A 52,154-nucleotide genomic window follows, 5' to 3' on the forward strand; every position below is an offset into this window, starting at 1 on the left:
ACTTTAGATACCTGCTGACCGGCCATGGCTTGCCCTGATGAAGTCTGCGGCCGCTACGCGGCCTTGTCTTCATCAGGGCCATAGCGGCTCCCGAACCAGCGCTTCCCAATGTGCTACGGCACCGAGTTCGCACGCCATCGACGCATCGCCCAGCGGCTCGCGCTGGACACTTGGTTCTGCGATCCTCGATCGCCCTGGCAGAAAGGCGGCGTGGAAAATGCCATCGGTCGCTTAAGGCGCGACCTACCGCGCAAAACCGATGCCGGAGACTTGTCCCAACGCAAACTCGACGACATCCTCGCCAAACACAACCATACACCCCGAAAATGCCTCGGCTTCCAAACACCCGCAGAGGCTTTCATCCCGTTGCACTTCGTTTGTGAATCCACACCCGGAACAAGTCCGGGGTGACGAAGAGAAGGTGGCGGCCCGTGACGTGCCAGCCGTTGACGGCCCCGATCGCACGCGCCACCCCACGTCCCATGCTCCGCGCCTTCACCCTCTCGCTCGGCCAACTCGGCGACGCCGCGATCCTGCGGGTGCTGGCGAAGTCGCTGGCGCTGACGGTGGCGATCTTCGTCCTGCTCGGACTGGCGTTGTTCGGTGGACTGCACGCGGCCTTCTCCGATCTGGGCGCGGCGCTGGGCGACGGGCTGGCGGGGGCGCTGACGGTGGTCGTGTTCGTCGTTGCCGCCTGGCTGCTGTTCCGCGTGGTCGCGATCGCGGTGATCGGGCTGTTCGGCGACGCGATCGTCGCTGCGGTGGAGGCGCGTCATTATCCCGCCGCGCATGCCGTGGCGCGGGACGTCGGGTTCGTGCGGTCCGGGCGGATGGCGCTCGCGTCGGCGGTGCGGGCGTTGGGCATCAATCTGGTGATGACGCCCGTCTATCTCGCGTTGCTGTTCACCGCCATTGGGCCGGCGATCGCGTTTTTCCTGGTCAATGGCTGGCTGCTGGGGCGTGACCTAAGCGACATGGTGGCGAGCCGGCACATCGACGATGCGACGATGCGGGGCTGGCGCAAGGCGACTCGCGGCCAGCGGTTCGTGCTGGGTCTTGCCGTCGCGGGACTGTTCGTGGTTCCGCTCGTCAATCTGTTCGCGCCGATCCTGGGCGCGGCAATGGCGACGCACCTGTTCCACGGGGGGCGAGGGGGACACGCATGACGACGCGCACGATCTTGAGCCTCGCGCTCGCGACAGGGCTGGGCGCGTGCGCCGCACCGGGTGCGGTCGGTCCGACGGTCAGCCGGCCGGTCGTGCCCTATACCAGCGCCGGGTTGGAGCGGGTGATCGGGCAGGATGCGGCGGGTCTCGTCCGCCTGTTCGGCCAGCCCGACGCGGACATTCGCGAGGGCGCGGCGCGCAAGCTGCAATTCGCCGGGCCGATCTGCGTGCTCGACGCCTATCTGTACCCGAAGGAGAATGAGGGGCCGCGCGTCACCTATCTCGACGCGCGCGAGCCCGATGGCAGCACGATCGACCGCGCGAGCTGCGTGGCGGCGCTGACCCGTCGCGAGGGGGGAAAGTAGGGCGTCTCCAATTCGTCGTCACCCCGGGCTTGACCCGGGGTCCCGCTTCTTCTTTCGTTAGGTCGGGAAAAGCGGGACCCCGGGTCAAGCCCGGGGTGACGAAGAGAAAGCAATGCTTTCATTATCAATGTCTTAAGTCTTAAATTGACGGGATCGCCCCAGGCCACGAACCGTTGCCGCTAGCCCCCCTTCCTCGCAGCGGCTAGCCTTGCCACCATGACCCAGCGTTTCCATTCGATCCACGCCCACCAGATGGTCCGCGTTGCGGCCGCGACACCGCGCGCGAGCGTCGGCGATATCGACGCGAACCTCGATGCGGCGGTCGCGATGGCGCGGGAGGCGGATGCGCGCGGTGTGGATTGCGTCGTCTTTCCCGAACTCAACCTGACGTCCTACGCGCTCGACGATCTGCACCTGCAATCGGCGCAGCAGCAGGCCAGCGGCGCGGCGGTGGTAGCGTTCGCCGAACGGACCGCGGGATACGCACCGCTGCTGCTCGTCGGCGCGGCGCTGGTCCGCAACGGGCGGCTCTACAATTGCGCGGTGGCGGTGCATCGCGGGCGCATTCTGGGCGTGGTGCCGAAGAGCTTCCTGCCCAATTACCGCGAATATTACGAAAAGCGCTGGTTCGCGCCGGGGCTGGGCCTGACCGGTTTGACGATCCGGCTGGGCGAGGAGGGCGTGCCGTTCGGCACCGATCTGCTGTTCGCGGCGGAGGATATGCCGGCCTTCGTTGTACATGCCGAGATTTGCGAGGATTATTGGGCGCCGACGCCGCCGTCGACGATGGGCGCGCTGGCGGGGGCGACGATCTGCTGCAACCTCAGCGCCTCCAACATCGTCATCGGCAAAGCGCGCGAACGCATGCTGCTGGCCGCCGCGCAATCCGCGCGCGCGGCCTGCGCCTATGTCTATTCCGCAGCGGGGCCGGGGGAGAGCACGACCGATCTCGCCTGGGACGGACAGGGGCTGATCTACGAACTGGGCGAATTGTTGACCGAATCGAGCCGTTTCTCGAACGCGGCCGAGCTTGTCGTCGCCGACATCGATTGCGAGCGGCTGGTGCAGGAGCGGCTGCGCAACGGCACGTTCAACGACAGCGCGGTGGCGGCGGGGCACCCCGAGCGCGACGTTCGTCGAATCGGTTTTACGCATGGCGCGCGCGACGGCGATACCGGCCTCGACCGGCGAATCCGCCGCTTCCCCTTCGTGCCAGACGATCCCGCGCGCCGCGACGAGGATTGCTACGAAGCCTTCAATATCCAGGTCGAGGCGCTGGTGAAGCGGCTGTCGGCCACCGGTTCCAAGACGCTCGTCATCGGCGTGTCGGGCGGGCTCGATTCGACGCATGCGCTGATCGTTGCGGCGAAGGCGATGGACCGGATGGGGCGGCCGCGCGGGGACATCCTCGGCTTCACCATGCCGGGCTTCGCCACCGGCGAGGCGACGAAGGGCAACGCCTGGGCGCTGATGCGGGCGCTGGGCTGTACCGCCGACGAGATCGATATCCGCCCCGCCGCGCGCCAGATGCTTGCCGACATGGGCCATCCCTTCGCCAGCGGCGAGGCGGTCTATGACGTCACGTTCGAGAATGTGCAGGCAGGCCTCAGAACCGATTACCTTTTCCGTCTGGCCAACCAGCGTCGCGGCATCGTGCTGGGCACCGGCGACCTCAGCGAGCTGGCGCTCGGCTGGTGTACCTATGGCGTCGGCGACCAGATGAGCCATTATGCGATCAACGCCGGGGTCCCGAAGACGCTGATCCAGTTCCTGATCCGCTGGTGCATCCGGACGGACCAATATGACGCGGGCACCAACGCCGTCCTCGCGACGATCCTGGCGCAGGAGATTTCGCCAGAGCTGGTGCCCGCCGATGCCGATACGGGCGCGATGCAATCGACGGAATCGATGATCGGGCCCTATGCGCTCAACGACTTCTTCGCGCATTACGTGATCCGCCACGGGCTGGCGCCGTCGAAGATCGCCTTCCTCGCCTGGCATGCGTGGCGCGATGCGGCGCAGGGCGGGTGGCCGGAGGATGTTCCGGCCGATGCGCGCGTCGCCTACGACCTGCCGACGATCAAATATTGGCTGGAGCGTTTTTTGGTTCGCTTCTTCCAGACCAGCCAGTTCAAACGGTCGGCGATCCCCAACGGGCCGAAGGTGTCGGCGGGTGGGGCACTTAGCCCGCGGGGCGATTGGCGGGCACCGTCGGATGGCACTGCGTCAGTATGGCTGAACGAACTGCGCCGAAACGTTCCGTAGAATATTGCCTTCGGTAGCATACGGGCGCAATATGAAGCCCTGATGACACCGCCTCCCCGGGATGGCTCACGCGATCGCCGGATCGAGGACCCATCCAACCTCTATCTGATCCACCCCGCGTCGCACGCCTTGCTCCCCCTTGCCCTGCGGCACGGCGTGTCGGCCAATGCGGTGTCGCTCGCGGGCCTTGCCTGCGGCACGGTCGCCGCCTTCGCCTATGCGCAATGGCATGATCCGCTGATGGCGCTGGTCGGCCTCGCCTTCTCGGTCGCCTGGCTCGTTGCCGACGGGCTCGACGGCATGATCGCGCGGGCGACGCGGACCGCGAGCGCGCTCGGGCGGACGCTGGACGGGCTGTGCGATCACGGCGTCTTCGCGCTGATCTATCTGTCGCTCGCCTATACCGTCGGCACGACCGGGGGCTGGGTGCTGGCGATCGCCGCGGGCGCCTGCCACGCGGTGCAATCCAGCCTGTACGAGGGCGAGCGCGCCCGCTTCCACCGCCGGGCACGCGGGGAGGCGCTGGTGAGCGTGCCGGTGCCGACCGGCCCGTGGCTGGTGCGCGTTTATGACAGCGTCGCGGGCAGCGTCGATCGCATCTCTATGCCGTTCGAACGCCGCTTTGGTGTGGCCGAGGACCGTGCGGCCTTCGGTGCGGCCTATGCCGCCGCCGCGGTGCCGGTGATGCGCCTCCAATCGCTGCTCACCGCGAACGTCCGCGTCTGGACGATCTGCCTCGCCTGCCTGATCGGCAATCCGCGTATCTTCTGGTGGGTCGAGATCGGCCCGCTGTCGGCCATCTGTCTGATCGGCCTCATCCGTCACCGGCGCGTCGAGCGCCGCTTCGTCCACGGCCAAGCGCCGCATTCCATCCTTCTATCCAGCGAACAGGGTCATTCATGAAGAGCATCAACATCGCCATCGTCGGCATCGGCAATTGCGCGAGCTCATTGGTCCAGGGACTCGAATATTACCGCGAAGGCACGAACGACACGGTCGGCCTGATGCACTGGGAAGTCGGCGGCTATAAGCCGTCCGACATCAAGGTCGTCGCCGCCTGGGACGTCGATGCGCGTAAGGTGGGCAAGGACGTCGCCGAAGCGATCTTCGCCAAGCCCAATTGCACCGCGGTCTTCGCCGCCAACATCCCGGCGACCGGCACTGTCGTGAAGATGGGCGCGGTGCTCGACGGCGTCGCCGATCACATGAGCGACTACAAGGACGATCGCACCTTCGTGGTCGCCAACGACACGCAGCCGACCAAGGAACAGGTCGTCGCCGACCTGAAGGCGAGCGGCACCGACGTGCTGATGAACTATTTGCCCGTCGGCAGCCAGGAAGCGACCGAATTCTACGCCGAATGCGCGCTGGAAGCCGGCGTCGCCTTCGTCAACAACATCCCGGTCTTCATCGCGTCGAACCCCGAATGGGCGAAGAAGTTCGAGGATGCCGGCGTCGCGATCATCGGCGACGACATTAAGGCGCAGCTGGGCGCGACGATCGTCCACCGCGTGCTGACCGACCTGTTCGCCAAGCGCGGCGTGAAGCTGGACCGCACCTATCAGCTCAACACCGGCGGCAATACCGACTTCCTCAACATGTCGAACCACCGCCGCCTCGCCAGCAAGAAGGTGTCGAAGACCGAAGCGGTGCAGTCGGTTGCGGCCGAGCGGCTGGAGGACGAGAACGTCCACATCGGCCCGTCGGACTATGTGCCCTGGCAGAACGACAACAAGGTCTGCTTCCTGCGCATGGAAGGCCAGTTGTTCGGCGGCGTGCCTATGAACCTGGAGCTGCGCCTTTCGGTCGAGGATTCGCCGAACTCGGCGGGCGTCGCGATCGACATGATTCGCTGCGCGGCGATCGCCAAGGACCGCGGCATTGCCGGCGTCATCGACCCCGCATCCGCCTATTTCTGCAAGCATCCGCGCCACCAGATGACCGACGATCTCGCGCAGATCGCGGTCGAGGACTTCATCAAGGCCGCCTGATGATCACGACGGGGCTGCTGCTCGCCGCCGGTCAGGGCACCCGCCTGCGCTCGGTCACGCCGTACAAGCCGCTGTGCCCGGTCGCGGGCCGGGCGCTGATCGACCATGCGCTGGACAGCATGGCGGTGGCGGGCCTCACCCGCGTGATCGTCACGCTGGGCTATGGCGCCGATGCGATCGCCGCCCATCTCGCCGGCCGCGACTGGCCGGTCGAGGTGCTGACGGTGATGACCGATTTCCACCAGCCCAACGGCGTCAGCGCGCTCGCCGCGCGGGCGCTGGTGGGGCCGGAGGGCGCGGTGATGGCGATGTGCGACCATCTGGTGCTGCCGCGCCATTACCGGCGCCTTGCCCGCGCGGGTGCGGGGGAGGGGCTGCGGCTCGGCATCGATCGGCGGCTGGGGCATCCCTGGGTCGATCCGCTCGACGTCACCTGCGTCGCGACGCGTGGCGACCGGATCGTCGCGATCGGCAAGGAGCTGGAACCGCACGACTGCTACGACACCGGCGTGTTCGCGGTGGGGCAGGCGTTCTTCGATGTGCTTGCCGGCCTCGATAGCCCGTCGCTGACCGAGGGTGTGCGCATCCTTGCCGCGCAGGACCGGGCGCACGTGGTCGATTGCAGCGACCTCGACTGGTTGGACGTCGATGACGCTCCGGCCTTCGCGCATGCCGAGGGCTGGATGACGCGGCTGGCGGCGTAAGCCGCGTCGAGCCGAGGGCGCGGCCCAGGGCCGGCGCCTCTGCTACCCACAAACAAAAAGGCCGGGGGATCGCTCCCCCGGCCTTTTTTGCGCGACCGGCGAACCGATCAGTCGAGCTTGCGCGCGGTTTCGGGCTGCATCGACGCATCGTCGACGACGTCGATGATGCCGCGACCGACGTAGGAGCGGCTGCGGCTGTAGCCGAAGTAGATGACGAGGCCGATAAGGCCCCAGATCGGCAGCACCAGCTTCGCCGTCAGCGGCAGCGACAGGTACAGCACGACGCAGCCGATGATCGCGAGCGGCGCGACGACATAGACCGCCGGCGTGCGGAACGGCCGATGACGGCTGGGGTCGGTGCGGCGCAGCACCATCACCGAGATCGCCACCATGAAGAAGGCGAACAGCGTGCCCGCGTTGGAGTAATCGGCTAGCTTGCCGACCGGCAGGATCGCCGCCGCCACCGCCGCCGCGACGCCGGTCATCAGCGTGACGACGTGCGGCGTGCGATAGCGCGGGTGGACCGAGGCGAGCTTGTTCGGCAGCAGGCCATCGCGCGCCATGGTGAAAAAGATGCGCGTCTGGCCGAACATCATCATCAGCACGACCGACGGCAGCGCCAGCACCGCGGCGAGGCCGACGAGGCGGCCGATCATCGGCCAGTTGATCACGTCGAGGACGTGGACCAGCGCTTCCTTCGAGCAGACGAGCGGTTCGAGTGCGCCGCTGGCGACGATCGCGGCGCAGCGGCCGGCGATTTCCGGCGTACCTGGCGAGAGCACCTTGCCGGCGAGCGAGGTGACCGGCTGCGCGCCGATCGCCCCGATCGCGCCCGAGGCGACGAGGATGTAGAAGATGGTGCAGATCGCGAGGCTGCCGATCAGGCCGATCGGCACGTTACGCTGCGGGTTCTTCGTTTCTTCCGCGGCGGTCGAGACCGCGTCGAAGCCGACATAGGCGAAGAAGATCGAGGCGGCGGCACCCAGCACGCCGAGGCCCGACGAGCTGAACGGATTGCCGATGCCGGTGGGCAGGAACGGATTGAAATTGTCCGCCTTCATCACCGGAATCGTCAGGGCGACGAAGGCGGTGAGCGCGGTGATCTTGATCGCGACCAGCACGGCGTTGACGCGCGCGCTTTCGGTGGTGCCGATGATCAGCAGCCAGGTGACGAACGACACGACGATGATCGCGGGCACGTTGACCCAGCCGCCCACCGCCATCGCCTGCGTCAGATCAGGGCTGGGGGCGGCACCGAAGGCGAGGTACATGTGCGCCATCAGTGCGTCGGCGTTGCTGATCGCGGCGGGCACGTGGAAGCCGATGCCGTTGAGCAGGCCGACCGCGTGGTTCGACCAGCCGACCGCGACGGCGCTGGCGCCGACCGCATATTCGAGGATCAGCGCCCAGCCGACCATCCAGGCAAGAATCTCACCCGTCACCGCATAGGTGTAGGTGTAGGCCGAACCCGACACCGGCACCATCGAGGCGAGTTCGGAATAGCAGAGCGCGGCGACCGCGCAGATGAAGCCGGCGACGAGGAAGCTGAGCAGCATGCCCGGCCCCGCCTTTTGCGCGGCTTCGGACGTCAGCACGAAAATGCCGGTGCCGATGACGGCGCCGATGCCGAGCATGGTGAGCTGGAAGGCCCCGAGCGAGCGATGCAGGCCCTTCTTTTCGGCCGTGGCGAGAATGGCGTCGAGTGGTTTGACGCGCCCGAATATCATGTAGCGTATCCCCCCAGGTGCGTAACGGTCATGAACGCGCCGCCGCATTGGTGAAGCGGGGGATGCTAGTCTCAAATGAAACGGAGGCAATCCCCTTAATGCAGGTGGATGGCGTTACCGCGCGAGCATCGGGCCCAGCGGCGCGCCGCCGAACAGGTGGACGTGGAGGTGCGGCACCTCCTGCCCGGCATGGCCGCCGATGTTGGCGAGCAGACGATAACCGGGGGCGACGAGGCCGTGGTCGCGCGCGACATGCCCCACCGCGCGGACGAAGCCGGCGATCTCCGCGTCGGACGCGCGGGCGCTGAAATCGTCCCACGAGACGTAGGGGCCGCGCGGGATCACCAAAATATGGACCGGCGCGACGGGCGCGATGTCGTGGAAGGCGACGGCGTAATCGTCCTCGTACACACGCTTCGACGGGATTTCGTCGCGCAGGATCTTCGCGAAGACGTTCTGGTCGTCATAGGGCAGGGTGGCGTCGATCGGCATACGGGTCCTCCTGCGGGCCTGTGTAGCCAGGTTGTGGAGGGCGATCGAGCCTCAGGTTTTTGTGATGGTACTGCCCTCATCCGTCACCCCGGACTTGATCCGGGGTCCCGCTGCCTGCGACGGCAAGAAGAAGCGGGACCCCGGATCAAGTCCGGGGTGACGAGGGGAAGGGACCGTGAGCTGCGTTTCGGCCGCGTTACCGGCTGGCCTTTTCGACGTGGCCCGACACGCCTTCGCGGCGCGCCAGTTCGGCGCGGACGTCGTCCAGCGACAGGCCGGCGTCGGCGAGCAGGACGAGCAGGTGGAAGACGAGGTCCGCCGCCTCGGACGCCAGTTTCTCCGGTTCCGCCAAGGCGGCGATGACGGTTTCGGTCGCTTCCTCACCGACCTTTTGCGCGATATTAGGCCGGCCCTTGGCGAATAAACTGGCGACGTACGACGTGCCGGCATCGGCATCGCGGCGGCTGCGGATCGTGGCGTCCAGGCGGTCGAGCGGGTCCATAGGCCCCGCTTGGCGCGGGGGAGGGGGCGGGGTCAATCCTTGTCGGCGTTGCGGTGCGCAAAGCGACGGCGCAGCGCGCGCCGGACGAGCCACAGGCCAAGCGCCGCGACGACGAACAGCGCGATGTCGGACCATTCGGGGCCGGTGCGGCGGTGGACGGTGCCGGAATGGCCGCCGGCGACCGACAGCAGAGCGAGCGACGTCATGCCGCGGCGACCGCGTCTGGCGCGGTCAGCCAGTCCCATGACGCCTCGGCAGTGTCGAAGATGCGCAGATAGGGCTGGGTCATCAGCCGCTGCACTTGCAGGCGGGTGATCGCGCTGGCGGTGACGATGGCGATGCGGCTGGCGCGCGGGAAGCCGGCCAGTCGCTCATGGATCGCCGCAGCGGCCTGGACGGGCTGGACGCTGCACGCGCCCATGTCGATCCGCAGGCGATAGCCGTTCGTGAAGCCTTCCTTGCGGAACCGGTCCACCAGTTCCGCAGCATAGCGTTCGACGCCGGCCAGATCGAACAGCCTCTGCCACTGGATATCCAGCAGGTTGTACTCATGCCGAAAGGAAATGGTGTACATGGCTGACCTGTATAGCGGTCAAGCCTTGCGGAAACGCTAAGCGAGGATCGGCCGGCGGACCGGAATTCCCGCCTGTGCCAGTGCGTTATGCGCATCGGCGATGCTCGCCTCACCGAAATGGAAGATCGAGGCGGCAAGCACGGCGCTGGCGTGGCCGTCGCGGATGCCGGCGACGAGGTCGTTGAGGCCGCCAACGCCGCCCGAGGCGACGACGGGCACGCTGACCCGATCGGCGATGGCGCGGACCAGATCGAGGTCGTAGCCCGAGCGGGTGCCGTCCTTGTCCATCGAGGTGACGAGCAACTCGCCCGCGCCGAGATCGGCGAGGCGCAGCGCGTGCTCGATCGCGTCGATCCCGGTCGGGCGGCGGCCACCGTGGGTGAAGACCTCCCAGCGGTCCCCGACGCGGCGTGCATCGACCGAAGCGACGCAGCACTGGCTGCCGAAGCGCTCGGCGATGTCGGCGACGACTTCGGGACGTGCGACCGCGGCGGAATTGACCGCGACCTTGTCCGCCCCCGCCAGCAGCAGCGCGCGGGCGTCGTCGGCGGTGCGCACGCCGCCGCCGACGGTCAGCGGCATGAAGCACACCGCGGCAGTACGGCGCACGACGTCGAGGATCGTGCCGCGGTTTTCGTGGGAGGCGGTGATGTCGAGGAAGCAGAGCTCGTCGGCACCGGCGGCGTCATAGGCGCGCGCCTGCTCGACCGGATCGCCGGCGTCGCGCAATTCGACAAAGTTCACGCCCTTCACGACGCGGCCGTCGGCGACGTCGAGGCAGGGGATCACGCGGGCGCGGACGGTCATGCGGATGGCCTTTGATGTTCGCGCGAAGACGCGAAGACGCGAAGAGGTCCGGTCGCTTGGCCACGGGTCGCTCTGCAATCGCGATCGGGAGACGGCTGGCCGCCTGCGGCGGTGGAAAGACGCGGCCACGCGCGCGGCATCTTAGCGTCTTCGCGTCTTCGCGTGAACATCATCACGCCGCCCGTGCCACCGCTAGCGCCGCGGACAGGTCCAGCCGTCCGTCGTAGAGCGCGCGGCCGGTGATGACGCCTTCGATGCCGTCCTTGGCATGGATGGAGAGCAGATGGATGTCGTCGATGCCCTTCACGCCGCCGCTGGCGATGACGGGGATCGACACGGCGCGGGCGAGGTCGACGGTGGCGTCGACGTTGCAGCCCTTGAGCAGGCCGTCGCGGCCGACGTCGGTGAACAGGAGCGCGGCGACGCCGGCATCCTCGAACCGGCGGGCGAGGTCGACGACGCTGGTCGTCGAGACGTCTGCCCAGCCTTTGGTCGCGACCATGCCGTCCCTCGCGTCGACCGCGACGACGATGCCGCCGGGGAAGTCGCGCGCGGCTTCGCGGACGAAGTCGGGATCCTCGAGCGCGGCGGTGCCGATGACGACGCGCGACACGCCGAGGTCGAACCAGCGCTCCACGCTGGCGCGGTTGCGGATGCCGCCGCCCAGCTGGACGTGGCCCGGGAAGGCGGAGACGATGCCGCGCACCGCCTCGCCATTCACCGATTCGCCGGCGAAGGCACCGTCGAGGTCGACGACGTGCAGGTGCTGCGCGCCCGCGTCGGCGAACAGCATCGCCTGCGCGGCGGGATCGTCGCCATAGACGGTGGCGCGGTCCATATCACCCTCGGCGAGGCGGACGACCTGGCCGCGCTTGAGGTCGATGGCGGGGAAGACGATGAGGGTCATGCGGCGCTCTTGCTCCCCTCCCTGACAGGGAGGGGTTGGGGGTGGGTGGGGGGCTGGTGATACGGATGCCGCAGGGGTCGGATGGACCGTATGGTCCGGATCATATCCACCCCCGGCCCCTCCCTTCCAGGGAGGGGAGGCATCACGGCCGCCATGCGAGAAACCTCTCCAGCATCGCCAGGCCATAGCGCTGGCTCTTTTCCGGGTGGAATTGCAGCCCCAGCATCGTGTCGCGAGCGATGGCGGCGGTGATCGGGCCGGCGTGGTCGCTGGTGGCGATCACGTCCTCGCCCTCATAGGCGTAGCTGTGCAGGAAATAGGCCTCGCCGGCGGGGACGAGCGGGTGGTCGCCAGTCGGGACGACATCGTTCCAGCCCATGTGCGGGACCTTGGCGTCCATCGTATTCGGCTCGAGCCGGCGGACGCGGCCGCGCATCCAGCCGAGGCCGCGATGCTCGCCCATCTCTTCGCCGACGTCCGCCATCAGCTGCATGCCGACGCAGACGCCGAGGAAGGGCGCGCCTTCGTGCCGCACGCGGCGGTCGAGCGCCTCGACCATGCCGGGCACGGCGCGCAACGCGCTGGCACAGGCGCCGAACGCGCCGACGCCGGGCAGGACGATGCGGTCCGCCTTCGCCACCACATCAGCATCGGCGGTGACGGCGAGGTCGGTCGCGCCGGCCGCGCGCAGGGCGTTCTCGACCGAATGGAGGTTGCCCGCGCCGTAATCGATCAGCGCGATGCTCATGACGCCAGCATATCCTCGAGCGGCAGGGCGGCCATGCTGGCGGTGAAGGGCGTGATCTCGGCGGTGGCGAGGCCGCGTGCGACGAACGGGTCGAGCGACACCATCGCCTCCACCTCCGCGCGCGTGCCGATCGCGATGACGATGCCTCCGGTGCGCGGCTGCTTGCGGCCCGAGGCGATCAGCCGCCCTTCGACATAGCAAGCGCGCAGCCAGTCGACATGGTCGCTCATCGCCGCGTCGATCGCGTCGAGGTCCGCGCCATAGGTCAGCGACACGATGCAGAGCGTCGTGCCGGGGCGGGCGAAGGGTTCGCTCACAACACGCCCTTGGTGGAGGGGATCGCGTCGCTCTTGCGCGGATCGATCTCGACCGCGGTGCGAAGGGCTCGCGCCAGGCCCTTGAACGCGCTTTCGACGATATGGTGGTTGTTGCTGCCGTACAGCGTCTCGACGTGGAGCGTCAGCCCGGCGGTCTGCGCGAAGCTGTGGAACCAGTGTTCGATCAGCTCGGTGTCAAGCTCGCCCAGCCGCTGCATCGTGAAACCCGACTTCCACACCAGCCATGGCCGCCCCGAAATGTCGAGCGCAACGCGGGTCAGCGTCTCGTCCATCGGGCTCAAGGCGTCGCCGTAGCGGCGGATGCCGCGCTTGTCGCCCAGCGCCTTGGCGATCGCCTGACCCAGCGCCAGCGCCGAATCCTCGACGGTATGATGGCCGTCGATGTGCAGGTCGCCCTCGACCTTGAGGTCGATGTCGATCAGGCCGTGGCGGCTGAGCTGTTCGACCATGTGATCGAGGAAGCCGATGCCGGTCTTGATGCTGTAGACGCCGGTGCCGTCGAGGTTGACGGTGACGTCGATCCGCGTCTCGGCGGTAGAGCGGTTGATCGTGGCGGTGCGCATGGCCGTGCCCCATAGGACGGTTGAGTACACGTCGTCACACACAAATTTCATGGGCCATCGTGGCGGCTTGACCCCGCCGCCGATCGCGCTACCCAAGGGGCTATGACCGACGGCCTGCCCGATAGCCTGATCCCGTATGACGAAATCGTTCAGGAGGCGCTGCGTGCCGTCGTCGGACGCGTGCTCGGCTCCGTCGCCGATTCGGGCGGACTGCCGGGCGAGCATCATTTCTACATCACGTTCAAAACGCAGGCGCCGGGCGTCGACATCCCGCAGCGGCTGATCGAACGCTTTCCGGACGAGATGACGATCGTGCTGCAGAACCGCTATTGGGACCTGCTGGTCGACGACCGGAAGTTCTCGGTCGGCCTGTCGTTCAATCAGGTGCCGTCGAAGCTGGTCATCCCGTATTCGGCGATCACCGGTTTCCACGATCCGGCGGTGAATTTCGAGCTGCGCTTCCAGGCGACCGAGGGCCCGGACGATGGCCCCGAACCGCATGACGAGGCGGAGAACGACGGCCCCACCGTCACGCCGGCCGAAGACGGGTCGAACGTCGTCAGCGTGGATTTCAAGCGCAAGAAGTAACGCGCTTCGCCCGCTAGTCGGGTGCGAATGCGGGCGGAGCGGGCAGGGTTGTGCGCGTCGCCGGCCGTCCCCATGTGCCGGTCTGCAAAATTATGGCCACATTTGATGGCTAATGGGCGGTATTCCGGGGGCGGGAGATCGACATGACGTGTGCAGTTTCGGCAATCCTGACGATGACGCGCGCCATCGGCGCAGCGGAGCAGTAAGCCATGCGTCCGTTGAGCTTCTATTTGTACGTGCTGGCCGGCGCGTTGATGATCATCGGATCGGTGATCGCCCTGCCGTTCGTTCCGGCGCGGTCGCGCTGAGGGGCTGACTGGCGGTTCTTGGTACGCGCGGTCGCGGATGTCGGCCGGCCGCTGGTGTCTGGTTTTGCTTTGATAGACCTTGGGTAGACGCGTCACCCCAGCGCAGGCTGCGGTCTGACGAGGCTATCGATGCGCGTTACAATCGGAAGATCCCAGCCTGCGCTGGGATGACGGTTTATTTGCGTGGGTGAGGCAGACCTTTTGTAGCCCGCCTTTTCGTCTTGTTCGGAGGCTTTCCTACCCATCTCGTCACCCCGGACTTGTTCCGGGGGCCACGTCTCCGCGCGGGGGTGGTCTAGGGGGCGTGGCGACGCGGCCAAGCGGGCGTACCGCCGCAGGCACCGTATCTGGGGCCCGATGGACCCCGGAACCAGTCCGGGGTGACGGGGCGATTTGGGCGAGGCCGTGATCGTGTCCGATGTCGGAATTGATTGGTCGATTGTCGGCGACCATGTGCGGTGCCGAGCACCGCATCCAAACCGATCGGGAACATCGCCGGCCGCATGAGGGCGCGATGTTCCCGATTCGGGGAAGGCGGGGTTACGCCTTGACGTGCTGCGAGATGTACTTGTTCATCTCGAACATCGTCACCTTGTCCTTGCCGAAGACCTTCTTCAGCTTTTCGTCGGCGACGATCTCGCGCTTGTTCTCGGGGTTCTGCAGGTTGTTGGACTTGATATATTCCCACACCTTGCTGATCACCTGGCTGCGCGGCAGCTTCTCATTGCCGACGACCGCTCCCAGCTCGGGAGACGGCTGCACGGGGGCGTGGATGCCGCCGGTCTTGGGTGCAGTAGCCATCGCATTCCTTCCTGTTTGCGCCCGGTCCAGCCCGGGGCGTTGAAACGTTACGCCTTTTTGAGCGCGTCCGCCTTGTGCGCTGCCTTTCCGCCGTTGTCACTCTTTACAATGAACTGCGGGTCGTCCTTCGACGCGCGGACGGTGTGCCCCTTGATCGTTGTGTCGCTCGTCTGCTTCTTTTCGACCGTGCCATGGGCGGTGCCGCCGTGGCTCTTCCAGGTCACTTCGTCGCCCTTCTTCAGGTCTGCCATGATCGCCTCCATTGCGTGGTGGGCGATCAAGCGCTCGGCGGGGCGAAGGGTTGCGCCTTCGCCCCGCCGCGCGATCAGAACTTGAAGCCAACCGCCGCGCCGTAGCGGCGCGGTTCGATGGTGAAGATGTTGGTGTACAGGCCCGACGACTGGTCGGCGACCGCCTGGCCGGTGATCGCATTGTTGTTGGTCAGGTTCTGAACGAAGGCGCGCAGGTAAAAGCGGTCGTCGGGCGCGTTGAGCTGCACCTGCGCGTTGACGACTTCATAGCCTGGCACACGATCGACGTTCATGTTGAACACGCTGGCCGAAAAATTGCCGGTGTAGTTGAGGTCGGCACGCGGCACGAGGCTCCAGCCGCTGCCGAAGTCCATCGTATATTGGGCGCCCACCGACCATTTGTACATCGGCGCCTGCGGCAGCTTGTTGCCGTTCAGCCCGACGGGCACGCCATCGGTGACGGTCACCGGCGTCTGCGTCGCCGCGGCCTGCGCCTGGAGCACCGAGCAGATGCCGAAGGCGCCGGTCGTACCGGTGCCGGAGATCGCGGTCGGTCCCTGCAGGCCCACCGCGCGGTTCACCGCGGTGACGAAGCCGTTCGCCACCGCCGCGCCGCCCGCATTGGGGATGACGACGCAGTTGGACGCGTTGGTGATATCCTTGATGATGACGGTGTCGGTCCGGCCGCCGGAGGGCAGGCGCGGGTTGATCAGCGCCTTGTTGCCGGTGATTTCGGTGTGCAGGTAGCTGGCGTTCATGTTGACGACGAAGCGCGGGATCGGCGCGACGATGGCTTCGGCCTCCAGGCCATAGATATTGGCGTCGACATTGTCGTTCACAGCGGTGCGCGCGACGATGCGGCTGAGCTGCAGCCCCTTGTACTTATAATAGAAGCCGGTGACGTTGAGGCGCAGCGCGCCGTTCAGGAAGGTGTTCTTCGACCCGATTTCGAACGCATCGACCTGTTCGGGCGTGAAGGTGGTGGGCACCGAGAAGGTGGCGGCGACCGGCGGGTTGATGCCGCCCGACTTATAGCCGCGCGAATAGGAGGCGTAGAGCAGCTTGTTGTCGTCGATCTTGTAATCGAAGACGGCGCGGCCGGTCAGGCGGCCGAACGACACGTTGCGGCGCGCATAATCCTGGATGCCGGGCGTCGTCGGGTCGAAATCGACCTGCGCATAGTTGAAGCCGTTCTGAATGCCTTGCGCGCCGTACGGCGTCAGGACGTTCAGCGTCAGGTTGCGCGCCTGCACGAACTTGTCGTCATGGTTGTAGCGCAGACCCAGCGTCAGCTTGGCGCGCTTGCTGAATTCGAAATAGGTTTCGCCGAAGATGCCATAAGACTTCAGGCGGAAGCGCGGCGAATCGTTGCGGTAGAAGGGCGTAGACAGGAAGGCATTGCCGCCGACGCCCGGGATCGCCGCCGACGAGGCCGCGCCGAGGATGCCCGACGCATAATCGAGGCCGAAGGCGTTGACGAAATAGTCGTTATTCTTGCTGAGGCTGTCGAGATAGATGCCGCCCAGCAGGAAGTTGAACATGCCATCGAACTTGCTGTCGATGTGCGCTTCGGCGGAGAATTGGCGGTTCTGGATACGCGAACGGTCGAAATCGAGGCTCTGCGGGAAGCAGCCGATCGCATTGCCGCCGTACACGCCGACATTGTTCGGATCCGCCGCCGACTGGCAGACGCCGCCCGCCGGACCGTTGGGGATCAGCGTCTGACGCACGCCGTTGAGGAAGGCGAAGGGCGATCCGGCACGGCCCAGCGCGTTGAGGTTGGCAAGGCCGGCGTTGTTCGCCAGCGGCGCCTCGACCGCAAGGTTATAGTCGACCGTGCTGTCGACCGAGTTGCGCGTGTAGCCGCCGGTGATGTTGAGGTTCACCGGGCCAAAATCGTGGAAGATCTTGACCATATACTGCTCTTCGTCCGCGAAATAGGTCGGACGATAATCGAGCCGCACGGTGCGCACGTCGGCGGGGTTGACGACACCGGCATAGGGGTCTGCCCCGTACAGACTTTGCAGCGCGAAGCGGCCGAGCGCGGGGTTGTTGACGTTGAAGAATTCGGTCGAGGTCAGCACCGCGGCGAGCGTCGAGAGGCCGTTGGTCGTCTCGTAGCTCTTGGTGTCGGGCAGACAGCCAAGCACGCCGGTGGGATCGCGATGGCACAGCTGCTTCTGGATGCGGCTGCGATTGTCCTTTTCGCGGAAATAATAGCCCATCAGGTCGATGCGCGTGTCGGACGACGGCTCCCACGACAGTGTGCCGCGCACCGCATACAGATCGCGATCGTCGATGCGGCTATTGTCGTACGTGTTGAAGGTATAGCCGTCGCGCTTCAGGTATGTGCCGGCGACGCGGATGCCGAGCGTGTCGGTGATCGGCAGGTTGAACATCGCCTTCGCGCGCTTCGAATCGTAATTGCCATATTCGAATTCGCCCGCGGCATGCACGCCGCTGAGATCGGGCTTGGCGGTGATGAAGTTGACGACGCCCGAGGTCGCGTTGCGGCCGAACAGCGTGCCCTGCGGCCCGCGGAGCACCTCGACGCGTTCGAGGTCGAAGAATTCGCTTTCGAACAGGCGGGTCGTGGCGAGCGGCATGTCGTTGACGTGGATCGCCGTTGCCTGATCGCACGTTACGCCGACGCACAGGTCGCCGATGCCGCGGATCGTGAAGCTGGAGGTCGTATAGCCCGTTTTCGTGAAGGTGATGCTGGGCAGCGACTGTTGCAGCGCGATTGGGTTGACGATCTGCTGCTTTTCGATGTTGTCGGCGGAAAAGGCGCTGACCGCGATCGGCACATCCTGCAACCGCTGCGACTGACGCTGCGCGGTGACGACAATGTCCTGGATGCCCGTATCGGCAGACGCGGCATTGGGATCGATGCTCTGCGCCGAGGTCGCTTCCTGTCCGGGGCCGTTGGTGGGTGCCGTATTCTGCGCGGACGTGGTAGCGCCCGTCTGTGCGGCGGCGGGCATGGCGGCCGTCATGGCGAGGGCGGATGCGGCAAGCAGTTCGAATTTCTTCATGATGGCCTCGTCTCCCTGTCGCCATCCGGTCTTGCGCCGGTAGAGCGGTTTCCAGTCTTCGGTATGGTGGAGTTAGCGTCGGAATTTCGTCGTCGTCAAACGTTTTGTACAGCGGGAAACTGCCGTATGCGGGGCCGCGACGATCACCACGATAAGTTGCGAAATTGAACGTAAGGTTTGCTGCACCGCAGCGATGAGCTTGTTGGCTGAAAGGGTATGGAATGTCACACGATCACGCGGCACCGGACGACGGAGATCTGGTCGGCTCCGCGGCCGAGGCTGCGATCCCCCAGGATGTGGCGGAGGCGATCCGCACGCTGATCCGCTGGGCGGGCGATGATCCCACCCGCGAAGGGCTGGTCGACACGCCGCGCCGCGTCGCCAAGGCGTGGCGCGAATATTGCGCGGGCTACGGCGACGATCCTGCGCACCATCTGTCTCGCGTCTTCGAAGAGGTCGGCGGCTATGACGAGATCGTCCTGCTGAAGGACATCCCCTTCCAGTCGCATTGCGAGCATCACATGGCGCCGATCATCGGTAAGGCGCATATCGCCTATCTGCCGAAGGACCATGTCGTCGGGATCAGCAAGCTCGCGCGCGTGCTGCACGGTTTCGCGCGGCGGTTGCAGGTGCAGGAGCGGCTGACGGCGGAGGTCGCCGATTGCATCTGGCAGAATCTGCGCCCGCAGGGTGTCGCAGTGGTGATCGAGGCGAGCCACGCCTGCATGACCGCGCGCGGCGTGCGCACGCCCGGCGTGTCGATGGTGACGAGCCGGATGATGGGCGTGTTCCGCGACGACGAGCGCAGCCGCAAGGAGGTGCTGTCGCTGATGGGCCTGCGCAGCTGATGGCCAGCCCGGCGCTGGGGCATGTGTTGGTCACGGGCGGCGGCAAGCGGCTGGGCGCGTGCATCGCCCGCGCCTGCGCCGCCGCCGGATGGCGCGTGGTGATCCATTACGGCCGGTCCGCCGATGACGCGCAGGCGCTGGCGGGGGAACTGGGCGGCGCGGTGGTGCAGGGCGACCTGTCCGAGCCGTCGCAGGCGGCCGAGTTGTTCGCACGCGCCCGTGCGGCGGCGGGCGGGCCGATCGCGGCGCTGGTGAACAGTGCGTCGGCGTTCGAGTTCGACCGGCCCGAGGCGATCGATGCAGACCTCGCGGTCCGGCTGTATGCCACCAATGCGGTGACGCCGGCGATGCTGGCGAGCGCGCTGGCGGCGCAGGATGACGTTGCGGAGGGGGCGGTGGTCAATCTGCTCGACCAGAAGCTCGCCAATCCGAACCCCGACTTCTTCAGCTACAGCCTGAGCAAATATGCGCTCGCCGGGGCAACGACGATGCTGGCGCAGGCGCTGAGCCCGCGCGTGCGGGTGAATGCGGTGGCACCGGGGATCACGCTGCCGAGCGGCGGGCAGAGCGAGGCGGACTTCGCCGCGGTCGCATCCGACAATCTGCTGCGCCACCCGGTGGGGGCGGACAATGTCGCGGCGGCGGTCGTGTACCTGCTCGGTGCGCGCAGCGTCACCGGCCAGACGCTGTACGTCGACGCTGGCCAGCGGTTCGTGCCCAGCGCGCGCGACGTGATGTTCGGGGATGCGGCATGAGCGTCTACACCACGATCCTCGACGGGCTGGAGGTGGCGATGCGCCTGGGCATCCACCCGCACGAGGCCGAGCCGCAGCGGGTGCGCCTGTCGGTGTGGATGACGGTGGATTATGCCGCGCCGCCCAGCGCCGACCGGATCGAGGACGTGCTCGATTACGACTTCGTGCGCGACGGTATCCGGCGGCTGGCCGATGGGCCGGGCTTTGCGTTGCAGGAGACGCTGGTCGAGGCGGTGGCGGCGCTGTGCCTCGCCGATCCGCGCGTGCGGCAGGTGCGCGTGCGCTCGATGAAGCTGGATGTGTACCCCGACGCGGCGGTGGGCTGCGAGATCGAGCGGGGGCGGTAAGGGCGGCCTACCCCCGTCACCCCGGACTTGATCCGGGGTCCCGCTCTTTTTGCCGGCAAAAGCAGAAGAAGCGGGATCCCGGATCAAGTCCGGGATGACGGAGCGTTAGAGGAACTTAGAAAATCAGGGCGTCTTCAAGGCTGCCGCGAGGCTGGCGGTGGCGCTGCCGCGGCGGGCGGGTTGGGGCTGCGAGGCGTCGGGAGCCCAGCCGGTGAGGAAGACGATCGAGAAGCGCTCCGTCGTGCGGCCGTCCGGCCCCGCCGCTTCGGCGAAGGCGGCGGCGGCGCGGGCGAGCGTGCCGCGCGTCATGCCGGTGCGCGCGGTCAGGATATTGCCCAGCGCGCTGCCGCGCAGATCGTCGAGCAATCGGCCGAAGCTGGCATAGCGCACCTCGAGCGTCTCGACGTCGGCGACCGGGAGGGTCAGGCCGGCGCGGACGAGCAGGTCGCCCGCCGAGCGGACGTCGATCTGCGGGTGTAGCCGCGGCGCGGGCCGGTCGCCCTCCGCCGCGCGAAACGCGGCGCGGAGCGCGGGCAGGCTGCCGGCGCCGAGGAACGCGCCCAGGAAAACGCCATCGGGGCGCAAGGTGCGGCGGATGAGCGACAAAGCGCCGGGCAAATCGTTGACCTGATCGAGCACGCCGGCGCTGAGCACCGCGTCGAAACTGGCATCGGCGAAGGGCAGGCGGTCTTCGTCGGCCTGCACCCCGCCGCTGGCGCGCGCGAAGGCAAAGCCGGGGTCCATCCGCGCCACCCGTGCGCCGGGCACCATGAGCGCGGTGTCGCTGGCGCCGACATCGAGCACGTCGGCAAAATCGCGCTTCACCGCGGCGAGGCGTTCGAGCAGCCCGTCGACCATCGTCTCGCGCAGGAAGGCGTGGGCGGCATAGTCGCCCGCAGCGGCGCGGTCGCGGCGGCGGCGGCGGGCCGCGGCGTCGAAAATGGCATTGGGGGCGGGACTGGTCACGCGCCGGCTTGTGCCTTTCGGATGGCCGGGCGACAAGCGGGCATGAGCCGATTTGCGCCACGCATCGCCGCGTCCGCCTGGAAGGGGTTGGCGGGCGGCGTCGGCATACTGGTCGCGCAGGCGCTGCCGCCGCGCTGCCCGGGCTGCGGCGAGCCGGTTGCGGCGGACCACCGCTTCTGTGCCGCCTGCTGGAGCAGCCTGCATCTGATCGGGCCGCCGTGGTGCGCGACCTGCAACCTGCCCTTCACGCATGCGATGGGGGAAGGCGCGCAATGCGCGGCCTGCCTCGCCGAACCGCCGCGCCACCGCGGGGTGCGGGCGGCGGTCGCTTATGGCCCGATCGCGCGGCAGCTGGCGCTGCGGCTGAAATATGGCGGGCGGATGGGGATCGCGACGACGATGGCGCAGCGGATCGCGCCGCTGGTGCCCGCGGACATCGACCTGCTGGTGCCGGTGCCGCTGCATCGCTGGCGGCTGTGGTCGCGCGGCTACAACCAGGCCGGGCTGATCGCGGCGGCGCTGGCGCGCGAGACGGGGCTGCGGCACGATCCCTTCGCGCTGGCCCGGCGGCGGCGGACCGCGGCGCTGCGCGGCATGGGGCGCAAGGCGCGGGCGCGGGCGGTGAAGGGGGCCTTTGCGGTGCCCGACCCGGCGCGGCTGCGCGGCCTGCATATCGGGTTGGTCGACGACGTCTACACCAGCGGCGCGACGACGGACGCCTGCACGGCAGTGCTGCTGCGTGCGGGGGCGGCATCGGTGACGATCCTGTGCTGGGCGCGGGTGATCGCGGAGAGCGACGATTGACAAGACCGCCGTCGCATCACACCTCCACAGGCATGGCAAAGGTCGAAATCTACACCAAGGCATTCTGCCCCTATTGCTCGCGCGCGATGCGGCTGCTGGCCGACAAGGGCGTCGAGCCGGTGGAATATGACATCACGATGGGTGGGCCGCAGCGGCAGGAGATGATCCAGCGCGCCAACGGGCGCACCACCGTGCCGCAGGTGTTCATCGACGGCGCGCATATCGGCGGGTCGGACGATCTGGCGGCGCTCGATGCGCGCGGCGGGCTCGATCCGCTGCTCGCCGGCTGATGTCACGCCCGTGCTGATCGCGCTGTTGCAGATGACGAGCGGGATCGACCCCGCCGTCAACGCCGCGGACCTGCGCCACGGCATCGCCGCGGCCAAGGCGAACGGCGCGGGCATGGTTTTCGCGCCCGAGATGGCGGGCCTGCTGGATCGCGATCGCACGCGGGCGGCCGCGTCGATCCATGCCGAGGGCGACGACCCCGTGCTGGCGACGGTGCGCGAGGCGGCGGCGAAGGCGGGACTCTGGGTGCAATTGGGGTCGCTGGCGATCCGGCGTGACAACGGGCGGCTCGCCAATCGCAGCTTCGTGATCGACGATACGGGCGCGATCCGCGCGCGCTACGACAAGCTTCACCTGTTCGACGCGGATCTGCCGACGGGCGAGAGCTGGCGCGAATCGGCGAGCTATGCGCCGGGCGACACCGCCATGGTGGTCGATACGCCGCTGGGCGGCATGGGGCTGTCGATCTGTTACGATCTGCGGTTCGCCGGCCTGTATGCCACGCTGGCGCAGGCGGGTGCGGCGGTGCTGTCGATCCCGTCGGCGTTCACGCGTCCGACCGGCGCGGCGCATTGGCACGCGCTGCTGCGCGCCCGCGCGATCGAGACGGGGTGTTTCGTCGTCGCTGCGGCGCAGGCGGGGGCGCATGCGGACGGCCGCGCGACCTATGGCCATTCGCTGGTCGTCGATCCCTGGGGCGACGTGCTGCTCGACATGGGCGAGGCGCGCGGGCTGGGCTTTGCCGAGGTCGATCCGGCGCGCGTCGCGGATGTGCGGGCGCGCATGCCGGTGCTGCAGCATCATCGCCCCATCCCGCCGGTGGTCCGGGCGTGATCGTCTTCGACCTGCGCTGCGACGGCGGCCATGTGTTCGAGGCGTGGTTCCAATCGAGCGCGGCCTATGAAACGCAGCGATCCGCGGGCCATGTCGTGTGCCCGATGTGCGGCACGACCGGGGTGGGCAAGGCGGTGATGGCGCCGGGCATCCCGGCCAAGGGGAACACGCGCGAGGCGGCGTCGTCGCCCGATGTCGTGAAGGCGGCGCTGCGCGAGCTGGCGGGGTTGCAGGCCGAGGCGCTGAAGGGATCGCAATGGGTCGGGCGCGACTTTGCGACGCGCGCGCGGGCGATGCACGACGGCGAAGAGACGGTGAGCGCGATCCATGGCCAGGCGAGCCTTGCCGAGGCGAAGGCGCTGGTGGAGGAGGGCGTGCCGATTGCACCGCTGCCGCTGCCCGTGCGGCCGCCCGAAGAGGCGAACTGACGGGCTGGACCCTGCGCCCGCGCACCGGTATCAGGCGAGGCAGTGGCCCCGTAGCTCAGCAGGATAGAGCGCCAGATTCCTAATCTGTAGGTCGCGCGTTCGAATCGCGCCGGGGTCACCATCGCTGCCGGTCGCGGACGTCCCGTGTTGCGATAGCCGCTTTCCATCCGAAACGGACGCTTTTATGCCTGCCTGCGGTTCGACGGCAGGAGCAGGCGCAATGTACACCGAGATCGTCAGGCTGCTCAGCGCCGGGGCGCTGGACGACGATGCCGTGCGCGAGAAAGCGGCGGAAGTGGACGCGGCGGTGACCGACCCCGAAGACTGGCTGCGCGATTACGACCCCGAGGAGATCCGGCAGCTGGTGGTCGAGATGACGCTGGGCGAGTTCTTCCTGATCGGCGACAAGATCGATGAGTTGCACGAGCTGATCAGCGACGAATTTGCCGAGCCGCTGCCGCCGTTCCCCTATCGCGAGGATCAGGAAAAGGTGCTCTCGAAGGACTATTTCGCGTGGCTCGACGCGCAATTGCTCGCGCGGCCGACCGCGTGGGAAGTGGTGTCGTGGCACAACGGTCTCGACGACAATCTGCACGTCGTCATCGTCCGCCGATCGGATACCGACCGGCTGCTGGCGCTGGCCGGCACGATGGGACTGCGCGTAGAGCGGGCGACCGCCATCTGAGCGGTGTTGGGTCTAGGTCCGGGGTCGGATGAACAGGTCGCGCGTCGTGCGCCCCTCCGCACGGGCGCGCTGGGTCGACCGGACGATGGCATAAGCGAAGGCGGCGAGGCCGGCGATCCAGAGCAGCGGCGTCAGAAGAAACCCACCAATCAGCGCGAACAGGATCGTGCCGAGCAATAGCCGGCTGAGCGGCCCTGCGCGGCCCAGCCCGATCCACAGGACCGGCGCGAGGAGCAGCGTGCCGAGCATCGCGACGAGCATCGCCGCATAGCCGCACGCCCCTTCAAAACAGGAGCCGAAGACGCCGGGGTCGATCGCCCTCGCGACGCCGGTCCCCGCCAGCGCGAGGACGAAGGCGAGCGTCAGGGACAGGATCACTCTCATGCCCCCGACAGGTGACGGCGCGCGGGGTGCGGGTCAAGCCTGTCCGATTCTGACCATTGATCCCGTTGGCCTGCGCTGGCAGACACGCGTCATGATCCGCCGCATGCCCTTCGTCCTGCCGCTCGTGCTGACGCTGTCCCTGCCGCCGTCTGCCGCGGCGCAGGCTAAGCCCGTGCCGGCCGATGCGCCGGTCGCGCTGACGCCGGAGCTGCTGAGCGATGCGCTGTCCTGCCGGTCGCGCGACGCGCTGGAGGCCTTTGCCAACGGGCTGTTCCTCGACCCGAAAATCCCCGCCTGGATGAAGGAGGGCGCCCCCGACACGGCAACCGAGGGCATGCTGGGCATCGAAGGCTATACGCTGACGACGCCCGCGTCGCTGATGGGGCAGCGCGTCGACCGCGTCTACTTCCTCGACAATTGGATCGTGACGCTGTGGCCGCGCAAGGTCGCCGAGGCGTTTATCGCGGCGCACGGGCTGAAGCGCGCGCCGATCGCGATCACCGAGCAATATTATCGCTTCGTCGATCCCAAGAGCGGCCCGATGCTGGGGGCGTTCGCGCCGACCGGCAATGCCACCGCCGCGCTGCTGGCCAAGGCGTTCGGGGCGAAGGCACCGCCGCCGCCGCCCGCCGACAGCCTGTTCGTCGGCTGCAACTATGCCCCCGTGTCCGAAGCGGAGTTCCTGGCGGTCGCGCGTCGGGCGTCGGGTATGGCCGCGGATGCGAGCCGTGCCGTCGCCGACGATGTCGGCGCGGTCGTCCCGCCGCAATGACCGACGCTCCGTCCGACCTCGCCGATCGCTATGCGCGTCGGGTGCTCGCCCTGATCGGCCATTGTCCGGTGGGGAAGTCGCTGAAGGCGCAGGACACGGGGCGTTTCGCCGACTGTTCGCGCAAGCGGGGCAAAGCAGAGCTGCGCCTGAAGGTGGGGCTGCGATCCGACGTGACGGGTCGGGCGTTGCTGCATGCCCGGTTCCGGATCGGCTTCCCGTTCGGCCGCCAGCCCGTCGTCGTGCTGCACCATCTCGAAGGGCGACGCGAGACCGACGAGCTGACCGTCCGGCAGGAAAAATTCCTGTCCGCGCTGATGACCTGGGCCGAGCACGTCCTGCCCGATGTCACCCCGACGGAGCCGGGTCCACGGACCCCGCTGTGGCAACGGCAGTTCGCCGAGCTGTACCATCGACTGTCCGGCCGGTCGCTCGCCAGCGCGCGGCGGCGGTTGCGCGAGGGCTTTTTCGTCGATCAGGAGGATACGTCGGAGTCGATGCGAATCGATTCCTTCCTCGAACTGCTCAGCGAAGATGGGTGGGTCGCGCTGGTCGACTGGAAGGAAGAGACGGTCGACGAGCTTGTCCAGGAGATCGCCCGGCAGCGGCTCGCGGCGGCACGGGTGCGATCGGTGGACACGATCGATCCCGCTAGCCTGGCCGAAGCCGGCTATGCCATCATCTCGCTGGAAGACGGCAGCGACGGATCGACGATCGCTATCGCGGCGCGCGACGACATTGAAACGGTCGCGCAACTACTGGCGGAGGTCGCCCCGCATATGGTGCTGCGAGTCTGACGCTTCGGGCCTGATTTATCGCCGGAGCGGCTCCGGCCGCTAGACCGAACGCTATTTGCGGTCGGGAACCTGGACGACCCGCATCGGCGTCGCGCAGGCATAGGCCGCCTTATAGGGCTGGCCCCAGCAGCGGTCGAAGCCTTCGAACACGTTCATGTTGAGCGGCCAGCGGATCGGCAGCGGCTTGCCGTCCGGGCCGTTGAACGCAAACCCGGCCGGCTGCGGCAAGGCCGCGAGGCGCGCCCGGGCGGCATCGAAGGCGGCGCGGTCGTGATCGAGGAAGGCGATCGTGCCGTCGACATAATGGTTCCAGCCGATGCGGTCTTTCGCCGCCGGCTTGTACGATTGACGGAAGAGCGCGATCGCCTGCGCGGTCTGGCCGATGTCGGCGCGCAGCTGCCCCTCGTGCCAGAACAGGATGGTATCCTGCGCCTTATGCGCGATCCGCCAGTCGCGGATCAGGTCGGCGGCCTCTGCCTCGCAACCGTCCTGTTCCAGCTTGCGCCAGCCGCCGGTCATGTCCTGATCGAACGCCGCCTGATCGAGCGCCAGCATCGCGGTGCGGTCGTAATGGCAGGGGCCGGCAGCGATTGCGGCCTGCGCGATCAGGGCAAGGAACAGCATGTCGCAAAATTGGCACAGCCCCTGTCTTGCAACAAGTGCTTGTCTGACGAATTGGAGCGGCATGACCACGCGCACCGAAACCGATTCGATCGGACCGATCGAGGTTCCCGCCGACGCCTATTGGGGCGCCCAGACCGAACGCAGCCTGGAGAATTTCCCCTTCGGCCCGCGCGAGCGGATGCCGGTGGAGATCGCCCACGCGCTCGCCATCGTGAAGCAGGCGGCGGCGCGCGTGAACCGGCGGCACGGGCTCGACGCGCACAAGGCCGACGCGATCGAGGCGGCGGCGGCGGCGATCGTCGCGGGCGATCTCGACGACCAGTTCCCGCTCGTCATCTGGCAGACGGGCAGCGGCACGCAATCGAACATGAACGTCAACGAGGTGATCGCCGGCCACGCCAACGAGGCGCTGGCGGGCACGCGCGGCGGTAAGACACCCGTCCACCCCAATGACGACGTCAACCGCGGCCAATCCTCGAACGACAGCTTCCCCACCGCGCTGCACGTCGCCGCCGCACTGGCGGTGACGCAGCAGCTGTATCCGGCGCTCGACCGGCTACATGCGGCACTCGACGCCAAGGCGGCCGAATGGCGCGACCTTGTAAAGATCGGCCGCACGCATTTGCAGGACGCGACGCCGCTGACGCTGGGGCAGGAGTTTTCGGGCTATGCGCAGCAGATCGCCAATGCGCGTGACCGGATCGCCGGCACATTGGAACGCAACATCATGCCGCTGGCGCAGGGCGGCACCGCGGTCGGCACCGGCCTGAACGCGCCCGCGGGCTTCGCGGAGGCGGTGGCGGCGGAGATCGCCGGCCTCACCGGCCTGCCGTTCGTCACCGCGCCCAACAAGTTCGAGGCGCTGGCCAGCAACGACGGCCTCGTCGACCTGCACGGCGCGCTCAACGTGCTCGCGGTGGCGCTGACCAAGATCGCCAACGATATCCGGCTGCTCGGCTCCGGCCCGCGGTCCGGCTTGGGCGAGCTGGAACTGCCCGCCAACGAACCGGGCAGTTCGATCATGCCGGGCAAGGTCAATCCGACGCAGGCGGAGATGCTGACGATGGTTGCGGCGCAGGTGATGGGCAACAATGTCGCCGTCACCGTCGGTGGCCTGCAGGGCCATATGGAGCTCAACGTCTTCAAGCCGCTGATAGGCGCCAATGTGCTGCGCTCGATCGCGCTGCTCAGCGTCGGCATGACCAGCTTCGCCGAACGGACGGTGGAGGGGATGACCGCCAATCGCGCGCGCATCGCCGAACTGCTCGACCGGTCGCTGATGCTGGTGACCGCGCTGGCGCCCGAAATCGGCTATGACAATGCCGCCAAGATCGCCAAGCACGCCCATCAGCACGGCCAGACGCTGAAGGAGGCCGGGCTGGCACTGGGGCTGGTCGATGCCGAGACGTTCGACCGGCTGGTGCGTCCGGAGACGATGATCGGTCGCTGAGCGGCCGGACGGGTCCGCCGCGGAACTTCCCCGTGGTTCGCGCGCTTGCTGGGGGCGTAACAACCACGAAGGGCATGGCGTGAGTACGACGACCACGGGCGCGCTGATCGGCGCGGCAATCGATTCGATCTCGGGCGACGACGACAGCGTCGCGGACGGCGCGATCATCGGCGCCGTCACCGCGAACGTGCTGAAGGTCGTGCTCCCGCTGGCGGTGACCTACGCGGTCGGCTGGGCGGTGCTGCGTGGCGCCGAGCAGCTGAAGGACCAGATTTTCGGAAAGGTGGAAGCATGATCGGCAAGATTATCGGTGCATTGGTGGGTCGCGAAGTCGAGCGCCGCAACGGCGACAGCGGCCTGAAGGGCGCGGCGATCGGCGCGCTGACCATGGGCGCGATGCGGCGCATGGGGCCGCTCGGCATGATCCTGGGCGGCGGCTATGTCGCCAAGAAGGCCTATGATCGTCGCAAGGCGGCGCGCGGCCAGATCTGATCGATGGTTGGTGTGGCCCCGACGATATCGCCGGGGTCGCGCTTCCTACGGGCTGCCGCTAACCCATCTGCCAATGCCGGATCGCCTCGACCGGCGCGATCAGCATGATGAGATTGAGCGTCAGATTGTCGCGGATCGCGACGAGTGCCACCAGTTCCAGCAGCCCGACCAGCACCGCGCTCGCCCACCAGGGCAGACACCGCGCGATGGCGAACCCCAGCATCATGCAGCCGATGTCGCTGAGCGAATTGAGGATGCTGTCGCCGCTATAGCCCCAGGCCATCGTCACGCTGCGATACCGACCGATGATGAGCGGCGAGTTTTCGAGGATTTCCCAAGCCGACTCGATCGCCACGGCCAGCACAAGCCGGGCGGCCCATGGCCAGCGGCGCAGCGCCAGCCAGCCCGCCGCATAGAAGAGCAGGCCGTGGACGATATGGCTGAGGCTGTACCAATCGGCGATCTGCTGGCTGTTCTGGTCCGATTGTACCGCCCCATGCCACAGCGCGATTCGGCCGCAGGGGCAGATCGGCGAGCGGCCCATGACGAACAATGTCGTCGCGGTCAGCACCAGCAAAGCCGCGATCAGCCAGCCACTTTTCGCCGCCAACCATGCGCCCACGCTTGACGCCCGGCCCGCGGCTACGCCAGTAGCGCGCATGCCGTCCTCCTCCCCCAATGATCCGCACAACTTCCGCCGCCGCGGCATGTTGTTCGTTCTGTCCTCGCCTTCGGGCGCCGGCAAGTCCACCATCGCGCGCAAATTGCTCGCGGACGAGCCCGGCCTCGAAATGTCGGTGTCGGCAACGACGCGCGGCATTCGTCCGGGTGAGACCGACGGCAAGGACTATCACTTTGTCGGGCTTGAGGAATTTCGCCGCATGGTCGCGGACGACGAATTCCTGGAATGGGCCCACGTCTTCGGTCACCGCTACGGCACGCCGCGGGCGCAGGTCGAGGCAATGCTGGCCGCGGGCAAGGACGTGCTGTTCGACATCGACTGGCAGGGCGCGCAACAGCTCTTCCAAATCGCCGGCGGCGACGTGGTGCGCGTGTTCATCTTCCCACCCTCGATGGAGGAATTGCGCGCGCGGCTGACGAATCGGAACACCGATTCGGCCGAGGTGATCGACGCCCGCATGGCGCGCGCCGCCAACGAGGTGAGCCACTGGGACGGCTATGACTATGTCCTGGTCAATGACGACGTCGAGGAATGCTTCCGCGGCGTGAAGACGATCCTGGCGGCGGAACGCCTGAAGCGCTCGCGCCAGACCGGGCTGATCGGCTTCATCCGCAAACTGACGCGGGTCGCGGAGAAGCATTGAGGGGCGGGGGGCCTTTCGCTGTCGGTTGGTAGCGCCGGGCACCACGAATATTACGTCACCCCGGACTTGATCCGGGGTCCCGCTTCTTCGTCGACGCCTGCATTTAGCGGGACCCCGGATCAAGTCCGGGGTGACGGTGGAGGTGGGGCCAGCCGGTAGTGCATCGGCGTGACGAGGTGGCGGACCGCCTAGTCACGCCCCCCTCACGCCGCGATACGCAGGGCCGGGTGATCCTCCTCTGCGGCGTCCAGATCGAGCGAATAGGCGATCGACGGCGCCGGTTCGGTCCGGCCCAGCGAGGGCTTGACGCCCGTCTGTCCGGTCGACCGGAAGCCGAGCTTGCGCAGGACGGCGCCCGACGCCGGATTGTCGGCGAAGTGCCAGCCGGCGATGCGGCGCAGCCCCAGCGCGTGCCGCGCCATCGCGATGACGGCATGGCCCGCCTCGGTCGCATAGCCGCGACCCCAGGCGGCCGGGGTGAGCCAGTAGCCGATTTCGCGGTCCGGACCGCCCAGGTCCATCAACCCGATGCCGCCGACGATCGCCGGGGCGCCATCGGGCCAGGCGAGGTCGTGGCTGACGATCAGGAAGCGCGCTTCGTCATGCGCCCGCGGACGCGTGCAGAACTCCTGTGCATCGGACAGGGTGTAGGGGTAGGGGACCCGGCTCAGCATCCGGGTAACTGCTTCGTGATCGATCGCCGCGGCCAGCTCGGCCGCATCCTCCGGCCACGCCGGCCGGAGCGTCAATCTGTTGGTTCTCGCGAACATTCCTGCTCTCTCCTTGGCCACGCCGCTGCCACGCGCCTGTGACGCGGCAGGGACAGTCGGGGTCGGGGAGCAAGAAAAAAGGGAGCCGGGGTGACCCGTCTCCCTTGTTTGGTTGGCATCTTGTGGAAGATGCGACCGGGTCACCCTGGTGGGCAACCCGGCTGGTTGCCCGTTATTCTGCGGCTTCCGCCATAATCTGCACCGAGCAGAATTTACGGCCGAGCTTGCCTTCGTGGAACGCCACGCGGCCATCGACGAGCGCGAACAGGGTATGGTCCTTGCCCATGCCCACGTTGGCGCCCGGATAGAACTTGGTGCCGCGCTGACGCACGAGGATGTTGCCCGCGATCGCTTCCTGACCGCCGAACTTCTTCACGCCAAGACGACGGCCGGCCGAATCACGACCGTTGCGCGACGAACCGCCTGCTTTCTTATGTGCCATGCTGCTCTACTCCTGTTCGCGCTGGGCTCAGCCGACCGAAACGATCTTGAGGATCGTGTGGTTCTGGCGATGGCCGTTCTTGCGGCGATAATTGTGACGGCGGCGCTTCTTGAAGACGATGACCTTCTCGCCCTTCGCCTGTGCGACGATCTCGGCGGCGACGGTCAGACCCTCGACGCTCTTCAGCTCCGAGCCTTCGCCCGCGAGCAGGACATCACCCAGCGTGATCGATGCGCCGGCTTCGCCGTCCAGCTTCTCGACGACGATCTTGTCTCCGGCGGCGACGCGATACTGCTTGCCGCCCGTGCGCACGACTGCGAACATGGCTCTAGTCACTTCCCAAAAAACATGTGCCCGCACAGGGAGACCCGGCGGGATGAGCGGCGGCAGCTAAGGAATGTGCAGGCTTCTGTCAACCTTTGAAGCGGGGCGCGCCGACATTCATCATGTGGCGGCGCAGCAACAGCGGTATGACAAACGTATGAAAGGTCTGTGACGATGACTTGCCCGGCCCTCAGCGCGACATAAAGTGTCGTCGATCGTGACGGTAACTAAGCCGCGCGAAACAGGGGAATATCATGAAGCGCGCAATCTTGCTTGCCGGCGTCGCCGTGCCGGCATCCCTGGCGGTCTTCGCCGCACCCGCCTGGGCGCAGGCGGTGCAGTCGGCGCCCAGCCAGGAAGCGACGGCCGATACGTCGGCGCAAAGCGACGAAGCGGCCAACCAGATCGTCGTCATCGGCAGCCGCGTCGCCAACCGGACCGCGATCGACAGCCCCGTGCCGATCGACGTCATTTCGGGCAGCGCGCTACAGGCGTCAGGCACCGGCGAGCTCAACAAGACGCTGAACCAGCTCGTCCCCTCGTTCAACTTCCCGCAGCCCTCGATCGCCGACGGTTCCGACGTGACGCGGCCCGCGACGCTGCGCGGCCTGAACCCCGACCAGACGCTGGTGCTGCTCAATGGCAAGCGGCGCCACGTGTCGGCGCTGCTCAACATCAACGGCACCGTCGGGCGTGGTTCGGCGGCGGTCGACATGAACATGATCCCCGCGCTCGCGATCCAGCGGGTCGAGGTGCTGCGCGACGGCGCCTCCTCGCAATATGGCTCGGATGCGATCGCGGGCGTGATCAACGTCCAGCTCAAGACTGCGAGCGAAGGCGGCCGCGCGCAGGTGAGCTACGGCAAATATGTGACGACGCTGGACGGGATGGCCAATTTCAACGGCCTGCTCGGCAATTCGCCGTCGCTCGACCCGACCGACTCGCGCTACCTGCAAGCGAACAGCAACGGTGAGCGCAAGGCGCGCGATGGTGCGATGCTGACCTATGGCGTCAACGTCGGCCTGCCGCTCGGCAACGGCGGCTTCTTCAACTTCACCGGGGAATATCGCGACCGCGACTTCACCAACCGCCAGGGCTACGACCTGCGGCCCAATTACATCCGACCGTCGTCGACCACATTCGATTCGCGCGAAGCAAGCTTCAATCGCCTCGATTTCCGCTACGGGGATGCGAAGACGCAGGACTTCAACTTCCTCATCAACATGGGCCAGCCGCTGGGTTCGGTCGACTTCTACGCCTTCTTCAGCTATGGCCATCGCGACGGCCTGTCGGCGGCGAATTTCCGCCAGCAGTCCGCGGCGACCAACCGCGACTTCTCGGCGATCGCGCCCGGCACGACGCCGACCAACGCCAATTTCGTCGGTCTGACGCCGGACGGTTACCTCCCTAAGATCCAGTCGAGCATCGACGATCTGTCGGCGACCAGCGGCATCCGGGCCGACGTCGCGGGCTTCAAGGGCGACTTCTCGCTCGGTTTCGGCCGCAACGAGCTGAGCTACCGGACCGAAAATAGCGTCAACGTCTCCTTCGGTCCGCAGAGCCAGCGTTCGTTCGATGCCGGCGGCCTCGCCTTCTCGCAAATTCTGGCGAACGCCGATCTGTCGCGCCAATTCGATGTCGGCCTGGCGGGTCCGCTGACCTTCGCCTTCGGCGGCGAATATCGTCACGAAATCTTCCAGATCCGCCCCGGCGATCCGCAGTCGTACCAGACGGGCCCGTTCTTCCAGGCGACGCGGACCACCACGCCGGCGAACTGCACCACGCTGGGCGGCGTGTACGGCGGGGGCGCCGCGGCGACCGGCAGCTGCTCCTTCCCCGGCCGTACCGCGGCGGCGGGTGCGCAGGGCTTCGGCGGCCTGCCGGCCTCGGCCCGCACCAACGTCAACCGCAACAGCTATGCCGGCTATCTGGAGTTCGACGCCGACCTGTTCACCGGCTTCACCGCGACCGCGGCGGGCCGCTACGAACATTACAGCGACTTCGGCGATACGGTGAACGGCAAGCTGGCGCTGCGCTACGAACTGACCGACGGGTTCGCATTGCGCGGGTCGGTGTCGAACGGCTTCCGTGCGCCGTCGCTGCACCAGCAGTATTTCACCACCACCTCGACCAACTTCCTGTCGGGTGTGCCCGTGGACGTGTCGACCGTCGCGGTGAACAGCCCGGTGGCGCGCGCGCTCGGTTCGCAGCCGCTCAAGCCCGAAAAGTCGGTCAACCTGTCGGGCGGTGCGACGCTCAATCCGTTCCGCGGCTTCAACCTGACGGTCGATTATTTCCACATCAAGATTCGCGACCGCATCGTGCTGTCTGAAAATCTGGGTGCGGCGGGCGTCGGCACGGCGGCGCAGAATGCGGCGGTGCAGCAGGTGCTGGTGGCGAACGGCTTCAATACCGTCGGTGCGGCGCGCTTCTTCATCAACGGCCTGGATACGACTACGCAGGGCGTCGATGCGGTCGCGACCTATCGCGCCAATCTGGGCGGCCTGGGTGCCTGGAATTTCTCGGCGGCGTACAACTACACCAAGAACCAGATCGACAAGCGGCTGAACACGCTGGGGTCGCTGGCGCAGATCCCCGGCCTCGTCCTGTTCGGTCGCGTCGAGGGCTTCCGGTTCGAACGCGGCCAGCCGCGTACGAAGGTGGTGCTGGCGACTGACGGCAAGATCGCCGGCATCGGCGTGTCGGCGCGGACGACGCGCTATGGTTCGGTGATCTCGCCCGAAACGACCGCGCCGCTCAGCGATGCGACCAGCCTGACGCTGCTCGGCCCGGACGATCAGGTGCTGCGCCCGAAGTGGATCACCGATTTCTCGCTGAGCTACGAATATCAGGGCGTGCAGCTGACGCTGGGCGTGGACAATGCCTTCGATGTCTATCCCGATCGCCGGCCGTTCGGCCTGCGCCCGGCAAGCGTCGGCGGCAGCTATCCGACGACCTATCAGTTCCTGCCGTACAGCAACTTCTCGCCATTCGGCTTCAACGGGCGCTTCCTGTACGCGCGCGCGGCAATCAACTTCTGATTGGGGCGGGGAGGGGCGCTACGGCGTCCCTCCCGCCGACCGATCAGTGCCGGTGTTCGCGGCGCAGCGCGTAGCGGCCGTCGGTGAAATCGTCGAACAGGCCGGCGATCGCGGGATGGTCGACCGGTTCGTCGCTGTCGTCGACGACCAGATTCTGCTGGCTGACATAAGCGACGTAGCTCGAGTCCACATTCTCGGCGAGCAGGTGATAAAAGGGCTGGTCCTTGCGCGGGCGCACCGCTTCCGGGATTGCCTCATACCATTCTTCGGTATTGGCGAAGACCGGATCGACGTCGAAGATCACGCCGCGGAAATCGAACAGGCGGTGCCGCACGACATCGCCGATCGAGAAGCGCGCATGCGCGACCGCGGGCGCATCGATCTCGACGACATCGGGGCGCCCCTGCGCGGGCAGGGTGCCGATAGGGTCATGACGGGGCATGCCCATAATTTAATCGTCTTTCCGCGCTGCACAAGCACAAGGGCGCTTGCCACCGGAAAACCGAGCCGCTAAAGGCCCGCCCTCGACCGACGGATTGCGGGTTTCACCGACCTGCCAAAGACGTCTTCTGCGGAGAGGTGGCAGAGTGGTCGATTGTACCGCACTCGAAATGCGGCGTGCCTTTACGGGCACCGAGGGTTCGAATCCCTCCCTCTCCGCCACTTTGGCCTTTTTGCGCCATGTCCGTACCATCAGAAAATTGATATAAACTGGCAGGAATCGGCGGTTTTTGCGTCCGCTGATGTATGCGGGGATCCACGCCAATCTGCGCTCGGGGGCCATCGACGAATTGTCACGTCAATCGAGGTCGCCATCCATGGGCTGAGAAATGAGCCCCACGATGTCGTGTCGACTTGACCTCAAATCCTGAGCGCGGCGATCAACGCATCGCGGGCGAGCGCAACGCGGGGGTGCCGCAGCGACGAACGCGCCCAGACGAGGTAGAAGGTATTGCGCGGCACCCTGATCGGTGCGGGTATTTCGACAAGCGTGCAGTCGGCCCGCTGGGCATGGGTCAGATAACCGGGCAGGACCGTCCAGCCGAGCCCCGCGCACAACCCAGATCGCAGCACCCTCAGGTCGGGGGCGGTCAGGGCAGGCTGACCGGCCAGCGCGATCCGGTTGGCCTCAAGCCAGGCGCGCAACAGCGGCCGGTCGAGGTCGTACGCCAGATGCGGTATGCGTGTCAGCGCGTCGGCCAGCGGCAGGCCAGCCATCCGTTCGATCACCACCGGCGCGGCGACGGCGCGCAAATCCTCATCGCCGAGCCGGTGAAAGGCAAGCCGGGGATCGTCCGGCTGCGATGCCGTCACGGCCAGATGCACCTTGTCTTCCAGCAACAGGCTGTAAAGCGCGTCCCGCCCGCCAATGTGGAGGCGCAGGTCGAGGCCTGCGTCCAGCAGTGGCCCCAGCCGGGGGGCGATCATCTCGCCCAGCAGATCCGACGGCGCGGCGATATGCACCGTGCCGGACATCCGCGAGGATCGCGCCCGCGCCGTGGCGAGCGCCGTTTCTGCCGTATCGAGGCTGTCGCCGATTGCCGCAGCCAGGTCGTCGGCGATTGCCGTGGCGCGCACGCCGCGCGAATGGCGATCGAACAGGGGATGGCCGAGCTGCGCCTCGAGCGAGGCGATATGCTGGGACGCGGCGGGCTGGGTGATGCCGATCGCGCGGGCCGCCTCGCTCAGCGACCGGCGGCGATAGACTTCGACAAAGGTGCGCAACTGCAACAGGGACATTGGGTTTCCATAACCTGTCTTATGGCCGATCGCCATTCCGCTTGGATTTACTGATGCCGGCGAAGGCCTATCTGACTGGGCACAAGGACGGACACGAACGCCCGCTTGCCGCTGCCGGATCGCACAGCCCTATGGCCTCGTTGTCGCAGGTGCGGCAGCGGGCACCCAGCGTTCGCGACGTCCACGCAGCAGGAGTTTTGACGATGACCCGTATCCTCATGGTGACTACGTCCGCCGATCGCATGACCCCGGGGACCGAACCGACCGGCGTCTGGCTGGAAGAGCTGACCACCCCCTATTACGTCTTCCGCGATGCCGGGGCTGACGTGACGCTCGCCTCGATCAAGGGCGGCGCGGTGCCGGTCGACCAGCGCAGCGTCAATGCGGATGGCGAGAACGATGCCTCGGTCGAACGCTATCTGAAGGACGAGGCGCTGAAGGCCGAGGCCGCCGATACGCCGGTGTTCACCAGCATCGACCCCAGCAGCTATGACGCGCTGTTCCTGCCCGGCGGCCACGGCACCATGTTCGATTATCCCGGCAGCGCGGAATTGGCGCAGCTGGTGGAGCGGTTCGACCGCGCGGGCAAGATCGTCGCCGCCGTCTGCCATGGCCCGGCGGGGCTGGTCTCGGCCAAGAAGGCGGACGGCACGCCCTTCGTCGCCGGTCGGCGTGTCGCGGGCTTCACCGATAGCGAGGAGCGCGCGGTCGGACTGGATCAGGCCGTGCCCTTCCTGCTCGAAACCCGCCTCAAGGAACTCGGCGGCCAGCATGAGGCAGGCCCGGACTTCGCCCCGTTCGCCCTGCGTGACGGCAATCTGGTGACGGGCCAGAACCCGGCGAGCGCGACCCGTACGGCGGAACTCGTGATCGAGGCCCTGAAGGGCCAGGCGGCGTGATCGTGCGGAATCTCCAGACCATGTTGCGCGTCGCCGATCCTGCGGCGTTGCTGCCCTCCACGGGAGACGCCTGATGGCCCGACTGTTCGAGCCGCTGACGGTCGGTGGGCTCAGCCTCGCCAACCGCATCGTCATCGCGCCGATGTGCCAATATTCCGCCGAGGACGGCGCGATGACCGATTGGCACCAGATGCACTTGGGCCAGCTCGCCATGGCGGGGGCGGGCGCCCTGACGATCGAAGCCACCGCGGTCAGCCCGGAAGGGCGGATTACCTATGGCGATGTCGGTCTGTACGACGACCGTACCGAAGAGGCGATGCGGCGCGTGATCGACAGTGTGCGCCGCTGGTCGGACGTGCCGCTGGTCGTCCAGCTGGCGCATGCCGGCCGGAAGGCGAGCTGTGCCAAGCCGTGGCACGGGGGCGCGCAGATCGCGCCGGATGCGGAGAATGGCTGGCAGACGGTCGCGCCGAGCGCGGTGCCCTATGCCGCGACCGATCATGCGCCCGTCGCTCTGGACGAGGCGGGCCTAGCGCGAATCCGCGATGCCTTCGCCGATGCCGCCCTTCGGGCAGCGCGGCTTGGGATCGAGGCGATCCAGATCCATGCCGCGCATGGCTATCTGCTGCACGAATTCCTCTCGCCGCTCTCCAATCATCGCGAGGACGCCCATGGCGGCAGCCTCGCCAACCGGATGCGGTTCCCGCTCGAGGTATTCGACGCGGTGCGTGCGGCGTTTCCCGCCGACCGACCCGTCACCGTCCGCGTGTCGGGGACCGATTGGGTCGAGGGCGGCTGGACGGCGGACGAAACTGCGCAATTTGCCGACGCGCTGGAACGGCGCGGCTGCGCCGCCATCCATGTGTCGAGCGGCGGCCTTGATCCACGCCAGCAAATCTCGGTCGGTCCCGGCTACCAGGTGCCACTGGCACGCACGGTCAAGGACGCGGTCACGATGCCCGTCATTGCGGTCGGCCTGATTACCGATCCGCAGCAGGCCGAACAGATCCTGCAGGACGGGCATGCGGACGCCATCGCCATCGCGCGCACCGCCTTGTGGGATCCGCGCTGGCCTTGGCACGCCGCCGCTGCGCTCGGCGCTTCGGTCAAGGCGCCGCCCCAATATCTCCGGTCCGAGCCGCATGAGGCGGGCCGTATCCTGAAGGAGATGACGCGATGAAACGGCCCGCCACATTGCTCCTCGCCGCCGCTGCCGTCGCCTCGATCACGGTCGGGGCGACGGCCCGCGACACGGCTCCGGCTCCCCGGATCGAGCGGGTCGCCGCGTTCGACGGCGCGATGCCGACCGGCGTGACCGTCGCGCCCGATGGACGTATCTTCGTCAACTTCCCGCAATGGGGCGACCAGGCGCCGTTCACGGTCGCCGAGCTGGTCGACGGCAAGGCGGTGCCCTATCCCGACGCCGCGACCAATCGCCCTGATCCCGCCGACCCCGCAGGCCACTTCATCTCGGTGCAGAGCGTCGTCGCCGATGGCGCGAACCGCTTGTGGGTGCTCGACACGGCGGCACCGAAATTCGCGCCGCCCCAGGCGGGTGGCGCGAAGCTGGTAGCGATCGACCTCGCGACCAACCGGGTGGTCAAGACCATCGTCCTGCCCCCAAGCGTCGTGCTGCCGACGACCTATCTCAACGACGTGCGCTTCGACCTGCGACAGGGGGAGCAGGGCACCGCCTATATCACCGACAGCAGCAACGCGGGCGTCGGCGGTATCATCGTCGTCGATATCGCCAGCGGGCGGGCGATCCGCCGCCTGTCCGGCCACGCGACGACCAACCCGGAACCGGGCTTCACGCCGATGGTCGACGGCGAGGTGCTGATGAACCGCCCGGCCAGCGGGCCTGCGACGCCGGTCGCCATCGCCAGCGACGCGATCGCGCTGAGCGCTGACGGCAGCATGCTCTATTACGGGCCGCTCTCGGGCCGCACGCTCCATGCCGTGCCCACGGCGATGTTGCGCGATCCGTCCGTGTCGGAAGAGCAACTTGGCCGCGCGGTTCGCAGCATGGGGCGCAAAGGCGCGTCGGATGGCATTGCCGAGGACGATGGGGGCCGCGTCTTCGCCGGTGATTACGAACACAATGCGATCCGGGTGCTCGATCACGGCCAGTGGTCGACCCTGGTCAGCGATCCGCGCATCAGTTGGCCCGATACCCTGTCGATCGGCCCCGATGGCTATCTCTACTTTACCGCGAACCAGCTTCACCGCCAGCCCGGCTTTCATGGCGGCCGCGACCTGCGTCGCAAGCCGTATGAACTGCTTCGCATCAAGGTCGGTAGTGGCCCGGTACTGCTGACGCGGCGTTGACGCCGCCGCTGTCGGAAGGGTCTCCCGGGTCGGTGGCGGAGAAGCCGGTCTGGCCCGCCGGGTTGCGATCGTGACGCTATTGTAACTACCGTCCACATCTGCGACATTTTGTGCTCTGTCAGGCACATGGGTGGAGGGGGATCGCATGCGGGAACCAGTCCTGTCGGAGCGAGCGCCTGACGACCGGCCTGTGCGGGGCCTGTTCGCACGACGGCAAGGCGGTGGCGTGATGCGGCGTCCGGCGGCACGGCTGGCGGTGCTGGCATCCTTCGCCTGGGCCGCGATCGTGCAGGCGGAGGCCCAGACCTTGACGCCGCCGGATGCGGCGCAGCCGCCGCTGGGGCTCAGCTTCGATGCGGCCCTGGCCAGGCTCGACGATGCGTCGCCCGGCCTGTCCGGCGAGGATCATGCCGTCCGCGCAAGCGAATTGATCGCCGATGCCACGCGCAGTCTTCGCCGCCCGGTCGTCAGCGCCTCCGCCAGCGTCATCGCTTATCAAAAGACGCTGTCCGTCGATCTGACCGGCGCGAAGGACACTGCGGCGACCGGCGCCGCGGACTTCCTGTCGCAGCTTCCGGGCAATTTCCCCGTCGGTCTGCAGCAGATCGTCGGGCAGGTGGTCCAGCGGGTCGGTGCGGCGCTGCCGACGATCTTCGGGGCCATTCCCGATAGCCTCCAGTATCAGACGCGCGACACGGTGTTCCGACCCGCGGTGACCGCAGCCATGCCTCTGTACACCGGCGGAGCGATTCCGGCGGTGCAGGCTGGCGCCGATGCCGCCGTCGACGTGGCGCGGGCCAAGCAGGCCGGGGGCCGCGACCTGGCCCGCGTCGGCCTGGTTCGCAGCTATTTCGGGCGGCAGGTGGCGTCGCAGCTGACGCGCTCGACGCGCGAAACGCTGGCGGGGTTCGATCGCCATCTGTCCGACGCCCGCAAGCTCGAGCAGAACGGCGTCATCCCGCATGCCCGCGTGCTTCAGGTCCAGGTCGCCCGCGACGCCGCCGAGCGGGCCCATCTGCGCGCGCAGCTTGAGGAATCGAGCGCGGCCGATGCGTTGGCGCGGCTGCTCGATCAGCCGCAGGGCATAACGGCGCTGACGCCGCTGTTCGTCAATTCGACGCCCTTGCCGCCGGTCGACACCTTCCTGGGCGGGATCGACACCTCGCCGCGCGCGCAGGGCGCCGACGCCGCACGCGGCATCGCGCGGGCGGGCGTCGACCTGGCGAAGTCGCGACACCGTCCCCAGGCCTTTGCGTTCGGCAGCTACAATGCGAACCGCGACCATGCGTTGCCGACCGAACCCGATTGGGTCGCGGGCGTCAGTCTGCGCTACACGCTGCTATCGAACTTCGACCGCAAGAAGTCGCTGGATGCGGCGCGCGAGCAGGAACGCGCCGCGGCCGATGCGGCGGCACAGACGCGCAAGGACGTCGCGGGCGAGATCGTGCGCGCCTGGAATTTGGTCGAGGCGGCGCGGCGGTCCTTCCTGCTGCTCGACAGCAACCTCGCGGCGGCGCGCGAGAATGTGCGGGTGCAGCAGCTTTCCTTCGCGGAAGGGGAGGCGCCGTCCTCGTCGCTCGTCGATGCCCGGGCGGCGCTGGCGACGACGCAAAGCCAGCGGATCGCGGCGGCCTATGAATATGATCTCGCGCTCGCCGGATTGCTTGCGGCCAGCCACCGGGTCGACGATTTCACCACCTATCTGGCGCGCGCCGACCGACGTTTGGGGGACGAGCAGTGACCGACGAAGCCACCACCCCGCCAGCGCGTGGCAAACGGTCGCTCGCGATCGTCGCGGGACTGATCGTCGTGATCGTCATCGCGCTGGGCCTGTGGCTGGCGAGCCGCCCGGCGCCCGAGCAGCTGCAGGGCATGGTCGATGCCGATGAGGTCAATGTTGGGACGAAGGCGCTCGCCCGCGTCGATCGGCTGATTGCGGAGGAGGGGCAGCGGGTCCGGCCCGGGTCGCTGCTCGCCACCTTGTCCAGCCCCGAGATCGCGGGCGGGCAGGCGCAGGCGCAAGGGGCGCTCGACGCGGCGCGCGCCATCGCCTCCGAAACCAACGAGGGTGCCCGGGCGGAGGATATCGCGACGCTGCGCGCGACGTGGCAGGCGGCGCAGGCGGCGGCGAATCTGGCGGCAGTGACCAGCCGACGTGCCGCCAACCTCTATGTCGAGGGCGTGGTTGCCGCCCAGCGCCGCGATGAAGCGGCTGCGGCGCGCGACAGCAGCGCGCGCAATGCGGAGGCCGCCCGCCAGCAATATGCCAAGGCGCTGGCGGGCGCGCGGCCGCAGAACCGGCAGGCCGCCAACGCGCAGGTCCGCATCGCCGAGGCTGCGCTGCGCACCGCCGACGCCCTCGGGCGCGAAACGCGGCTGGTGTCGCCGATCGCGGGAGAGGTCGCGCGCAAGCTGGTGCGGCCGGGGGAGGTCGTCAGCCCCGTCATCCCCGCCTATCAGGTCATCGACATCGACCACCCCTGGGTCGCGCTCAACCTGCGCGAGGACCGGTATCACGCGATCGGCGTCGGATCGGTGCTGCACGGCCATATCCCCGCGCTGCAACGCGACGCCGCCTTCAGGGTCTATCTCGTCGCACCGCGCGGCGACTTCGCAACCTGGCGCGCAACGCGCGAGGCGTCGGGCTATGACGTGCGCACGTTCGAGATCCGGCTGCGCCCCGTATCCGCGATTCCCAAGCTGCGCCCGGGTATGAGCGTCCTGTTCGACTGGCCACAATGACCGCCTTCTGCCGGGCGCTCGCCCGCGAGATGCGGCATCTTCGCCGCGATCGCTGGGATCTGGCGGGGATCACGCTGTTGCCCGGATTCCTGATATTCATTGTCGCCGCGCTGTTCTGGCAGGGGCCGTTTCGCCAACTGCCGCTCGGCATCGTCGACAGCGACGGCAGCGGCGCGAGCCGGGCGATCATCCGCGCGCTGGACGCATCGCCCCTCATCCGCCCCGGCGGCAGCTACCGCGACGAGGCCGCCGCAGGGCGCGCCGTCCGCACCGGCACGATCATGGGGTTCGTGCACATTCCCGCAGGGCTTGGCGACAGCATCGCCCGGCATCGCGAGCCGGTCGTCCGCATCCTCTACAATGGCAGCTTTCTGACCGCTGGCGGGCAGGTCGCGCGCGCGGCCGGTGATGCGGTGACGGCGGCGCTCCCCACCATCGCGGCCAGCCAATTGCCGAACCACGCCGTGCCGGCCAGCCGCGTCCGGCGTCTGGTGGTGGAGGCGACGGCGCTGGGCAATGCGCCGGTGAGCTTCGAATGGTTTCTCGGGCTGCTGATCTTTCCCGCCGTCCTGCATCTGATCGCGGCCTGTGTCTGCGCGATGGCGCTCGGTCGCGAACTCGAGGACAAGTCGCTGTCGGCCTGGGCGAAGGACAGCGGCGGGGTGGGGGCGGCGATGGCGGGCAAGTTGCTGCCCTATGTCGTGGCGATCAGCGGCTGGGGGCTTGTCTGGCTTCTCTACCTGACCCTGGCGCGCGGCTGGCGTGTCGAGGGCAGTCTTGTCCTCATCGCCTGTGGTCAGACGCTGTTCTACGTCGCGACCGCCGCCATTGCCGCGTTGCTGGTGGCGGTCACCCTCGAATCCGCCACCGCGCTGTCGGCCAGCGCCGTCTATGCGGGCTCCGCGCTCGCCTATTCGGGTGCGACGCTGCCCCTGAATGGCGGCAATGCCTTTGCGCGGATCTGGAGCGAGGTGCTGCCGCTCACCCATTATATCGCGCTACAGATGGGGCAGGTGAGCGGCCAGACGGTCGCCGCGGCGGTTTCGCCGACCCTGGCGCTGATCGCCTATGTCGTCGTGGCGGGCGGCGGCGCGCTGGCCCTCATTACGGCGCGGGCAGGGCGGCAATGACCTTCGGTGCGGCGTTCCTTGCGACATGGCGTGTGATCCTCACCTCGCGCACATTGCTCAGCACGATGCTGCTCGCGGTCGTCCTCTATGCCTTTTACTATCCCGCGCCCTATGCGCACGAGGCACCGCGCAAGCTGCCCGTGGTGGTGGTCGATCAGGATGCCAGTGCGCTCAGCCGCGCGATGATCCGCGACCTCGACGCGACCCGCGCGGTCCACGTAGTCGCGGTGACCGGCGACCTGCCGGCAGCGCGTGGCGACATGCGCAGCGGCAAGGCCGACGGGATCATCCTGATCTCCGATGGTCTGGAGCGCCAGCTGCGGGCCGGGACGGCCGGATCGGGGATCGCGGTCTGGGTGAACGCCACCTATCTGCTCCGCGCCAGCACGATCGGCGAGGCGGTGACCGCGGTCGTCCAGGACATCGCCAAGACCCGCCTTCTGCCGGGAGGGCAGCTCGGTCGCGGTGGCCCGCCGGTCACGGTCGTCGAGGAGCCGCTGTTCAACCGGACCGGCGGCTATAAGGGCTATGTCTTTCCCTCGGTGGCCGTCATCATCATCCAACAGACGCTGCTGTTCGGCGCCGCGACCTTCATGGGCGGGCGGCGGCAGACGGGGTGCTGGCGGATGGGGGGCGCGGAATTTGGCGGCACGCTCGCCGCCTTCGCCTCGGTCGGCATGCTCGGCTGCTATTTCCTGTTCGGGCTGATCTTCTGGGTCCATGGCGTGCCCGTCGACGGGAATGTGCCCGGCATGTTGATGGTGGTGCCGATCTTCGCGACCGCGGTCGCCGCGCTGGGTCTGCTGGCGGGCAGCACCTTCGACCGGGCGGAGCGGGCGATCTACATTCTCGGCCCGACGTCGGTGCCTTTCTTCTTCCTGACGGGTGCCACGTACCCGCTCGATCAGATGCCGCGCTTCGTCGCCGCCTTCGCGCAGCTGATACCGTCGACGGCGGGGGTGCATGCCTTCGTCCCGCTCAATCAGATGCGAGCGTCGATCGGCGAGGTCGCAGGCCCGTTGCTGACGTTGGTGGTGCTGGCGGTTGGCTACGCCGCTTTCGCCTATCTGCGGCTGATCGACCCATCGCCTCGGCGTCGCGGCTGACGGCGCGAGCGGTCCCGTCAGCTCATCTGGCCACGGAGGAAGGCGATCAGCTTCGGATCGCTGCCCGTGCGTTCGAGGATCGGCAGGATCACCCGCCACCCATTGTCGCTGTTGGTCAGGATGACGATGCCATCGCCGCTCGCGCGATCGATCGCGGCGAAGGTGAACGCCCCGGCATCCTTGCCGGTGTGGAGCATCGTCGTTCCACCGGGAAAGCCGAGAAGCTGCCAGCCAAGGCCGAAGCCGATCCAGGGTGGACAGGTGGTCGCCTTCGTTCCGGTACAGATGTCGGGCGTCAGATCGGCCTGCGACCTGCTGCGTTCGGCGGCGATGACCCTGGTCAGACCGCGGTCGTTGCGGGCAGCGATGAGGAAGCGGGCATAATCCCGCGCGGTGGCATGCGCCAGATCGGCGGCATTGTATCGCGTCACCTGCTCGACGGGCAGCGGCTTGCCTGCCTCGTCATAGGGCACGGCGATCGGCGCCGTCTCGCCCTGCGCCGAAACATAGCCCGAGGCGCGCATGTGAGCCGGAGCGAACAGCCAGCGCCAGGCCAGCGTCTCGAACGATTGCCCGGTGCGGTGCTCGGCATAGCGCGCCGCATATTGATATCCCTCGCCCGAATAGCGGGTGGTCGTGCCGGGATCGTGATCGAACGCCAGCCCCTTGGCATCGCGCCAGTTCGGCAAGCCGGTGCGGTGGCTCAGTGCCATGCGCACCGTCAGCTTCATCCGCCGGGGATCGCGCGACAGGTCGGGATCGCTCCAGTAGCGGTCCATCGGTTCGTCCAGCGACAGCGTGCCGGCCGACACCAGTCGCAGGATGACCTCCGCCGTAAGCGGCTTCGTCAGCGAGGCGAGATTATAGGGTGTGGAGACGGTCGCCGCGCGGTTGGGGCCAGCCATGCCCCAAGCCCCGGTTGAGACGATCCGCCCATCGCGGATCACGGCGACCGAAGCGCTCTCTACATGCTGCTCACGCAGGGTTGTGGTCATATTCGGCAGCGTGGTGTTCGTCCTGGCGTCCGCAATCGAAGACCAAACCACCAGCGCGACCAAACCGCGTGAAACTGCCTGCTTCAGCACAGCGACTGTATTGCCCATATGCAACAGCTAGCGATATTGAAGCGTGGCGGCAATCTCGCCGGTGGCGATCAGAGCTACGCTACGGCTCTACCTGGCTGCCAACACGAATGGATGGCCGAAAGCCGCAGGCCGTACGGAGGCGGGAACATCCTCGACGTCACGGTTGCAACCACGTCAAGGCGTCGAACTCACGTCCGAACCGGACGCGGGCGGCTCGTTCGTAGACCCGCTGCCCCCCGGCCCCGTTCGTCAGCATGACCAGCCCGTCGTTGCTGACGAGGTCGAGGATGAACAGGTTGGCGACACCGTCATTGGCGCCCCAATGCCAGGCGAAGCGGTCTGAGCCCGACTGTTCCAGTCCCCACCCCAGGCCCCAGGCAAGACTGCCTTCGACGGTCACCGTCGGCGTATTCATGGCCGGGTAGCGGCGCGCGAAACGGACGAAGCGGGCATAGTCGCTCGCGGTCGTCCACAGTCCCGCCGCCATGTTTGGGATCATAAAGACGGGCAGGGCCGGCTTGCCTAGCGCCTGGGCCCCCGCAACGCGATCATCCTGGGTCCATGCCTCGATGGACCGGCGAGGGCCGGCGTCCCGGCTCCTCTGGAACTGCGCGGGTCCCTTGTCCGCCATCAACGCGCCGCCGACATCGTGCGCCCAGGCGACCGGAGGCGATTGGCCGGCTGACCAGCCATAGCCGCTCCGCGTCATTCCCGCAGGCGTCAGAATTCGCGAACGGACGACCTCCGCTGCGGTCTGCCCGGTGACTTTTTCGGCGAGGCGGGCGAGCAATGCGTAGCCCTCTCCCGAATAGCGGAAGTCGGAACCGGGCTTGAACCGGCTCACCAGATCGCTGCCGGCCTCGGTCCGCCAATTCGGCAGGCCACTGGAATGCGATAGCAGGTGACGAGGCGTGATAGCCTTGGTCGCGACATCCGCCGTGAAATCGATGTGCTTGGCCACAGGCTCGTCGAGATCGACGCTGCCGTCGCGGACAAGGTCGTGGATGGCAGCCGCCAGGACCGGCTTTGACAGGGAAGCGGCTTCGAACAGCGTCTCCGTCGTCGCGTTCGCCTCACCGACTTTGGCGTATCCTACCGCGGAGCTGACCGGCTCCGCTTCGCCGTCGAACACGGCCCAGCTTGCCCCCGGCACGGAAGCAAGCGCCATCCATGACTGGACTTGCATCGCCGTACGCCTCTGGCTCCTGGCCAGCGCCGGCACGGAGGCACAGCCGGCAGCAACTGCGGTGCCGATCAGGATCGTTCGCCGTGTCGGGTTCATTCGGGCATTCGCAAGGACGTCATGACATAACCGATCGCTTAGTGTATTGTGCCTACAATACGGTCCGTCGTGCTATTTGCAATTGACCTTCGTGCGTACCGGAAGGTCTGAGGTACGGCGTCCTCAGCTCTCGAACTGCACCAGACCGGATGACCAAACGTCCGCTTCTGAGCAGTGGCGGTGTCACTGCGACCGTTTACTTTTGGGTCAGGGCAGCGACGTCGAATTGGTACTGCCTATGTGATCCAAGCTCTGAGACATGTCACCATCGGCGACGTCTCATGCTCCAACATTTACGATCGCTAAGTGCCGCGGTCATTCTTCGGCGGTGTGGCGATCAATCGCGACCTCAACAGCCCCATCGGATACACGCCCACGTGCTTTCAATTAACGGCTGACAGCGCCCGGGCCAGACGGTCGACGTCGCTCGCCGAATTGAACAAGGACGGCGTTATTCGGACACATGCGCCATTGGCGACTCCTGTCCGATGAACGGTGAAGATGCGATGCTGCTCAAGCAGTCGCTGGGCAAGGGCGGCATTCGCCTGCGGGCTGATTACCCCCCGGAACCGGAATGACGTGATCGCGCCGTGCAATATGGGGTCGTCCGGCGTCAGTATCTCGATGCCGGGGATCGCCCGCGCCTGCCGGACCCAGCGGTCGCGAAGCGCGCGCAGCCGTGCGGCGCGGGCGGCACGGTCGATCCGATGCTGAAAGGCGAGTGCAGCGGGGACGGTGAGCCAGGACGCATAATCGAGCGTGCCGGTGTGGATCCGGGCCATGACGCTGTCGGGGCCGTTCGCGTCTTCGGCGGGATCCCGGTCGATGCGGGGCAGCGCGCGTTTGCGGATATGGAGGATGCCGATGCCCAGCGGCGCGCCGAGCCATTTGTGGCCGTTCAGTCCGACGAAATCGCAATCGAGGTCTGGCAGCGCGAAGTCGAGCTGTTGCCAACTGTGCGCGGCATCGACGATGACGTCGATGCCGCGGGCGCGGGCCATCGCAGTGATCTCGCGAACCGGGATCACCAGGCCGGTCCGGTGGCTCAGGTGGGTGAGGAGGATGAGCTTCAGCCGCGGTTCGTCGGCCATCACCTGTGCATAGGCGTCGATCAGGCTGGCGCGCGTGGCGGGTTCGGGTAGCGCGATGCGACGAACGCGCACGCCACGCCGCGGCCCAAGGCTCTCCATGCACGCCTGCATGCTGTCATAGTCGAGGTCGGCATAGACGATCGCATCGCCTGCGGTCAGACGATTGTAGCCGAGGATCAGCGCCTTGAGCGCCTCGGTCGCATTGCGGGTGAAGGCGATCTCATCGGCAGGTACGCCCAGTTCCGCCGCGACAGCGGCGCGGGCGGCGCCAAGGTCGGCAAGCATGCCGCGCCGGGCGTAATAGCTGGTATCGCGGTTCACACGCGCGACGGCCTGTTCGTAGGCGGCGCGGACGGGGCGGGACATCGCGCCCCAATTGCCGTTTTCGAGCTGGATGACGTCCTGGGGCAGGTCATATTCTGCGGCGACGGTCGCCCAGAACGCTTCGTCGTCCGGGGCGGGATGCGCGGGCGCGCCGGCGCGCGCGGGCAGGGGGAGGGTGGCGGCCATCCCGCCGGCCAGAAGCGCGCGCCGATCGATCATCAGAAGCTCAACCCGAGCCGGACATAGTACCGGCCACCATCGGTATCATAGGGGGCGTTTCGCGAATAGATCAGGCCGCGATTGGCCTGATTGGTCGCCTCTGCCGGATAGGTGTCGAACAGGTTTTCGGCGCCGCCGCGGATCGAGATGTTCGGCGTCATGCGATAGGTGAGCGAGGCGTCGAAGAGCGCGATGCCGCCGAAGCGCTGGAACAGCTCGCCGGTCGCATTGCCCGTCACATCGGTCCAGGGCCCATAATAGCGACCGCGCAGGATCACGCCGATCGGACCGATATCGTAGCCGAGCGTGCCGGTCGCATTATGCTGGGGCAGGCGTTCCTGGAAGATGCGGCGTTGCGTGTCGTTGGCGATCGCCGCACTCGTCCCGCTACGGACGGTGGTGCGGTTGTAATTGTAAGCCAGCGTAGCGCTGGCCCGACCGCCGCCGAGGGTGCGAGCATAGCTGATGACGACATCGACACCCCGGGTCCGGGTGTTGAAATCGTTGGTAAAGTAGCTGATCGAGGTGAAGCGGTTGGGGTTGGCGAAGCCCGCCGGGATGGCGATGGTCGCCGACTGGCTGAAACGGTCGTCGACATCGATCTGGTAGAGATCGATCGTCGCGCCCAGCCCGATATGCGTCTGCGCGACGAGCCCCGCGCTGATGTTGCGCGAGGTTTCGGGGCGCAGCGGCTTGGCTCCTAGCGCAACCGCAAGCGGGTCCGTCGGCGCGAGGCGTCCCTGATTGAAGACCTGCAACGTCCGGGTGTCGAGACCCTGACTCACGACGCGTGTGTTGAGCTGCGCCGGGGTGGGCGCGCGGAATCCGGTGGAATAGGTGCCGCGCAGCGCAAGCCATTGGACCGGCTCGATCCGGCCGGAGAATTTGTAGGTGAACTTGTCGCCGAAGCTCGAGAAGTCCTCGTAGCGGCCCGCCGTGCCGAGGGTGAGCATCGTGATCGGATGCCATGTGAGGTCGACGTAACCCGCGTTGCTCGTCTGTTTGAAGCTGCCCGCCTGTTGCGGGCCGAAACCGGGGAAGCCGTTGGCGTTGGGGGCAAGACCCGTCGCGGCCCCCGCTCCGATCGCATAGGAGGCCGGATCGCCGACGCCGACCGCGTAACGCTCGATCCGCCGTTCGCCGCCGAAGGCGATATTGAGCGGTTCGATGCCGCCGACGGGCAGGCGGTAGACGAAGTCCGCGTTGAGGTTCGTCTCACGCTGCGTCAGGCGGCCGAGGTAGAAGCTCGTCGGGCTGGCCGGCCCCAAGGAGGCGTTGAGCGTTTCGGCGATCGTATAGTCGATACGGCTGCGGCCGGCCGAGGCGCTGAGGTCGTAGCTCAGCGCGTCCGACAGGTCGCCGCGTAGGCCGCTGACGAGTTGCAGGTCGGCGAACTGCGTGCCGAAGCGCGGGGTGAAGCCGGCCGGGTAGATGCTGCGGAAGCTGAAACCGGGGAAGACGCTGCTGGCGTTGTAGACGCTGCCGGTGTTGCTGGGATTGCGCCAGTTGAAATCGGTCAGCCCCTCGCCCTGCTGCACCGTACCGAAGGCGTAGACCTTCGCCGCATCGCTGATGTCATAGTGCATATCGATCGCGCCGCTGATGCGCTCTTCGTCCGGCTGCCCCCAGCGCTGTACCGGGTTCGGCACCGCGAGCGTCGGGTTCGCCGCCTGGAACGCGAGAGCGTCGGGACGCTGGCGAGTGCGCGAGGTGGCCTCCCCATGCGCGAACTGGCCGGTGAAGACGATCGCGCCCTTGTCATCCAGCGCGATGCCCCCGCGGGCGCCGGACTGGTAGGTGTTGCCGTCCCCGGCATAATATCGGCTGAACTGGCCATAGGCTTCCATGCCCGGCTGGTCGTCGAGGATGATGTTGATGACGCCGGCGATCGCGTCGGAGCCATATTGGGCCGACGCGCCGTCGCGTAGCACCTCGATGCGCTTGATCGAGAGGGCGGGGATGCTGGCGAGATCGGGGGCCTGTGCGCCGCGCGTTCCCAGCAAAGCCGAGCGATGATAGCGCTTGCCGTTGACGAGGACGAGCGTCTGGTCGGCGGACAGGCCGCGCAGCGTCGCGGGACGCACGAACGCCTGTCCGTCGGCGGCGGGCAAGCGCTGCACGTTGAAGGACGGCAGCAACTGCGCCAGCACGGTGGTGAGATCGCTCGATACGCTGGACTGCACCAGCGCTTGCGGCAGCACGTCGACCGGCGCCAGCGTATCGAATTGCGTCCGGCCGCGCTCCCGCGTGCCGGTCACGACGATGTCATCTCCACCAGCATCATTCGTCGTGGCCTGACTGACCTCCGAGCCTCCCTGGGACGCAGTGACCTGCGCCGAAACGGCAGGCGCGAGAAGAACGTGCAGCGCCGCAACGGCGCTGGCGGTAGCGAATTTCATGATGACACAGTCCCTGAAGGGCGGCTCTCTCGGCGCCTGTGGACTGCGCGCTAAAGCAGCTTTGTTGCAGTGTCGTTGTGCTTCGAATGCAAAGACGCGTCAGGCCGATGACCGTTATGTGTCACCTCCAACCGGCAGCAGAAGTCGTGACGGGAGGATTGGCGCCAGCCGTTCTGCAACAGGCCCGGTCGCCGCGAACCGCCTCGTTCCTTTTCTTGTCGAACTCGAACCGAGTGTTCGGCACAATCGGGCGCCAGAACCAACGTTGGATGTGGTCCGACACCCGCAGCATGTCCCGCGCTGGCGTATTGAAGACTGCGATCAACGCGATCGAGCGGGCAAAGCGCAACTGTATCGCCAAGCGTCGCGCGAACCATGCACCCCCAAGGTTACGCCGTCGCCGGCGCGCGAACGGCCGTACCCTGCGTCTGTCGAAAACCACTGGATAGGCTAGCAATACACGGGCGCGGCAGGGTTGCTAAAACACCTGCCAGAAGCGCTGTGCCTGCTCGCTAACCGCGGCCACGACGCCGTCAGGTTCGCGGGCACACGTGAGCCATAGGGCCCCGGTGCCGCTGCCGCCCTCTGACGACGATGCACGTCGATGGACGACGTCGCCGACGATAAATAGTGCATCCACACCGGACATGACCGCCCCTTAGGCCGGCTGACCGACCAAAAGAACGAATGTCCGTGGGTAATGTATAGGTTGGAGGCTCCGCATGACCGTTTGTGGGTCTCCTGAGCATCCGCCGCCATCCCCGCCTTCCGTCGATCATCGCCGCCGCCTCCCCCTTGCGCTGTTGAAAAGACAAATCACCCAGTGTATTGCATGGGTAATACGCTTAAGGTCGGGGGAGGGCATGCACCTGAATATTTTGCGGACGGCGACCGTTGCGGCGACCGCCTTAGCCAGTCTCGCAACGCCCGCTTTCGCACTTGAGCCGGAGAAACCCAGGGTCTGTTCGCTGGCGCGAAGAGCGATGACTGGCGCGGTTCTGAGCGTGCCGTTCCGCGTCGTCGATGGCCGGATCTATGTGACTGTTAAGGTCGATGGGAAAGGGCCGTTCGTCTTCGCCGTCGATACCGGCGCGAGCGGCATGGGGCGTGTCGATGCCGGCTTGGTTGCCACGCTGGGTATTCCCCTGAGCGGATCGGGCCACACGTCGGATGGCGTGGCAACGGCTGTGGATCGGCGTGGAAAAGGGACCCCGTTAGCGGGGTGATCGGCGTCGAAAAGGGACCCCTCATCCTGGTGTTCTAGGCTGTTCGCTTGGCGGTGTGTCAGGCGGCGAGATCGGGAT

At 67.2% G+C, this 52,154-nt stretch carries 56 protein-coding genes, 2 tRNA genes and 1 pseudogene; 33 read left to right on the forward strand and 26 right to left on the reverse strand.

Translation table 11 applies throughout. From position 1 onward, the window contains the following. Positions 1 to 117 precede the first annotated feature (117 nt). The 7 genes and pseudogenes from ACP690_RS16210 to ACP690_RS16240 all read left to right on the forward strand — a co-directional run. Positions 118 to 411: pseudogene (locus ACP690_RS16210) on the forward strand (transposase); the annotation flags it as partial. A gap of 71 nt (positions 412 to 482) precedes the next feature. Beyond that, positions 483 to 1,166 (forward strand): EI24 domain-containing protein, encoded by a 684-nt coding sequence (locus tag ACP690_RS16215; protein ID WP_426261664.1) that lies wholly within the window; start codon positions 483 to 485, stop codon positions 1,164 to 1,166. After that, positions 1,163 to 1,531: a hypothetical protein gene (locus ACP690_RS16220; RefSeq protein ID WP_426261665.1), complete on the forward strand. Its 369-nt coding sequence runs from the start codon at positions 1,163 to 1,165 to the stop codon at positions 1,529 to 1,531. The genes ACP690_RS16215 and ACP690_RS16220 overlap by 4 nt, the downstream gene beginning before the upstream one ends. Positions 1,532 to 1,747: 216 nt before the next feature. Beyond that, positions 1,748 to 3,796 carry an NAD(+) synthase gene (locus ACP690_RS16225; protein WP_426261666.1) on the forward strand — a complete coding sequence of 683 codons (2,049 nt, stop codon included), beginning with the start codon at positions 1,748 to 1,750 and terminating at the stop codon, positions 3,794 to 3,796. A gap of 42 nt (positions 3,797 to 3,838) precedes the next feature. After that, a complete protein-coding gene (locus ACP690_RS16230; RefSeq protein WP_426261667.1) occupies positions 3,839 to 4,699 on the forward strand; it encodes a CDP-alcohol phosphatidyltransferase family protein in 861 nt (286 codons plus the stop codon). Further along, a complete protein-coding gene (locus tag ACP690_RS16235) occupies positions 4,696 to 5,787 on the forward strand; it encodes an inositol-3-phosphate synthase (RefSeq protein WP_017979376.1) in 1,092 nt (363 codons plus the stop codon). The genes ACP690_RS16230 and ACP690_RS16235 overlap by 4 nt, the downstream gene beginning before the upstream one ends. Beyond that, positions 5,787 to 6,491, forward strand: coding sequence for an NTP transferase domain-containing protein (locus tag ACP690_RS16240; protein WP_426261668.1), 705 nt, complete (start codon positions 5,787 to 5,789; stop codon positions 6,489 to 6,491). Before ACP690_RS16235 ends, ACP690_RS16240 begins: the two co-directional genes overlap by 1 nt. Before the next feature lie 107 nt (positions 6,492 to 6,598). Here ACP690_RS16240 and ACP690_RS16245 read toward each other — a convergent pair whose 3' ends face one another. From ACP690_RS16245 to hisB, 10 genes are all read right to left on the reverse strand, one after another. Then, complete coding sequence (locus ACP690_RS16245) at positions 6,599 to 8,218, reverse strand: amino acid permease (protein WP_017979374.1); 1,620 nt, start codon at positions 8,216 to 8,218, stop codon at positions 6,599 to 6,601. 114 nt (positions 8,219 to 8,332) lie between these two features. Beyond that, positions 8,333 to 8,710, reverse strand: coding sequence for a histidine triad nucleotide-binding protein (locus tag ACP690_RS16250; RefSeq protein WP_043060092.1), 378 nt, complete (start codon positions 8,708 to 8,710; stop codon positions 8,333 to 8,335). A gap of 196 nt (positions 8,711 to 8,906) precedes the next feature. After that, positions 8,907 to 9,212, reverse strand: a complete 306-nt coding sequence (locus ACP690_RS16255; protein ID WP_426261669.1) for a phosphoribosyl-ATP diphosphatase — start codon at positions 9,210 to 9,212, stop codon at positions 8,907 to 8,909. A 32-nt stretch (positions 9,213 to 9,244) separates the two neighbouring features. Then, entirely contained in the window at positions 9,245 to 9,418 is a 174-nt protein-coding gene (locus ACP690_RS16260) for a hypothetical protein (protein WP_165800932.1), read from the reverse strand. Then, on the reverse strand, positions 9,415 to 9,786 hold the full coding sequence (locus ACP690_RS16265; protein ID WP_017979370.1) for a hypothetical protein: 372 nt from the start codon (positions 9,784 to 9,786) through the stop codon (positions 9,415 to 9,417). Before ACP690_RS16265 ends, ACP690_RS16260 begins: the two co-directional genes overlap by 4 nt. Positions 9,787 to 9,822: 36 nt before the next feature. After that, the gene (hisF, locus tag ACP690_RS16270; protein ID WP_426261670.1) at positions 9,823 to 10,593 is read right to left on the reverse strand and encodes an imidazole glycerol phosphate synthase subunit HisF; all 771 of its coding nucleotides are present in this window, start codon (positions 10,591 to 10,593) and stop codon (positions 9,823 to 9,825) included. A 172-nt stretch (positions 10,594 to 10,765) separates the two neighbouring features. Beyond that, complete coding sequence (gene hisA / locus ACP690_RS16275; protein WP_043060087.1) at positions 10,766 to 11,500, reverse strand: 1-(5-phosphoribosyl)-5-[(5-phosphoribosylamino)methylideneamino]imidazole-4-carboxamide isomerase; 735 nt, start codon at positions 11,498 to 11,500, stop codon at positions 10,766 to 10,768. A 142-nt stretch (positions 11,501 to 11,642) separates the two neighbouring features. Next, positions 11,643 to 12,248: an imidazole glycerol phosphate synthase subunit HisH gene (gene hisH, locus ACP690_RS16280; protein ID WP_426261671.1), complete on the reverse strand. Its 606-nt coding sequence runs from the start codon at positions 12,246 to 12,248 to the stop codon at positions 11,643 to 11,645. Further along, complete coding sequence (locus ACP690_RS16285; RefSeq protein WP_147034866.1) at positions 12,245 to 12,565, reverse strand: YciI family protein; 321 nt, start codon at positions 12,563 to 12,565, stop codon at positions 12,245 to 12,247. The genes hisH and ACP690_RS16285 overlap by 4 nt, the downstream gene beginning before the upstream one ends. Continuing rightward, complete coding sequence (gene hisB / locus ACP690_RS16290; protein ID WP_043060085.1) at positions 12,562 to 13,149, reverse strand: imidazoleglycerol-phosphate dehydratase HisB; 588 nt, start codon at positions 13,147 to 13,149, stop codon at positions 12,562 to 12,564. Before hisB ends, ACP690_RS16285 begins: the two co-directional genes overlap by 4 nt. A gap of 102 nt (positions 13,150 to 13,251) precedes the next feature. Between hisB and ACP690_RS16295 the strand changes: the two genes are divergently transcribed. After that, a complete protein-coding gene (locus ACP690_RS16295; protein ID WP_017979362.1) occupies positions 13,252 to 13,737 on the forward strand; it encodes an SspB family protein in 486 nt (161 codons plus the stop codon). 848 nt (positions 13,738 to 14,585) lie between these two features. Here the strand turns inward: ACP690_RS16295 and ACP690_RS16300 are convergent. The 3 genes from ACP690_RS16300 to ACP690_RS16310 form a co-directional block, all read right to left on the reverse strand. Continuing rightward, complete coding sequence (locus ACP690_RS16300) at positions 14,586 to 14,846, reverse strand: SWIB/MDM2 domain-containing protein (protein ID WP_043060084.1); 261 nt, start codon at positions 14,844 to 14,846, stop codon at positions 14,586 to 14,588. A 47-nt stretch (positions 14,847 to 14,893) separates the two neighbouring features. Further along, the gene (locus ACP690_RS16305; protein WP_024310300.1) at positions 14,894 to 15,097 is read right to left on the reverse strand and encodes a DUF2945 domain-containing protein; all 204 of its coding nucleotides are present in this window, start codon (positions 15,095 to 15,097) and stop codon (positions 14,894 to 14,896) included. A gap of 74 nt (positions 15,098 to 15,171) precedes the next feature. After that, the gene (locus ACP690_RS16310; RefSeq protein WP_426255750.1) at positions 15,172 to 18,132 is read right to left on the reverse strand and encodes a TonB-dependent receptor; all 2,961 of its coding nucleotides are present in this window, start codon (positions 18,130 to 18,132) and stop codon (positions 15,172 to 15,174) included. A 221-nt stretch (positions 18,133 to 18,353) separates the two neighbouring features. Between ACP690_RS16310 and folE the strand changes: the two genes are divergently transcribed. Genes folE through ACP690_RS16325 form a run of 3 tightly spaced genes read left to right on the forward strand, consistent with a single transcriptional unit; the run spans position 18,354 to position 20,082 of the window. Further along, entirely contained in the window at positions 18,354 to 18,980 is a 627-nt protein-coding gene (folE, locus tag ACP690_RS16315) for a GTP cyclohydrolase I FolE (RefSeq protein ID WP_043060083.1), read from the forward strand. Next, positions 18,980 to 19,735, forward strand: coding sequence for an SDR family oxidoreductase (locus ACP690_RS16320; RefSeq protein WP_426261672.1), 756 nt, complete (start codon positions 18,980 to 18,982; stop codon positions 19,733 to 19,735). Before folE ends, ACP690_RS16320 begins: the two co-directional genes overlap by 1 nt. After that, positions 19,732 to 20,082 carry a dihydroneopterin aldolase gene (locus tag ACP690_RS16325; RefSeq protein WP_017979355.1) on the forward strand — a complete coding sequence of 117 codons (351 nt, stop codon included), beginning with the start codon at positions 19,732 to 19,734 and terminating at the stop codon, positions 20,080 to 20,082. The genes ACP690_RS16320 and ACP690_RS16325 overlap by 4 nt, the downstream gene beginning before the upstream one ends. Positions 20,083 to 20,205: 123 nt before the next feature. Here ACP690_RS16325 and ACP690_RS16330 read toward each other — a convergent pair whose 3' ends face one another. Continuing rightward, the gene (locus tag ACP690_RS16330) at positions 20,206 to 21,048 is read right to left on the reverse strand and encodes a methyltransferase domain-containing protein (RefSeq protein WP_426261673.1); all 843 of its coding nucleotides are present in this window, start codon (positions 21,046 to 21,048) and stop codon (positions 20,206 to 20,208) included. 42 nt (positions 21,049 to 21,090) lie between these two features. Between ACP690_RS16330 and ACP690_RS16335 the strand changes: the two genes are divergently transcribed. The 6 genes from ACP690_RS16335 to ACP690_RS16360 all read left to right on the forward strand — a co-directional run bounded on the left by ACP690_RS16335 (position 21,091) and on the right by ACP690_RS16360 (position 24,087). Further along, a complete protein-coding gene (locus ACP690_RS16335) occupies positions 21,091 to 21,852 on the forward strand; it encodes a double zinc ribbon domain-containing protein (RefSeq protein WP_426261674.1) in 762 nt (253 codons plus the stop codon). Between the two features lie 32 nt (positions 21,853 to 21,884). Continuing rightward, positions 21,885 to 22,142: a glutaredoxin 3 gene (gene grxC / locus ACP690_RS16340; RefSeq protein WP_017979352.1), complete on the forward strand. Its 258-nt coding sequence runs from the start codon at positions 21,885 to 21,887 to the stop codon at positions 22,140 to 22,142. Further along, positions 22,105 to 22,974, forward strand: coding sequence for a carbon-nitrogen hydrolase family protein (locus tag ACP690_RS16345; RefSeq protein ID WP_426261675.1), 870 nt, complete (start codon positions 22,105 to 22,107; stop codon positions 22,972 to 22,974). Before grxC ends, ACP690_RS16345 begins: the two co-directional genes overlap by 38 nt. After that, entirely contained in the window at positions 22,971 to 23,402 is a 432-nt protein-coding gene (locus ACP690_RS16350; RefSeq protein ID WP_426261676.1) for a DUF1178 family protein, read from the forward strand. Before ACP690_RS16345 ends, ACP690_RS16350 begins: the two co-directional genes overlap by 4 nt. A gap of 44 nt (positions 23,403 to 23,446) precedes the next feature. Then, positions 23,447 to 23,523, forward strand: a tRNA-Arg gene (locus ACP690_RS16355). Positions 23,524 to 23,622: 99 nt separating this feature from the next. Continuing rightward, positions 23,623 to 24,087 carry a hypothetical protein gene (locus tag ACP690_RS16360; protein WP_063685562.1) on the forward strand — a complete coding sequence of 155 codons (465 nt, stop codon included), beginning with the start codon at positions 23,623 to 23,625 and terminating at the stop codon, positions 24,085 to 24,087. 12 nt (positions 24,088 to 24,099) lie between these two features. Here the strand turns inward: ACP690_RS16360 and ACP690_RS16365 are convergent, their stop codons facing one another. Further along, the gene (locus ACP690_RS16365; RefSeq protein WP_426261677.1) at positions 24,100 to 24,465 is read right to left on the reverse strand and encodes a hypothetical protein; all 366 of its coding nucleotides are present in this window, start codon (positions 24,463 to 24,465) and stop codon (positions 24,100 to 24,102) included. Between the two features lie 97 nt (positions 24,466 to 24,562). Here ACP690_RS16365 and ACP690_RS16370 point away from each other — a divergent pair, with 97 nt between their 5' ends. Further along, positions 24,563 to 25,243, forward strand: coding sequence for a hypothetical protein (locus ACP690_RS16370; RefSeq protein ID WP_426261678.1), 681 nt, complete (start codon positions 24,563 to 24,565; stop codon positions 25,241 to 25,243). Then, on the forward strand, positions 25,240 to 26,037 hold the full coding sequence (locus tag ACP690_RS16375) for a DUF6630 family protein (protein WP_426261679.1): 798 nt from the start codon (positions 25,240 to 25,242) through the stop codon (positions 26,035 to 26,037). The genes ACP690_RS16370 and ACP690_RS16375 overlap by 4 nt, the downstream gene beginning before the upstream one ends. A 51-nt stretch (positions 26,038 to 26,088) precedes the next feature. Here ACP690_RS16375 and ACP690_RS16380 read toward each other — a convergent pair whose 3' ends face one another. Beyond that, the gene (locus tag ACP690_RS16380) at positions 26,089 to 26,661 is read right to left on the reverse strand and encodes a hypothetical protein (protein ID WP_426261680.1); all 573 of its coding nucleotides are present in this window, start codon (positions 26,659 to 26,661) and stop codon (positions 26,089 to 26,091) included. Between the two features lie 61 nt (positions 26,662 to 26,722). Between ACP690_RS16380 and fumC the strand changes: the two genes are divergently transcribed. The 3 genes from fumC (at position 26,723) to ACP690_RS16395 (ending at position 28,603) form a co-directional block, all read left to right on the forward strand. Beyond that, the gene (gene fumC / locus ACP690_RS16385; protein WP_426261681.1) at positions 26,723 to 28,111 is read left to right on the forward strand and encodes a class II fumarate hydratase; all 1,389 of its coding nucleotides are present in this window, start codon (positions 26,723 to 26,725) and stop codon (positions 28,109 to 28,111) included. 79 nt (positions 28,112 to 28,190) lie between these two features. Beyond that, on the forward strand, positions 28,191 to 28,406 hold the full coding sequence (locus ACP690_RS16390; protein WP_017979343.1) for a hypothetical protein: 216 nt from the start codon (positions 28,191 to 28,193) through the stop codon (positions 28,404 to 28,406). Then, entirely contained in the window at positions 28,403 to 28,603 is a 201-nt protein-coding gene (locus ACP690_RS16395; protein ID WP_147034880.1) for a hypothetical protein, read from the forward strand. The genes ACP690_RS16390 and ACP690_RS16395 overlap by 4 nt, the downstream gene beginning before the upstream one ends. Positions 28,604 to 28,661: 58 nt before the next feature. Here the strand turns inward: ACP690_RS16395 and ACP690_RS16400 are convergent, their stop codons facing one another. After that, positions 28,662 to 29,264 carry a DUF2585 family protein gene (locus ACP690_RS16400; protein ID WP_426261682.1) on the reverse strand — a complete coding sequence of 201 codons (603 nt, stop codon included), beginning with the start codon at positions 29,262 to 29,264 and terminating at the stop codon, positions 28,662 to 28,664. Between ACP690_RS16400 and gmk the strand changes: the two genes are divergently transcribed. After that, positions 29,263 to 29,928, forward strand: a complete 666-nt coding sequence (gene gmk / locus ACP690_RS16405) for a guanylate kinase (RefSeq protein WP_024310297.1) — start codon at positions 29,263 to 29,265, stop codon at positions 29,926 to 29,928. The genes ACP690_RS16400 and gmk overlap by 2 nt on opposite strands. Positions 29,929 to 30,131: 203 nt before the next feature. Here the strand turns inward: gmk and ACP690_RS16410 are convergent, their stop codons facing one another. The 3 genes from ACP690_RS16410 to rplU all read right to left on the reverse strand — a co-directional run bounded on the left by ACP690_RS16410 (position 30,132) and on the right by rplU (position 31,464). Continuing rightward, positions 30,132 to 30,677 (reverse strand): GNAT family N-acetyltransferase, encoded by a 546-nt coding sequence (locus tag ACP690_RS16410; protein ID WP_426261683.1) that lies wholly within the window; start codon positions 30,675 to 30,677, stop codon positions 30,132 to 30,134. A gap of 193 nt (positions 30,678 to 30,870) precedes the next feature. Then, complete coding sequence (gene rpmA / locus ACP690_RS16415) at positions 30,871 to 31,140, reverse strand: 50S ribosomal protein L27 (RefSeq protein ID WP_018250697.1); 270 nt, start codon at positions 31,138 to 31,140, stop codon at positions 30,871 to 30,873. 27 nt (positions 31,141 to 31,167) lie between these two features. Further along, positions 31,168 to 31,464 carry a 50S ribosomal protein L21 gene (gene rplU, locus ACP690_RS16420; RefSeq protein ID WP_017979337.1) on the reverse strand — a complete coding sequence of 99 codons (297 nt, stop codon included), beginning with the start codon at positions 31,462 to 31,464 and terminating at the stop codon, positions 31,168 to 31,170. Positions 31,465 to 31,718: 254 nt separating this feature from the next. Between rplU and ACP690_RS16425 the strand changes: the two genes are divergently transcribed. After that, positions 31,719 to 34,505: a TonB-dependent receptor plug domain-containing protein gene (locus ACP690_RS16425; RefSeq protein ID WP_426261684.1), complete on the forward strand. Its 2,787-nt coding sequence runs from the start codon at positions 31,719 to 31,721 to the stop codon at positions 34,503 to 34,505. A 43-nt stretch (positions 34,506 to 34,548) separates the two neighbouring features. Here the strand turns inward: ACP690_RS16425 and hspQ are convergent, their stop codons facing one another. Continuing rightward, positions 34,549 to 34,947 (reverse strand): heat shock protein HspQ, encoded by a 399-nt coding sequence (hspQ, locus tag ACP690_RS16430; RefSeq protein ID WP_426261685.1) that lies wholly within the window; start codon positions 34,945 to 34,947, stop codon positions 34,549 to 34,551. A 131-nt stretch (positions 34,948 to 35,078) separates the two neighbouring features. Between hspQ and ACP690_RS16435 the strand changes: the two genes are divergently transcribed. After that, positions 35,079 to 35,168: transfer RNA gene (locus tag ACP690_RS16435), tRNA-Ser, on the forward strand. A 198-nt stretch (positions 35,169 to 35,366) separates the two neighbouring features. On the opposite strand, the gene ACP690_RS16440 is transcribed toward ACP690_RS16435, so the two are convergent. After that, positions 35,367 to 36,281: a LysR family transcriptional regulator gene (locus ACP690_RS16440; RefSeq protein WP_426261686.1), complete on the reverse strand. Its 915-nt coding sequence runs from the start codon at positions 36,279 to 36,281 to the stop codon at positions 35,367 to 35,369. A 167-nt stretch (positions 36,282 to 36,448) separates the two neighbouring features. On the opposite strand from ACP690_RS16440, the gene ACP690_RS16445 reads away from it, so the two are divergent. The 7 genes from ACP690_RS16445 to ACP690_RS16475 all read left to right on the forward strand — a co-directional run bounded on the left by ACP690_RS16445 (position 36,449) and on the right by ACP690_RS16475 (position 44,450). Then, a complete protein-coding gene (locus ACP690_RS16445) occupies positions 36,449 to 37,144 on the forward strand; it encodes a type 1 glutamine amidotransferase domain-containing protein (RefSeq protein ID WP_426261687.1) in 696 nt (231 codons plus the stop codon). A gap of 73 nt (positions 37,145 to 37,217) precedes the next feature. After that, positions 37,218 to 38,324, forward strand: coding sequence for an NADH:flavin oxidoreductase/NADH oxidase (locus tag ACP690_RS16450; RefSeq protein WP_426261688.1), 1,107 nt, complete (start codon positions 37,218 to 37,220; stop codon positions 38,322 to 38,324). Then, positions 38,321 to 39,472, forward strand: a complete 1,152-nt coding sequence (locus ACP690_RS16455) for an L-dopachrome tautomerase-related protein (RefSeq protein ID WP_426261689.1) — start codon at positions 38,321 to 38,323, stop codon at positions 39,470 to 39,472. The genes ACP690_RS16450 and ACP690_RS16455 overlap by 4 nt, the downstream gene beginning before the upstream one ends. Positions 39,473 to 39,617: 145 nt before the next feature. Then, positions 39,618 to 41,213: a TolC family protein gene (locus ACP690_RS16460; RefSeq protein ID WP_426261690.1), complete on the forward strand. Its 1,596-nt coding sequence runs from the start codon at positions 39,618 to 39,620 to the stop codon at positions 41,211 to 41,213. Beyond that, entirely contained in the window at positions 41,210 to 42,214 is a 1,005-nt protein-coding gene (locus ACP690_RS16465; protein ID WP_426261691.1) for an HlyD family secretion protein, read from the forward strand. Before ACP690_RS16460 ends, ACP690_RS16465 begins: the two co-directional genes overlap by 4 nt. Beyond that, complete coding sequence (locus ACP690_RS16470; protein WP_426261692.1) at positions 42,211 to 43,344, forward strand: ABC transporter permease; 1,134 nt, start codon at positions 42,211 to 42,213, stop codon at positions 43,342 to 43,344. The genes ACP690_RS16465 and ACP690_RS16470 overlap by 4 nt, the downstream gene beginning before the upstream one ends. Next, positions 43,341 to 44,450 carry an ABC transporter permease gene (locus ACP690_RS16475; protein ID WP_426261693.1) on the forward strand — a complete coding sequence of 370 codons (1,110 nt, stop codon included), beginning with the start codon at positions 43,341 to 43,343 and terminating at the stop codon, positions 44,448 to 44,450. The genes ACP690_RS16470 and ACP690_RS16475 overlap by 4 nt, the downstream gene beginning before the upstream one ends. A 17-nt stretch (positions 44,451 to 44,467) precedes the next feature. On the opposite strand, the gene ACP690_RS16480 is transcribed toward ACP690_RS16475, so the two are convergent. The 4 genes from ACP690_RS16480 to ACP690_RS16495 form a co-directional block, all read right to left on the reverse strand. Next, the gene (locus tag ACP690_RS16480; RefSeq protein WP_426261694.1) at positions 44,468 to 45,553 is read right to left on the reverse strand and encodes a serine hydrolase domain-containing protein; all 1,086 of its coding nucleotides are present in this window, start codon (positions 45,551 to 45,553) and stop codon (positions 44,468 to 44,470) included. Between the two features lie 139 nt (positions 45,554 to 45,692). After that, positions 45,693 to 46,817, reverse strand: coding sequence for a serine hydrolase domain-containing protein (locus ACP690_RS16485; protein WP_426261695.1), 1,125 nt, complete (start codon positions 46,815 to 46,817; stop codon positions 45,693 to 45,695). A 383-nt stretch (positions 46,818 to 47,200) separates the two neighbouring features. Further along, positions 47,201 to 48,451: an aminotransferase class V-fold PLP-dependent enzyme gene (locus ACP690_RS16490; RefSeq protein ID WP_426261696.1), complete on the reverse strand. Its 1,251-nt coding sequence runs from the start codon at positions 48,449 to 48,451 to the stop codon at positions 47,201 to 47,203. After that, positions 48,451 to 50,850 (reverse strand): TonB-dependent receptor plug domain-containing protein, encoded by a 2,400-nt coding sequence (locus tag ACP690_RS16495; RefSeq protein WP_426261697.1) that lies wholly within the window; start codon positions 50,848 to 50,850, stop codon positions 48,451 to 48,453. The genes ACP690_RS16490 and ACP690_RS16495 overlap by 1 nt, the downstream gene beginning before the upstream one ends. 863 nt (positions 50,851 to 51,713) lie before the next feature. On the opposite strand from ACP690_RS16495, the gene ACP690_RS16500 reads away from it, so the two are divergent. After that, positions 51,714 to 52,076, forward strand: coding sequence for a hypothetical protein (locus ACP690_RS16500; protein WP_426261698.1), 363 nt, complete (start codon positions 51,714 to 51,716; stop codon positions 52,074 to 52,076). Positions 52,077 to 52,154: the final 78 nt, after the last annotated feature.

It is taken from the genome of Sphingomonas sp. DC4900, assembly GCF_049896485.1.
GTDB classification, from domain to species: Bacteria; Pseudomonadota; Alphaproteobacteria; order Sphingomonadales; family Sphingomonadaceae; genus Sphingomonas; species Sphingomonas aquatilis.

Excerpts from the sequence above, each read along its gene's own strand:
- ACP690_RS16425 (WP_426261684.1), top strand. The coding sequence starts at position 31,719 with ATGAAGCGCGCAATCTTGCTTGCCGGCGTCGCCGTGCCGGCATCCCTG.
- ACP690_RS16470 (WP_426261692.1), top strand. The coding sequence starts at position 42,211 with ATGACCGCCTTCTGCCGGGCGCTCGCCCGCGAGATGCGGCATCTTCGC.
- ACP690_RS16475 (WP_426261693.1), top strand. The coding sequence starts at position 43,341 with ATGACCTTCGGTGCGGCGTTCCTTGCGACATGGCGTGTGATCCTCACC.
- ACP690_RS16240 (WP_426261668.1), top strand. The coding sequence starts at position 5,787 with ATGATCACGACGGGGCTGCTGCTCGCCGCCGGTCAGGGCACCCGCCTG.
- hspQ (WP_426261685.1), bottom strand. The coding sequence starts at position 34,947 with ATGCCCCGTCATGACCCTATCGGCACCCTGCCCGCGCAGGGGCGCCCC.
- ACP690_RS16300 (WP_043060084.1), bottom strand. The coding sequence starts at position 14,846 with ATGGCTACTGCACCCAAGACCGGCGGCATCCACGCCCCCGTGCAGCCG.
- ACP690_RS16225 (WP_426261666.1), top strand. The coding sequence starts at position 1,748 with ATGACCCAGCGTTTCCATTCGATCCACGCCCACCAGATGGTCCGCGTT.
- hisB (WP_043060085.1), bottom strand. The coding sequence starts at position 13,149 with ATGCGCACCGCCACGATCAACCGCTCTACCGCCGAGACGCGGATCGAC.
- fumC (WP_426261681.1), top strand. The coding sequence starts at position 26,723 with ATGACCACGCGCACCGAAACCGATTCGATCGGACCGATCGAGGTTCCC.
- ACP690_RS16400 (WP_426261682.1), bottom strand. The coding sequence starts at position 29,264 with ATGCGCGCTACTGGCGTAGCCGCGGGCCGGGCGTCAAGCGTGGGCGCA.
- ACP690_RS16265 (WP_017979370.1), bottom strand. The coding sequence starts at position 9,786 with ATGTACACCATTTCCTTTCGGCATGAGTACAACCTGCTGGATATCCAG.
- ACP690_RS16500 (WP_426261698.1), top strand. The coding sequence starts at position 51,714 with ATGCACCTGAATATTTTGCGGACGGCGACCGTTGCGGCGACCGCCTTA.
- ACP690_RS16260 (WP_165800932.1), bottom strand. The coding sequence starts at position 9,418 with ATGACGTCGCTCGCTCTGCTGTCGGTCGCCGGCGGCCATTCCGGCACC.
- rpmA (WP_018250697.1), bottom strand. The coding sequence starts at position 31,140 with ATGGCACATAAGAAAGCAGGCGGTTCGTCGCGCAACGGTCGTGATTCG.
- ACP690_RS16445 (WP_426261687.1), top strand. The coding sequence starts at position 36,449 with ATGACCCGTATCCTCATGGTGACTACGTCCGCCGATCGCATGACCCCG.
- grxC (WP_017979352.1), top strand. The coding sequence starts at position 21,885 with ATGGCAAAGGTCGAAATCTACACCAAGGCATTCTGCCCCTATTGCTCG.
- ACP690_RS16490 (WP_426261696.1), bottom strand. The coding sequence starts at position 48,451 with ATGATCGATCGGCGCGCGCTTCTGGCCGGCGGGATGGCCGCCACCCTC.
- hisA (WP_043060087.1), bottom strand. The coding sequence starts at position 11,500 with ATGACCCTCATCGTCTTCCCCGCCATCGACCTCAAGCGCGGCCAGGTC.
- ACP690_RS16255 (WP_426261669.1), bottom strand. The coding sequence starts at position 9,212 with ATGGACCCGCTCGACCGCCTGGACGCCACGATCCGCAGCCGCCGCGAT.
- ACP690_RS16440 (WP_426261686.1), bottom strand. The coding sequence starts at position 36,281 with ATGGCGATCGGCCATAAGACAGGTTATGGAAACCCAATGTCCCTGTTG.
- ACP690_RS16230 (WP_426261667.1), top strand. The coding sequence starts at position 3,839 with ATGACACCGCCTCCCCGGGATGGCTCACGCGATCGCCGGATCGAGGAC.
- ACP690_RS16345 (WP_426261675.1), top strand. The coding sequence starts at position 22,105 with ATGCGCGCGGCGGGCTCGATCCGCTGCTCGCCGGCTGATGTCACGCCC.
- ACP690_RS16215 (WP_426261664.1), top strand. The coding sequence starts at position 483 with ATGCTCCGCGCCTTCACCCTCTCGCTCGGCCAACTCGGCGACGCCGCG.
- ACP690_RS16370 (WP_426261678.1), top strand. The coding sequence starts at position 24,563 with ATGATCCGCCGCATGCCCTTCGTCCTGCCGCTCGTGCTGACGCTGTCC.
- ACP690_RS16335 (WP_426261674.1), top strand. The coding sequence starts at position 21,091 with ATGAGCCGATTTGCGCCACGCATCGCCGCGTCCGCCTGGAAGGGGTTG.
- ACP690_RS16450 (WP_426261688.1), top strand. The coding sequence starts at position 37,218 with ATGGCCCGACTGTTCGAGCCGCTGACGGTCGGTGGGCTCAGCCTCGCC.
- gmk (WP_024310297.1), top strand. The coding sequence starts at position 29,263 with ATGCCGTCCTCCTCCCCCAATGATCCGCACAACTTCCGCCGCCGCGGC.
- ACP690_RS16485 (WP_426261695.1), bottom strand. The coding sequence starts at position 46,817 with ATGAACCCGACACGGCGAACGATCCTGATCGGCACCGCAGTTGCTGCC.
- ACP690_RS16295 (WP_017979362.1), top strand. The coding sequence starts at position 13,252 with ATGACCGACGGCCTGCCCGATAGCCTGATCCCGTATGACGAAATCGTT.
- ACP690_RS16310 (WP_426255750.1), bottom strand. The coding sequence starts at position 18,132 with ATGAAGAAATTCGAACTGCTTGCCGCATCCGCCCTCGCCATGACGGCC.
- hisF (WP_426261670.1), bottom strand. The coding sequence starts at position 10,593 with ATGACCGTCCGCGCCCGCGTGATCCCCTGCCTCGACGTCGCCGACGGC.
- ACP690_RS16395 (WP_147034880.1), top strand. The coding sequence starts at position 28,403 with ATGATCGGCAAGATTATCGGTGCATTGGTGGGTCGCGAAGTCGAGCGC.
- hisH (WP_426261671.1), bottom strand. The coding sequence starts at position 12,248 with ATGAGCATCGCGCTGATCGATTACGGCGCGGGCAACCTCCATTCGGTC.
- ACP690_RS16235 (WP_017979376.1), top strand. The coding sequence starts at position 4,696 with ATGAAGAGCATCAACATCGCCATCGTCGGCATCGGCAATTGCGCGAGC.
- ACP690_RS16380 (WP_426261680.1), bottom strand. The coding sequence starts at position 26,661 with ATGCTGTTCCTTGCCCTGATCGCGCAGGCCGCAATCGCTGCCGGCCCC.
- ACP690_RS16250 (WP_043060092.1), bottom strand. The coding sequence starts at position 8,710 with ATGCCGATCGACGCCACCCTGCCCTATGACGACCAGAACGTCTTCGCG.
- ACP690_RS16360 (WP_063685562.1), top strand. The coding sequence starts at position 23,623 with ATGTACACCGAGATCGTCAGGCTGCTCAGCGCCGGGGCGCTGGACGAC.
- ACP690_RS16460 (WP_426261690.1), top strand. The coding sequence starts at position 39,618 with ATGCGGGAACCAGTCCTGTCGGAGCGAGCGCCTGACGACCGGCCTGTG.
- ACP690_RS16495 (WP_426261697.1), bottom strand. The coding sequence starts at position 50,850 with ATGAAATTCGCTACCGCCAGCGCCGTTGCGGCGCTGCACGTTCTTCTC.
- ACP690_RS16480 (WP_426261694.1), bottom strand. The coding sequence starts at position 45,553 with ATGGGCAATACAGTCGCTGTGCTGAAGCAGGCAGTTTCACGCGGTTTG.
- ACP690_RS16375 (WP_426261679.1), top strand. The coding sequence starts at position 25,240 with ATGACCGACGCTCCGTCCGACCTCGCCGATCGCTATGCGCGTCGGGTG.
- ACP690_RS16325 (WP_017979355.1), top strand. The coding sequence starts at position 19,732 with ATGAGCGTCTACACCACGATCCTCGACGGGCTGGAGGTGGCGATGCGC.
- ACP690_RS16220 (WP_426261665.1), top strand. The coding sequence starts at position 1,163 with ATGACGACGCGCACGATCTTGAGCCTCGCGCTCGCGACAGGGCTGGGC.
- ACP690_RS16245 (WP_017979374.1), bottom strand. The coding sequence starts at position 8,218 with ATGATATTCGGGCGCGTCAAACCACTCGACGCCATTCTCGCCACGGCC.
- ACP690_RS16455 (WP_426261689.1), top strand. The coding sequence starts at position 38,321 with ATGAAACGGCCCGCCACATTGCTCCTCGCCGCCGCTGCCGTCGCCTCG.
- ACP690_RS16320 (WP_426261672.1), top strand. The coding sequence starts at position 18,980 with ATGGCCAGCCCGGCGCTGGGGCATGTGTTGGTCACGGGCGGCGGCAAG.
- rplU (WP_017979337.1), bottom strand. The coding sequence starts at position 31,464 with ATGTTCGCAGTCGTGCGCACGGGCGGCAAGCAGTATCGCGTCGCCGCC.
- folE (WP_043060083.1), top strand. The coding sequence starts at position 18,354 with ATGTCACACGATCACGCGGCACCGGACGACGGAGATCTGGTCGGCTCC.
- ACP690_RS16305 (WP_024310300.1), bottom strand. The coding sequence starts at position 15,097 with ATGGCAGACCTGAAGAAGGGCGACGAAGTGACCTGGAAGAGCCACGGC.